We start from the raw sequence: 57,671 nt of genomic DNA on the forward strand, positions 1-57,671 counted from the left end.
CGGCGGATGCGGCGCACTTTGTCCCCGATCGTACCGAGCTCGTCATGGAACACGATACTCTCCAGTTTGGACAACGCGTCCTTGATCGCCAGCTTCTGATCTTCCTCATAGAAGAACTTCGCATCGGACAAGCGGGCGCGAAGCACCTTCTCGTTACCGCGGGCAATGACATCCAGCGATGCATTGTTGCCGTTGCGCACAGTCACAAAATAAGGAAGCAGGTTCCCTTTCTCGTTCAAAACCGGGAAATACCGTTGATGTTCGCGCATCGAGGTGATCAGCACGTCCTGTGGAATATTCAGGAACGATTCTTCAAACGTGCCGAACAACACGGTTGGCGTTTCCACCAAGAACAGCACTTCCTCCAGCAAATCTTCCTTCACCGCGATATTCCAGCCCTTTTCTTTAGCCAAGGCATCAATTTGGTTTTGAATCATTTGCTGACGCTCGTTCACGTCCGCGATCACCTGCTGAGCGCGCAGCGTTTCCACATAAGCCGCTGGCTCCTCAATTCCCATTTCGCTTCCAAGGAACCGGTGTCCTCGTGTCACGTTCCCGGACTTCACGCCGGCGATTTCCAGATCGATGACCTCTTTGCCGAACAACGCCACCATCCAGCGGATCGGGCGGACGAATTTAAAGTCATAATTCCCCCAGCGCATATTCTTCGGGAAATTCATCGCCTGTAAAATCCCTAGCAATCCCTCACCGACGAGGCTTGAGGTTTCTACGCCGATACGGCTCTTGCTGACATAAACATACTCTGTGCCGCCAACCTCGCGGAATGTGAACTGCTCCGGACTAACCCCTTGGCTGCGGGCAAAACCAAGCGCTGCTTTACTCCATTCGCCGTTTTCGTCCAAAGCGATCTTTCGAGAAGGCCCTTTGACCTCTTCATGTAGATCCTCCTGCTTCTCGGCTACGTCTTTGACGAGAATTGCGAGCCGGCGCGGAGTTGCATATGCTTCCACCGCTCCGTGTTGGATGACAGATTCCTCCAGCCACTTGACCGTCCGTTCTTTCAATTGCTCCATCGCAGCGCGGATGAACCGGGCGGGCATTTCCTCTAGACCAATTTCGAACAACAAATCCTTAGCCACGCGCAGCACCCCCTTTCTGAAGCATCGGGAAGCCGAGCTTCTCACGTTCCTCCAAATAGGTCGCAGCCACCTGACGAGCCAAATTCCGTACCCGCGTGATGTACCCTGTCCGTTCAGTAACGCTGATCGCCCCGCGGGCATCCAGCAAGTTAAACGTATGTGAGCATTTCAGAACATAGTCGTAAGCTGGGAACACCAAATGCTGCTCCATCGCTTTACCTGCTTCCTGTTCGTACATGTTGAACAACGTAAATAGCATTTTGACATCGGAAATTTCAAACGTATATTTCGAGTGTTCAAACTCGGCTTGATGAAAAACATCCCCATACGACGTGCCATCCACCCATTCCAGGTCAAACACATTTTCCTTGTCTTGGATATAGGAGGCCAGGCGCTCCATCCCATAAGTAATTTCCACGGCGACCGGATTCGTTTCGATCCCGCCGACTTGTTGGAAGTAGGTAAACTGCGTCACTTCCATGCCGTCCAGCCAAACTTCCCAACCGAGACCCCAAGCGCCTAACCCCGGATGCTCCCAGTTGTCTTCCACGAAACGGATATCATGCTCGAGCGGATTAATGCCAAGCCGCTTCAAGCTGTCCAGGTAAATTTCCTGGATGTTGTCCGGCGACGGCTTCATGATCACTTGGAACTGATGATGCTGGTAAAGCCGGTTCGGATTCTCCCCATAACGGCCGTCGGCTGGACGCCGGGATGGCTCAACGTAGGCCACATTCCACGGTTCTGGACCGATCGAACGCAGGAACGTCATCGGATTCAGCGTACCCGCCCCTTTTTCCACGTCATACGGCTGTACGACGATACAATTCTGTTCTGCCCAGAACTGCTGCAGCGTCAAGATCATTTGTTGAAAGTTAATACTCATGGCGAACCTCATCTCCTAACCTTCAGGTTTGTTCAGCAAGCATTTGAGCTAAAGGGCAAAATAAAAAGCTCCCGCCTCTACGCCTGCTGTCAGACGTAGGGACGAGAGCTGTAAGAGGTCGATTCCTCATACTTAGCGTTCCCGCGGTTCCACCCTACTTGATTCACCGTGGTTGCCTATCGGTAACCCTTGCCGGCAAATCCGCTTTTCACGATCGATATATGCTCCCGGGACGCCGTTTCACCAGGCCGCCTATCCGGGCTCTCACCATCCCCGGTCGCTTGATCCGCTGTTGATCTTCATCATTCAGCCGATGCATAGACTTCGCCTCGTTACTTTTCCCGTTCAACGCACAGAAATTCTTTTATATATTAACTAATTTTATCTTGTTCGTCAAATTTCATACTTATCCAGCTGATCGAGAAAATGTAGGGATTTCAGCTTCAGCCCTAGTTGCACGTCCATGAAGGCGCGCATCACCTTTTTCAGCTCCTGCTTCGTCTCCTCCTTGACCTCCACGTTCCCAAGGCGACGCAGATCCATGCGTTCGAACAATGTCAGCAGCTTGAGGACTCCGGGCGTCACCTGCATCGCAGCCGGATCCTGATGACGACAGGATCGGCACAGCCTCCCTCCTAACCGCGGGCTGACATATGGCGAGTCGTCGACCCGGCCGCAGGAGACACAACTCTCAAACGAAGGTCCGTAACCCGCTGCCTGCAAGATTTTCATTTCAAACAGGTGAATGACAATCTGCGGATCCTTGCCGGAGGTTAAGCCTTCAAGACAAGCTTTCAGTTGGGTATACCAGAAGCTGCCGATCTCCTCATCCTGCAGCGTCTTGTCCAGCAACTCGCATGCATACGAGGCGTAAGCCGCCAAGAAAAGGTCTTCACGCAAAGAAAAGTGAGATTCGATAATCTCACCTTGGTTTAAGGTGCCCAAGCCGCCGTTTTGGCGGAAGAACACGTATTCTCCCTGTGTAAAAGGTTGGGTCAGTGCCGCGTGGCGGCTCTTGACCTTCTTTGCGCCGCGCACCAGCACCCCGATCTTTCCGCTCGTTTCTGTGCATAAGGTAATAATTTTATTGCCTTCCCCATAATCCATGCTGCGGATGACGATTCCTTCCACTCTGTAGAGCATTTCATTTCCCCCAAACTCGCCTCTCCCGCTATATAGGGGTTACTCGGCTTCTTCCTCTATGATCCGCTCTTCAGCCGCCGCAGCCTCCTCCTCGTACGGGCTGGTGGCTTCTTTATAAAGCAAGTAAGCATCGACATCTCCAGTCATCGCAAAATACTTCCACGAAAAATCTCGCATACGTATTCACCCTTTCTTCGGAAATGACGCCTGCATCTTCAAAGATAGGATGTGCGCATGAGCGGGATCTATGCGTTGCAATAACTCCCAGTATAAACACCCGGGCCTCAAATTGAAATAATATCCGCCTTAAGCGTCCTTGTGGAACCCGAGGTCCTTCAGGATCCGTTCCTGGTTACGCCAATCTTTCTTAACTTTGACCCATAACTCGAGAAAAATTTTCGAGCCTAGCAGATTCTCAATGTCATGCCGAGCCTGCTTGCCCACTTCCTTCAGCAATGCCCCCTGCTTGCCGATGATAATCCCCTTCTGGGAATCACGCTCGACGAAAATCACTGCGGAAATATTCACCACGCCATTCTCCTGGACGCGCATGTCTTCGATCGTGACCGCAATGGAATGCGGTACTTCCTCGCGGGTCATATGCAGAATCTTCTCACGGATCAGCTCGGCGCAGACAAACTGTTCCGGGTGGTCGGTAACCTGATCCTCCGGATAATATTGCGGGCCTTCCGGAAGATATTTACCGATCTGTTCCATCAGCGTATTCACGTTGTTCCCGAGCATCGCCGAAATCGGTACGATTTCGCTAAACGAGTGTAGTTTGCTGTACTCATCGATCAGAGGCAGCAATTGCTCCGGCTCCACACGGTCGATTTTGTTCAACACCAAGATGACCGGGGTGCGTAAATCCTTCAGTCGTTCAATGATAAAGCGATCCCCGCCGCCCAACCCTTCCGCGGCGTCGACGAGGAACAACACGGCCTCCACCTCGCCTAGCGTGTTAAGCGCTGTCGTGTTCATATAGTCGCCAAGCTTGGATTGGCGTTTATGGATCCCTGGCGTATCCAGAAAAACGATCTGCATCGATTCCGACGTATATACGCCGTGAATTTTATTCCGCGTCGTTTGCGGTTTGTCGGACATGATGGCGATTTTCTGCCCGATGATTTGATTCATCAGCGTGGATTTGCCCACGTTCGGCCGACCCACAATCGCCACAAAACCGGATTTGAATTTTGCTTTTGCCATAGTAGAATTCCTTTCGTTATGTCCTGGCCAGTTTCTCTGACCGTAACGGTCTGTGTTGGTTCTATGAACCCGCGTTAGCAACCCCGGACCTTATTTGCCCATTTCTCAGCTATTTCCCGCTCTAGCGGAACCCAGAGCCCTTATTCGGAGCTCACGAAGTCCATTTCTCGCATTTTGTCCCAAATAGCGTCTCCTGATTCCGTTATAATCCCACCGTGTCCCATTCAAGTAAATAGCGTCTCTTGTTTCCGTTAGCGGTCCGGAGGAACCAGGCATTCGCTTTGCCCCGAGGATTGAAGCGTACGTTTTGGGTAGTGAACAACTGAAATGTTTCCGTAGGAAACAAGCTTCGGAAGTTAGGCTCGGCTGAATTCAAGATTCGACGTCGAGCAACTTTCACACCTCACTTCGTGATCCGAAGCCGCCTTTTTGATCTACCTTTGCTCCTCCAGATGCGAGGGAGCAAATGCGTAGGGGAGCAACTCCCGCACCGTAGTCTGACGGATGTCACCCTTCAGATTACCCAAGATGACGGGCATGTCCGGGCCGCACAACTCCAGCAGCACTTGGCGGCAAACGCCGCAAGGCGCAACGGGTTCCTCCGTGTCGCCTACGACGGCGATCGCCTGGAACGTTCCCGGTTTGTGTCCGTCGGCAATCGCCCGGAACATTGCAGTGCGTTCCGCGCAGTTTCCCGGAGTGTACGCCGCGTTCTCCACGTTGCAGCCACGGTGAACATGGCCTTGGCTATCGAGGAGAGCGGCCCCGACGCCAAACCCCGAATATGGGATATAAGCCGTTTTACGGGCTTCAATCGCTTCTTGCATTAATTGACCGTAATCCATATCAATATCATCTCCTCAATAAAGGCAAAATAAGTACAGCTCATGCGGCGCGTAACAGACCTTACGGCAGCCCTAACCAATGCATCACCGGTTTGTAAAAAATCAAGATCCCGATCGCCGCAGCAAAAATCGCTGCGACCAGCACGGCCCCGGCCGCGGCATCTTTGGCGATTTTGCCAAGGTGATGCCACTCCGGGGCTGCGAGATCAACGACGGCTTCAATCGCCGTATTGACAAGCTCAAGCGAAAGGACCAAGGCGATAACAAGCAGCAACAAGGCCATATCCCGTACAGGGAGGGACAATGCAATCGCAGCAGCGATGACGATCACAGCCGCTACGCAGTGGAAGCGCAAATGGCGCTGTGTCTTTAAAGATGCGACTATTCCCTCGAGCGCATAGCCAAAAGACGAGAACTCGCGGCGAGAAGGCTTCATCAGCGCACAAGCCCAACCTCGGCGAGTGCCGCTTCCTGTTTACCCATCATTTCCGCTTCGCTGGCAGCGTCCTGATGATCGTAACCCAGCAGATGCAAGAAGCCATGCACAAACAGGAATCCGATTTCCCGTTCCAGCGAATGGCCGTAATCCTCGCTTTGCGCTTTAGCTCGATCAACGGAGATGATGATGTCTCCGAGCACGTCGGTCAAATCGTCCAGTTCCTCGTCTTCTTCGAGTTCATAGACGATTTCCGGCTCTTCCTCCAGCGATTCGTTCATCGCGAACGACAGCACGTCCGTCGGCCGATCAATCCCGCGATAATCGCGGTTCAGCTCATGGATCGCTTCATCGTCCACGAACGTGAGGGCAACCTCTCCTTCGGTAATCCCCTCCGCTTGTCCGGCGATTTGCAGCGCCCGATCCAAGAGATCGATCAACTCCTGGGTGATCTCCATTTTATCCTGCTCATTGCTCCAAGCCAGCTGTAGGCCCATTTACGTTTTGCCCCCTGTCCTTCTCCTCGTTCTCTTTATTCTTCTTCACTTCTTCCGGATACTCGATCCGCGAATGGAAGATTCCCATGACCGTTTCTTTCAACGTTTGCGCGATCAAATCCAGTTCCCGCATCGTCAAATCACACTCGTTAAACTGATGATCGTCCAGCCGGCTTTTGATGATCTTCTCAATCATCGACTCAACCTGCTCCACCGTAGGTTTACGGAGCGAACGCACGGCCGCCTCCACACTGTCGGCAATACCGACCACCGCAGCTTCCTTCGATTGAGCTTTAGGTCCCGGATAACGGAAATCCTCTTCCGTGAAGTCCGGCTCAACCCCTTGTTCTTCCGCCAAACGAAGTGCTTTATGGTAAAAATAATGCAAAAACGTCGTTCCATGATGCTGCTCGGCGATATCCCGGATCGGCTTCGGCAGCTTATAATCCTTTTGCATTTCCACCCCGTCTCGGGCATGGGCGATAATAATCGATTTACTTAGCTTCGGATCTATAAAGTCATGGGGATTTTCCATATTGTTCTGATTTTCAATAAAATAGCTTGGCCGCTTCGTTTTCCCGATATCATGATAATAGGAGCCCACACGGCAAAGCAGCCCATTTGCGCCAATCGCTTCAGCCGCCGCTTCTGATAGATTCCCGACCATGACGCTGTGATGGTACGTTCCCGGCGTTTCCGTCAGCAGCTTGCGCAGCAGCGGGTGGTTGGGGTTAGACAGCTCTACCAATTTGAGCGCCGAGAGGATCCCAAAGGTCACCTCGAAGAATGGCATCAAGCCGATGACCAGAATTGTCGTCACCAATCCCCCAGCCACGGAGAAGCCAAGCGCGTACAACGTGCTGTTCTGCGTCCAGTCCTGATTATCAATCAGCTGTAACGTGAAGATCGACAGCGCGCCAAACAAACAGATCATAATCCCCGCTTTGAGCAGCGTGGAACGCTGGCTAGCCCGGTGAATCGCGAAAATTGCCGCAAACGAAGTCACCAATGCGAAGAAACCAAACTGAAAATCAAAAATTTCGCTTTGCCGCTGATTCAAAATGATACTGGCCAAGATGCTGAACAAGATCGAGCAAATGTAAGCCAGCGGCAAGTCCAACAGCAGCGTAATTAACATCGCACCGGTGGCGATCGGAGCTAAATACCCGATATAAGCCTGCTGTTCCGTCTGCAGAATATTAATGACATGCATAGATATGATCGTGATGAAAATAATCAACAACAGCATGACGAACTGCGCATTGTTATATTTGAACCGGCTGGCGCCTTCGGATTGACGGATAAACAACATCAGCCCGGTTGCCATCAATAAAGACAGCAAAACGAGCCCAAATTGCGGCGAATAGTTGACCTCATCCTTCAACAGGCCGTTCTTCTCCAGCAGGGTGTACATTTCCTGGGTAATTCGTTCGCCCTTTTGGACGAGAACATCCCCTTGCTTGATATAGACGGTTGGCGTATTCTCGCGCGCTTCCACCTTCGCCGTCTTGGTTGCCTCTTCATCATAAAATTTGTTGGCCGTAATCGACAAACGAGCCAGCTCTTGTACAACCTCGCGGGCGGTTCGTTTGCTCAAGGAGCTGGTGCTGACCATCTCGGCAACTTTAGCTCGCGCGGCTTGGGCTTCAACGATCGGATCTGCCGTAAGCCGGGCGACGATGTCAGCGGCCACCGGCTTCATCTCATTGATATCCTCCGCTGTTAAGCGAGGGATCTTAATGAACGTCTCCTCGGAAATATGATACTGCTGCTCGTCCACTCGTTGAGTGACTTCCTCAAATAAGGTCGGCGAGTAGACGCTGGAGTTCCGGTTATTCATGATGAAGTTCTGCACGTAATCCTTGACGCGCTGCGGCAGTTCTTCCCGATAGATCTTGATCTTGTCGTCTTCCGAAACCTGATCGTCTTGGTTTAAGCGGAAAATCCGATCCAGCATTTGCGCGACTAAGGTTTCATTCCGTAAAGGGAGAATGGTGTAGACCTGCCCAACCTTCTCGGCCGCCTCTTCCTGCGCCTTCAGCGTGGCCTTCGTATCGGGAATGTCCATCGGCGCCATAATTTCCTTATCGCTAGGGAGACCTACAGCAATGTCATAGGTTTCGGGAAGCAGTTTGGGCGCCAAGCTGACGTAAAACATAACGACAAGCAACGCAAACAGAACATAACGCACACCGGTGCTATGTTTCCATCCCGTAATTCTGGATTGAAACGCGCTTCTCTTTTGCTGATCGTTATTTGTCATAATAGACAGCCCTCCTGAACATGGTAAACCCTGTAGTCGCTAGGAAGCTTACCCTTGGTTTTCGGCAGCGCGGTCGTACGCCACAATAATCTTCTGTACGAGCGAATGACGAACGACATCGGACTCGGCAAATTGGACGAACCCGATTTCTTCAATCCCGCTCAAAATGGCCTTCGCTTCCACCAGCCCGGACTTTTTCCCTTTCGGGAGATCGATTTGCGTCACATCCCCGGTGATGACCATCTTGGATCCGAATCCAAGCCGAGTCAGAAACATCTTCATTTGTTCGGGAGTCGTGTTCTGCGCTTCGTCCAGAATAATAAACGAATCGTCCAGTGTCCGGCCCCGCATGTAGGCGAGCGGTGCGATCTCAATCAATCCGCGCTCCAACGCTTTGGCCGTTTGTTCCGGACCCATGACATCATACAAGGCATCATACAACGGACGCAGATAAGGATCGACCTTCTCCTGCAGATCGCCCGGCAAGAACCCAAGACTCTCTCCCGCTTCAACCGCCGGACGCGTCAAAACAATCCGTTTGACCGATCCTTCCTTCAGCGCCGAAATGGCTAAAACAACGGCCAAATACGTCTTGCCTGTCCCAGCTGGACCAACGCCAAAGACGACATCTCGTTTCTTGATTGTCGTCACGTAATGCTTCTGGCCAATGGTCTTCACTCGTATCGGCTTGCCGCGATAGGTTATGGCGATTTCGCCTTTATATAAATCAAGCAGCTGATCCGCACGGAAGTCCTTGGCTAGATCGATGGCGTAAAGCACATCCCGTTCGGTTAATATGTATCCGTTCCGGATCAGTTCAAGCAACACTTCAAACAACTGCTCTACCTTCTCCGCTTCTCGTTGTTCCCCGCGGATGGTAATTTCCGATTCCCGCAGAACGATACTTGCCGGCAATTGCTGTTCAATTAACTTCAGAAACGCGTCCTGAGGGCCGAATAACGAAAGCCCTTCAGCCGCACTGTGCAGCGGTAATTTGATGTTCACCAGTTGTTCCGACAAATAGCCTCATTCTCCTTGATCATGTACTATCGGCACTTCTTCCGCAATGTTCTGCTCTACTTCGAAATGCACTTTTATATAAACTTTACCATTGTCGGCCTTCTCATGCAAAATTTTTTGATCCATAATGACGCTATCTGTGCCGTATTTCGCCAGGATATCACGTTTCGCCCGCTCGATCCCCTCCTGCTTGGCTTGTTCTTCTGTCCGTTTTAGCTCCAACTCCGTCGTCTCCATGACCTTCTCCGTCATCCAGCCGATCGGAAGCTTCCAGGCGCGCCATGTCAACGGATCCTGAACAGTCATCGTCTCCGACTGGGCGTAGGTGACTATGCCGTAACCGGTCAATTGTATCGCCGTATTGCCAAAATACAAATATCCCCGCTGCTTCCGTTCTCCCGTGTATACCTTCTGTCTGTAAACCTGTGGGACCTGGATATTGTATTCATGCCAGACAATGCCGCGAATATTCGCTTGAGGTACGACCGGCTTACCGCCCTGGAATCCGGATACCAGCACTTGTCCTTTCTTCACTCGATCGTTCTTACCGACCTCCGGCTGACCCTTCTCCGCGTAAATATGCGTAATTACGGCGTCATGCTTGCTCACGAGATGGCTCGGGCTCACCAACTGTTGATCCTTTGGTTTCGTTGCCTCGACCACCTGGATCGTAATCCGTGTTCCCGTGCGAGTTACCCCAACCCAGGACGTACCCGGCAGCTTGCGGGTCAATTCCGCGGAGAGCTTGTCCTGATCCGGCAAACGAAAAATCCACTGAAACGGATAAATGCCCTCCTGCTTCGCCGCCTGAAGGACGTCATGAGCGGCAATTTCCTCATTCCCTTTCACCTCGACGTCCCAAACCAGGGAGGATAAACAAAAAATCGCCGCAACAAATAAGGCGAATCCGGCGATAAATCCCTTCCTCTTCCATACTCTAGCTAATACAAACGGCAGTCCGGAGCGCCCCCGAACCGACATTCGGCAGCCTGTCCGTTTTAACAGCGGCCGCAGGCGAAAGAAATCGGTTAACGCTACATTCATATCCATTTGCCCTCCGGGTAAGGGCTTGACATCCCAGATGTCGATGCCCTGACGGGACAGCTCATTTACGAGCTGCTCGATCGATCCTCCGCGAACCCTGATGGTAACGATGCCTCTCAACTGGCTTAAGGCCGGTGATTTCACGTTTCATTCCTCCGTTCCTCGATATTTGATGCCGAAAATTCGGCCTTCCACGACCACTTCTTCCGGCATAATGGCTTTAATAACCAGTCCGCTTCCCTCGACCTCCAAAGTACCTTGGCTTAGGGCCAAATGCAGCACCTCAGGAGAAAAGTGGACCACACCCCGGTGATTTTCTATATAGAGCTGCTGACCTCCAATTAAGGTGAGCCTCGGCAAATCGAATACAAGATCGCTGGGCAGGTCGAGCGCATCAACCGTCCATTTGCGTATTTTGCGGACAAACCGGCTCATATGAGGCAATCCTCCTTCCCCTACTGTACAAATTATGCGGCCCTGTCGTGATTTATGAGAAAGGAAAAGCGCAACAAAAAGCCAAGGTTGCTCCGACTGGCAACCTTGGCTCGGGCTAGAAATGAACCACAATGAAAAAACACCTTCTACGAATCACGTAGAAGGTGTTTGTCTCTCGAAGTTATGGCAAAAGCTGTTGAACCGTCTGGTTTACGAGTTTGCCGTCTGCCCGGCCTTTAACCTTGGGCATCAGCGCGCTCATCACTTTCCCGATATCGGCTTTCGAAGAAGCACCGGTTTCCTGGATGGTCTGCTGTACAATGACTTTAATTTCTTCTTCGCTTAGCTGTTCGGGAAGGTACACCGTAAGGATCTCTGCTTCCGCTTTCACTTGCTCGGCAAGATCGTCACGACCCGCTTTCTCAAATTCTTGGAGGGCATCTTTGCGCTGTTTGATTTCACGACTTAGGATATCAAGCACTTCATTATCGTTCAAAGTTCTTTTCAAATCTATTTCAAGATTCTTCATCGTAGCACGAACCATTCGAATGGTGGAGAGCTTGAACTTGTCTTGACTCTTCATCGCTTGCTTCATATCTTCGTTCAATCGCTCGCTAAGATTCATCGCTGATTAAATCCTCCTAAAACTTTCTCTTACGAGCAGCCTCGGACTTTTTCTTGCGCTTTACGCTTGGCTTTTCATAATGCTTACGTTTCTTCACCTCAGCCAATACTCCATCTTTCGCGATGGAACGTTTAAAGCGACGAAGTGCAGCATCAATTGTCTCGTTTTTGCGAACTTTAGTTTCAGACACCAGTTTTCCCTCCCTCCGACCAGACCGTCCAAGAGCATAACACGGTTCATCAAACTTCATTATAGGGGAAAGAGAAATAGGGTGTCAACCTGAGCGCCCGCATTTTTCTCTTCCAATTTCTAAAAGAAGTTCTAGAGCGCGTGCGAGTCCGAAGATTGTACCAGCGCACCCAGCTTAGAGCCGCCAATGAGATGGTAATGTAAATGCGCCACCGCTTGTCCGCTGTCGGGTCCGCAGTTGTTGATCAGACGATACCCGCTGTCTGCAACACCGAGCTGTTTCGCCGTTTCCTGAGCAATTCGGTGCATCTCGCTAATCAAGGCAAGATCCTCCGAAGCCAAGTCATTCATCGAGGCGATATGCTTCTTAGGAATGATCAGCACGTGGACCGGAGCCGCCGGCTGAATATCGTGAAAAACGAGAACGCGTTCATCCTCGTAAACCTTGTTCGAGGGAATTGAACCTTCAACGATCTTGCAAAATAAACAGTTGTCCATCGAAAAGCCTCCTAAACATATTCTTTGCTAAAATTCATCATACCGAAAATAGGCAAAAAAAAGAAGCACCCTGCCGCCTCAATAATGAGTTGGCTGGTCGCACGGACGTATTGGACGGAAAATCGCGTAACGCTCTCTGTCACCAATACGTTCGGCGGGGTGCTTGCAAATATGATGTCGGCTAACTGTAGTATAACAGCGGGGTGATACTGTATCTGTGATGTACATCACGACTTGAATTGTTATTTTCTAGACGTTGAATTCAAGATTCGACGTCGAATCCGCTTCATCGGTTACGCTTCATGATCAAAAGACGACTTTTGAACTACCTTATATGAAATTGCGTGTGTCGTTGTTGCGTCCGATCTTGTAGGCCGCTAGCAGGAAGAAGACCAGAGCGAATGCGGCCAGTACGGACAGGTTAAACCAGATGCGGGCAAGACCCTCGCCTTGCTGCAGCGTTTCGATCGATTTCAGCACCCAGTGCTGCGGCATGAATTCCGAAATCTGCCGTACCGCCGCAGGCATGATCTCGCTCGGGAAGAAACATCCCGCGAGCAAACAAGTCGGCGTAACGATAATGTTCTGCAATGCCCCGGAGACGCCGCTGTTTTTGGAGAATGCAACGATGACAAGCGACAAGCTGATCGATACAAATGAGAACAGCATCAGAAGCAGCGCCATCCGTCCGAACGGAATTCCGGTGTCGATCCGGAACACCTCTTCCAAGAAAAACAGAGTCAAAATAATCTGCACCGCCATCACGACTAAATTGACGATAATGTTGGCGATCACGAAATTCCTGGCGTTAATGGGTGAGGATATGACCCGAAAGAAGGTGCGGTCCTCCCTGCTTTTCAGAATCAATTCCGACAAATTCACCGCCGACATCATCATAAACAGGATCAGGAAGCCGATCGTTTGATACGTCATCGCCTGCTTCTTCTCCGCAGAGCTATCGGCCGACTGAACGGTCAGCTTCATGCTGGGGTTCTGGTAACCTGCATAAAGCTGAGCATACTTCGTCTCGTCCCCTTGGGCCGCTCGGCTAAACGCCGCCAGATTCCCCGTATAATTGTACAGCATCGCTTTCATATACACGGTGACCTGCGCCCCTTTGACCGACTGAATCCCGATGTGATTCGGTTCACCTTCGAGAACACTTTGCGAGTATCCGTTGCCCAACACAAGACCGCTATCCAGCTTCCCGGACGCCAATTGCTCGCGAAGCTCCGTCTCCGTCACTTCCGTAAGCCGAATCTGATCCAGTCCTTCCAGAAACTGAACCGTATCGGCAGCGATGATCTCATTCCCGTCCTGATTCACAACGCCGACCCGCAACCCGCTGTCTCCGACGTTGCCGTACATCAGCATCGTTAACAAGATTCCAGCCAGTGGCAAACCAACATACAACATCAAATTATTGCGTTTACGAAACGTCGTCCGCAAGATATGGGAGGCGAGCCACCAAATGTCCTTGATCATATTACAACCCCTCCTTACGTCGCATCATCCACGCTGCCGCAGCCAACAAGGCGACGGCGATACTCAAGTTTAAAGCCACGACCGGCCACATCACCGATACCTGATCGTTATAGATAATCCGTGTGATCGCTACGTTAGCCCACCGGATCGGCGATAGGTTCGCCGCATAACCGATGACACCCAAGTCTTCATCCGCCCCCATTGGAAAATAAGCTCCGCCGAAAAATGACGCCACCTGAGTCAGGATCATGAGTAAGCCCTGCGTAGCCGCATCTTTCAAGACATAGCTTACGGCCAGACCTAGACTGACGCCCATAACGACCTCCGAGCCCAAGACGGCAAGGACGGCAGCCAGATGCTCTCCCCAATAAGCCTGAAAGGCGTATTTGCTGAACAAAATGAGGATGAGTACGCACAACATATTAATGACCAAGTTGCCCAGCACCTTACCAGCGAAAATCTCTCCTTTGCCTACCGGGGACGCCGCAAGCCGTGTGCCGGTTCCCTGCCGAATCTCCCCGGAGATCAGCCGGCTGGCGGAAATCGAACTCCACAAGGCGATCATGGAGGTCATGGCCAACGCGTAATAATCAAGCGAACCCGGCTGGCGATCGGCCATGATCGATGTTTCCTTGATATAATCCCGCGTTTTCACCGAACCTGCGGCCATAGTTGCGGCTGCCTTGCCCGGTGCATTCTTCTCAATGGCTAGAATCGCATTGTATTGCTCCGCAAAGGCCGCCATCATGCCTTGCACGACATTGCTCTGAATCGCATTCCGGCCGCTTAAATACAGCGACATGCCATGACTTCCTAATTCAACGAATTCGTCGTAATGGCCCTTCTCAACCTCAGACCGACCGTCCATCTCGGTTGGGAGCGGCTCAAACGATAACCCCATGCCGGAAGTTTCTTTGGCAAAGACTCCAAAAGCCTCGGTTAAAGCCGGATTTTCACCGCTATCCCTAACCAGCACGCGGATATCCCCCACCTGGGCCGTACCTCCGAAGGCATTCGACAGGGCCGTGCCCAGAATCAACATAAGCACGATTGGAAACGCCAGCATGAACACAAGCGTCCAACGGTTGCGCGTCTCCCTCTTGAGCTCCTTGAGCGCGATGGATAATGTATTCATTCTTCTGATCTCCTTCCTAAACGATCCGATGTACCGACTGTCGTCCTAGTCCCGCAAATTGCGTCCGGTTAGCGTCAGGAACACCGTCTCCAGATTCGGTTCCTGCTCCTCGACGGAACGGATCACCGCCCCGCCGTCGATCAACCGTTTCAAGATACCGCTCAGGTTATCGACCGACAGATCACTGTAAATGCGAATCTCTTCTTCCTTTGCCGTAAGGCTGCGTACCCCGGGGATCGTTCGAATGAGTTCTAGAAAAACCTCGCCCTGCTGTTTCAGTTCAATGCGCACTTCCTTCACATCGGTAATCGTGGCGATCAGCTGCTCTTTCGTGCCGTCAGCGATGATCTTCCCATGATCAATGATGGCAATTCGGGAGCAGATTTCCTCAACTTCCTCCATGTAATGGCTGGTATAAATGATCGTGCAGCCCATTTCATTCAGCTTGCGTACGGACGTCAGAATGTAGTTTCGCGATTGCGGGTCGATACCAACCGTTGGTTCATCCATGATGATCAGCTTCGGCCGGTGAGCGATGGCGCAAGCGATGTTAAGCCGACGTTTCATCCCGCCGGAGAAGTTCTTTGGAAAGCTCTTTGCTTTATCCTCCAAACCGACAAATCGGAGCGCTTCCTCTGCCCGGTCTTTGAGTTCCGCTCCCCGCAAGCCGTACAGCCCGGCGAAGAACTTCACGTTCTCATAAGCAGTCATATCCTGATAGATCGCCAAATCCTGCGGTACGATCCCCAGGTTCATTTTGGCAAAACGACTGTGCTTGAGGATATCTTGATCCAGGATTCGGATCTCCCCGCTTGTCGGGCGGAGCAGCGAGGCTACCAGATGAATGGTTGTGCTCTTGCCGGCGCCATTGGAGCCGAGAAACCCGAAAATTTCTCCTTCCTTGACGGATAGGGACATATTGTCAACCGCGATGAAGTCACCGAATTTTTTTGTCAGTCCGTGAATCTCCAGTACATTCATTGCAACCTCTCCATTCCTGCTTCTTGTTCTTGACCCTATTGTAGAAAAAAAGGATGCCCTTATGTCAGTGCATAAGTTCATCCTTTACGCATGAAAATGTTCATGTTGTCGCCAGAGCCATCCAAAGCCGGGTGAGGTTCCTCATTTCCCGGACGGGACATACGGAATCAAGGTGGTCACCTTAAACCCCTGCGTCCCATCCGCGATCACCGTGCCGTTGACCGCAGCCGTGCGTTCCTCCATACCGAGCAAGCCCATACCTTTGACGATTTTGGCCTGCCCTCGACCATTATCCGTCACGACGGATTGAATCCATTTGCCAAGCACCCGAACTTCAACCTGAACAGAGGTGGCCTCACCGTATTTGGCCGTATTGGTCAGCGCCTCCGTCACATTGTCGTGAATGATCTTCCAGAAAAGCGGCGTAATCTTCTCCAGATCCCCTTGGTGAACGACCGAGGTCTGAAGTCCAGAACGGCTGCCGAAGGCCTCTACGGTGTTTCTCAAGCGGTGAAACCCTAACTGCTCCACCGGAGGTTTCATGTTCTTGAGTGTTTGGCGGATTTGCTCAATCGATTCCTGAGAGATCCCAATTGCATTTTTCAGGAGTTTTTCCGCTCCTGCCGAATCGGTAGGCAGCACCCGTTTGGCGGCCTCCATCTGAATTAACGCCCCAGTCATCGAATGACCGATGCCATCGTGAAGTTCCTGGGATAGGCGGTTTCGTTCCTCCAGCTTATACGTGTATTCCGAAGCCCGGATGAATTCCCGATTGCCGTGCAGCTGCTTCCGCAGCTTCTCTTGATCCAATCGCAATTGATCAAGCTGCTCCTCCTGCCGATTCAATCGCTGCAATAGATGCCGAAGGTACATCCCGTCAAACAAGCTGATCGCCGCGATAAACATATAGATTTCTGAAAGCGGCCCCTCCAAGAATAACAAAGGGATCGCCAGCAGCACCGTGACGGCAATACGCGGGGCGACCCTTCTCGCCGTTTCATAGGCGTTTGGCGGCAACAGGAGTACGAACTCAGGGTTGACGTAAACCGCGCAACCGGCGCAGTATACGATCATCATCCCGTAGATCGCATTCCGATAAGCCGTTTTATGAAGCAGGAGCGCCGTGAGGTCCAAAGCTAAATAAAGCAGGATAAATAAGATCAGCCATGGGGACGGGGATGGTTCCATCGCATAGATCAAGGCGACCGCAAGGCCAAGCACAAGCCATCTCTTGCCGATGCTCCAACTTTCCATAGGTTAGCGAGTCCTTCCGGTCAAATAATAAATCGCGATTTGCGTGCGGTGTTCCAGCCCGGTTTTGTTCAGGATCGAGGTAATGTAATTGGCCACGGTTCCTTCGGAAATGAAAATTTCCTTGGCGATTTCCTTGTTCGATAACCCCTTGGCGATTCGCGACATGACCTCCAGCTCCCGTTCGGTGAACGGCTTCAGATCGATTGGCGGCGGGCCGGATGCTTCCGAAGCCGAAGTAACATCGTCCGGCATGTGTTCCGGCTTCGCCTGCGTGACGGGCTCCCTAAGGACGGCACCTGAGGTCAACGACTGCTTCAGCTTATCCAGCACAACGTCTTGCAGGACGTTATGGCCGTAATGAACGCTTTTGATCGCATCGCGGATCCGCTCCGGATCATTGTTTTTCAGCAAGTATCCTTTGGCCCCGAAACGGATGGCATCCATAATGTATTCATCGTCGTCGAAGGTAGTTAGGATCAGCGGTTTTGCCAGACCTTCCTCCATCAACAATCGGGTTGCTTCCACACCGTTCAGGTTCGGCATCCGCACGTCTAGCAGCGCGACATCCACCGGATTTCGCCGGCAGTAATCGACTGCCTCCTGACCGTCCTGTACCGTCTCCGCCACCTCGAATTCCTCGAAACTGTTTAATATGATCCGCATCCCCTCGCGGATAAAAGAGTTATCATCCGCGATCAGCACCCGTATTTTCATGCCGCTCCTCCGTTTCGTTCGTTCCGTTACAGCCGTTCCAGCTCAATTCGGGAGCCAGCCCCCCCGGTCTCCGCAGGAATAACGACTAGCTTACGGGCCAACCGCGACCGCAGCTCGGCGACATGGCTAATAATACCCACTGAGAGATGGTCGTGATGCAAATGCTCCAGCGAGGTGATTACCGTATCCAGCAGTTCCGGGTCCAGCGTCCCAAAGCCTTCATCCAGGAAAAAGAATTGCAGTGGATATTGACCGCGCAACTGAATTTGCGCTGACAAAGCTAGCGCTAATGCCAGCGAGGCCAAGAACGTCTCCCCGCCCGACAGCGTTGCTACCGGACGTTTTACGCCGCCGCTCGCATCGTCGCGGATCACGAACCCGCCGCCGGAGTCCGTCTCCAGTGCATATCGCTGCTTCGTCAGGAAGCGCAAACGTTGGGAAGCGGCATGGCTGACGTTCATCAGTTGCTCCTCCGCCACGTATTCAACAAAGGCATTACCGCGCAGCGCGGACTGCAGTTTCGAGAGCAGCCCCGCTTCCTGCTCCAGCTGGCCCCGGACCGTCTCCAGCTCCTGCCAGCGGACGTGGCGGACCTGCAGGTCCTCCCAGTCCCGCTCGACGCGGGCCTTCCGTTGCAAGGCAACCTCATCTTGCTCCTTGGCAGCCGTCAGCACCGCTTCGCTTTGCTGCCATTCCTCATCGCTAACCGTTTGTCCCGCCAGCTTGGCGTCCAGCTCACTAAGGCCGATCACCAGCTCCTGTTCGCGGCTGCGGTGGTTTTGTACCGTACCCGCGAGGGATTCCGCTTCTCCCGGGGCGAGCAGGTTGTCCAGGACGGAGGTTTCCGCGTCGAAAGGCGATGCCGTCAGCGCTTCACGCCAGCGGGCCTGAAGCTCCGACTCTAGCTCTCGGGCCACCGTTGCCGCTTGACCGGCAAGCGCCTCCGTTTTGGCCAACTCGTGACTGCGGGCTGTAGTTTCGGTTAGCTGCACCCGGCTGCTCTCCGCCTGTTTGCGAAGGGTTGTCAGCTGCACCTTGGCTTCCGAAAGCAGCTCCTCAACAGGGCGTTCTCCAGCCAGTGTATGCAGCCTTTCCTGTTTCTCGCGCAGAAGCTCCTGTTTGCTTTGTTCTTGGACTTCCCACTGCACCAAGGTTTTGTCCAACTCGATCGTTTCTCCGGCGAAGGCCTGAAGCTTCGCCGTCTTCTCCTCGATAAACGGTACGCTAACCGCCAGTCGGCCCCGCAGGTCTTCCGCTAAGCGATCCTTCGCGGCAAAAGACTCCATCTGCCGGGCGGCTTCCTCTGGCGTGAAGCCCGGGTATTGCTCCGCCCACGCGAGCCGTTTGGCCGCGAGAGCTTCGCGGTGTTGTGCTCTGCGCGCCGCGGCCTGCTCCATCAGCCCAGAGGCCGTTGCCGCGGCAGCTTCGGCGGCGGTACGCTCCGGCTGCAAGGCCGCCTGCGCGCTTTGCGCGGCGCGGCCGTCCTGCTGCAGCGCCTCCAGCCGGCGGCGGCAAGCGGCGTGCCGCTCGCCCAGCGCCGCGGCCTGCCGCTGGCGGGCCGCCAAGCCGGCAGGGGCCGGCGCGGCTTCGTCCGGCGCGGGCGCCTCGGCGGTAGCGGCGGCTTCGCGAGCTGCGGCGAGCGTTGCGGCCGCAGAGGCCGGTTCGCCGCCGTCACGGCCAAGCACTTGCAGCAACGCGCCGCAAGCGTCCCGGTCGCGGGAGACGGCGAACTGCAGCTCGCGGGCCTCCGCGATCAAGGTGGCAAGCGCCTCAAGCTCCGCTTCGCCGCCGGCCGCCTTATCGGCATCGGCCTGCGTCGGTGCCGGGTGGTGCGCCGAGCCGCACACGGGGCAAGGCTCGCCGCTGTGCAACTGCTCAGCCAGCCGGGCCGCCCACAGGTGGCGTTCGCGGGTTTTAAGCGCTTGGCGCAACGTCGTTTCGTCCCCTGTAAGCTCGCTGGCATATCGCCATACTTCATCCTCCAAAGCCGCCAGCTGTCCGACGGTTTCCGCGAGCTGCCCCGCAAGGATATGCCCGGACTGCTGCACGGCGGTGACCTCCGCGGCGATTTGCTCCAGCTTGGACGTTGCCTGCTGCAGGTTCGAACGCCCGGCCGCCTCTTCGGACTCCGCAACGGCGAGCTGCTCTTGCAGCGTGGTCAACTGTTGGGCCAGCTGCACGGCGGCTTGCGCCAGATGGCGCTCCCCGGCTTTGACCTCCGCCTCCTTCAGCTGCTGCTCCAGCTCCCGCTGGCGCGTTTGCGCCTTGGCCAGCAGCTGCTCCTCCTTCGCCGTCTGCTCGGCGAGGTTCTGCTTGCGCTGCGCGCCTTCCGCGCGCTGCGCCGCGAGCCGCTGCAGCTCGGCGCCGAGGCGTGCGGCCTCTTCCTGCAGGCCGCGAGCCTGCTCCAGCTGCTCGAGCCGCACGAGCAGCGCCGGCTCTTCGCGGCCGAGCGCTGCGGCGGCGGCTGCAGCGGCCGCGCTGGCCTCAGCGGCAGCCGCCGCAGCGGCCCGGGCCGCCTGCTCGGCCTCGGCCGCCTGCTGCGCGCGCTCTGTAGCGGCGCGCTGCGCCTCTTTCCAGGCCGTGAGCACCGGCCTGAGCGCCTCGGCGGCGCCTCCGCGCGCCAGCTTCGCTTCCAGCGCGGCGACCTCGCCGCCTTGCGCGCGCAGCGCCTCAAGCTGCGCCGCGCGCTCGGCGCGCTCCACCGCCAGCTCGCGCACCTTGGCGAGCTGGTCGTAGCGCTGCTGCGCTTGCTGCAGCTCGCGGCGCCGCTCGGCGGCCTGCTCCGCGGCTTCGCGTGCCGCAGCCGCCGCTTGTTCCAGCGCCTCGACGGAGGCGTTGCCGAGGCCTTGCTGCTCGGCGGCCACCTCGGCGCGGCGCTGCTCGTTGGCCCGTACCTTACGCGTCAGCTTCTGTCCCAGCAAGTCGCCGTATTTCTCCAGATGGAACAACCGCTGCAGCATCGCCCGGCGGTCCGCTCCTTTCAAGGACAGAAATTCAGCGAATTTACCTTGGGGCAACACGACTGCGCGGGTGAAATCGTCCATCTTAAGGCCAAGCTTCTGCTCCACACAACGCGTGACGTCGGCGAGCTTGTCGGCGATGACCTTTTCCCCTTCGGGTAGAACTTCGATAAACCGGCTGATCGTATTGCTTACCGACAATTCACCTTGCCGCTTAAAACGCCGTTCCACTCGGTAGCGCTCCGTGCCGGCGGCGGAGTTCAGCTCGAACGTAAATGCCACGAACAACGTGTCCTCCGAATGATTCATGATGCCTTGGGTTCCGCCGGATGCCCGGCCGACCTTGCCGTACAGCGCCAGCGTGATCGCGTCCAAAATCGTCGACTTCCCGCTGCCCGTTGGCCCAAAAATGCCAAACAACCCTGTCTCACACAACTCCGTAAAATCGATCGTCTGCGGCTCGCGGTAGCTTTGCAGCCCGGCTAATTTCAGTGTAATCGGTTTCATCAGCTTCCCCCCTCCGCAACTTCATCATCGTCGGGAGCCTCGTCCGCTTCCTCGGAGACAAGCGACATAAACAGCTCCACCAGCTCCTCCTCCGGCTCAGCCCCGCCGGTCTGACGGTGATAGAACTTCCGGAACAGCTCATGCACAGGCACGCTCGCACGGGACGTCAGCTCGTCCTCCTCCAGCTCCCGTCCGGGGTACACCGGACGAATATGCACGATACCCTCATGAGCTTTGCGCAGCGCCTGAATATCTCCCAACGACATCGCTTCGGTTAAGCTGAGTTCGAGGTCGATAAATGCATTGGCGTCCCTGCCCTCCTCCAGCCAGCGATACGCTTCCGTCAGTCCGCCCCGGCAGCTCCAACGGACCAACGGCCGTCCGCTGCTCAGAAACAGCTCTTCCAGGATCGGCTCTTTGCCGGGCGCAACGTCCAGCAGCATCACCGACTTGGCTTGTCCCGCCTCGGAAAAAGAATACGCCAACGGCGATCCGCTGTACCGAGTCAATCCGCCGCCTTTGACCGCCTGCGGCCGGTGCAGATGGCCCAGCGCCGTATATTGCGCGCCTACGTCGAGCGCAGACGGGTCAACGGTATAAGCGCCGCCAACCTGGATCGGCCGTTCGGAGTCGGACTCCACTCCGCCGAGCACATAAATATGGCTCATTGCGAGATTAACCGTGTCCGGACGGAATCCGCCCGCCAACTGCCGCATGAGCAGCCCCACCTTAGCGCTGTAGGCGAGCCGCAGCTCGGACTCGTCCGCATCCCCCGCAAGCAGCTCGGACAAGCGGGCTTCCGACGGATAAGGCAACGCGGCGATGATCGCCTTCTCTCCGGTACGAGCAACAGGGACGGTGATCGCTTCGGGGACGGGCAGTCCTACCAGCGAAATGCCCCGGCGTGCGACCAGCGGCGACACCGCGGCCACTCGCTCCGGCTGGTCGTGATTGCCGGCGATCACCGCCAAATGGCAGCCGGTCTCCGTCAGCCGTGCCGCCGCTTCGTAGAACATTCCCTCCGCCGCGGCCGGCGGGTTCACGCTGTCATAGACGTCGCCCGCCATCAGGACGAGATCGACCTGCTGCTCCTTCACCATCCACACCAGCTCGTCCAAGAACGCCTCCTGCTCTGCAAGACGGCTGCGTCCCTCCAGCGTACGTCCCAAATGCCAATCGCCCGTATGTAATATACGCATCCGTTTCTCCCCCTTGATCCCGGCAACGTACGCCGGCGTTTCAACATCCTAGTTTCATAAATTTCATAGACTCATAGATTGAGAACCTCTATTAACCCGAAGCTCTCCCTTTATTCGCTTCCCCAAAGAATTAAATAGAGTGATATTGTATCGCTATTCCGGCAAATCCAAGCTTTATCGCAAAAATAGGATGATCAAATCACGCTATTCCCCTGTAAACAACCCGATCGGTCTATTTAGGTGGGGAATAAGACGATTTTATATCGCTATATTCGCTTCATCGCCAGAAATGCCCAAAATAAGAATATCATATCACTCTATTTGCGAGGGAGAGTTCTCTTACAGCTTCACCGCTTGACCGCCATCGAAGAAATACAGCCACTTCTCATCAACCGCCGCGCCGGTGATTTCTTCGACCGCTTTGGCGTACAGCTCCAGCTGGAACCGATACGATTCAGCCAGCGCTGCCGTGCCGCCGCGATGCTCCAGCACCCGGTCGCTTTTATAGTCAAGCAGGTACACTTTGCCATCCACGGCGAAGAGACAGTCCACGATCCCCTGGATTAGCACAATCTCCCCATCCAGCTCCCGGATTGCCGCGCCTGCCGGAGTTCCTGTCGGAGCATCAACCCCAGCCTCCAGGCCTCCAAGCTGCGGCGAAGCTTCCGCCGCGGGCAGCCCATAGCTGAACGGCATTTCTCGCTTCACCCAGTCCGCCTGCCGCAGCAGCTCGCCCAGCGGGCTTACCAGCAATCTCGCGATGTTCTCCGCGTCGATTGCAGCTGCCTGCTCGGCGGTCATGATCCGCCGCTCGACGAGTCCGGTCAACGTCGCTTGAACCACAGCGATTCCCGGCTCCGCGTCAAACGGCAGATGCTGCATCAGCGTATGGTACGCCACCCCGCGTTCGGTTGGCGTCAGCTTGCGCTGCTCCATAAACCGCGGCCGCCGCAGATGCAGCTTGAACTCGGGCTGCTCCGCCGCCTCCGCCTGCTCCCGTTCGCGCGCCATCTCCGCTTCGGCGAAAACGTCGCGCGCCGGTTCCTCTGGCATCGCAAGCAATGCCTTCATCTCCGTCACCGAGGTTTTGGCGGCAATCCGGCTGGCTGAGGCATAAGGATATGTCCAGCTTAGCCGAGTCTCCACCGCTTCTTTCAGCGCAGCGACCTCTGAATCGTCCGCCGCCTCCGGCTGGACCGCTACTGGTCCCCCTTTAAGCAGCGCCTTGATTTGCGCCGGATCCGCCGCATGCTCCGCGGTGGCCGCCGCTTCCGCTCCGCCGGTCTGCCCTGCCGCACGAGCGTAAATAAACGCGACGTTCCACTCGGATGGGCTGTCCGCCATCAGGGCGGAGCCCGTTTCCGGCAGCCCGGCGAACTGCCGAAGCTCCCGTGTACTCGGGTGGCGGATCAAGGCCGGACCAATCCAGTCGAGGTAACAGCGACCTCGCGCCAGCAAATAATCCGGCAGCTGTTCCCCGCCAGCTTCCAGCGCGCCGCCCCAGGCTTCAACGGATTTGGTGAGGTTCTTCACCGAAGAGACGAGCACGAGCTTGTCTTTCGGGCGGGTTAGCGCCACGTATAACACGCGCATTTCCTCTGCTAAGAGCTCCATTTGAGCCCGCCGCCGGATCGCCAGATTCGGCAGCGTTGGATAACTGACGCGAGTATCCGCGTCAACGTATTTCGGACCAAACCCCATCTCCTTATGCATCAGAAATGGCGCGTTCAAGTCTTGTCGGTTAAACTGCTTGGATAACCCGGCGACGAACACAACCGGAAACTCCAAGCCTTTACTCTTGTGGATCGTCATAATGCGAACGCCGTCGCCCTGCTCTCCGGCGTCTCCAGGTGCGCCGAAATCACCGCCGTTCTCGCGCAGCCGGTTCACGTAACGCAGGAAACGGAACAAACCCGGCGCAGAAGAGGACACCTCGAATTGTCTCGCGCGGTCCAGCAGCGCCTGCAGGTTGCTTTGGCGTTGAGTTCCGCCCGGCAAGCCGCCAACCCATTCCAGATAACCGGTTTCCCGGTAAATCTCCCGAATCAGGTCGCCCAGTTGCCCGACTCGGGCCATGCCGCGCCAAGCCTCCAGCTGCCGCAGGAAGGCCTGCAGCTTAAGCGACAGCGCATCTCGATCAAGCCCAGCCACCGAGTTTAATGACTCTGTCCCGGATTCACTCATCGGGTCGTCTCCGCCTTCCGGCGATCTCTCCGCATTCCCGGCGGCAGCTCTCGCTAATACCGCCTCATAATATCGGCCGCCAGAAGAAGCGAGGCGGATGTCCGCCAGCTCCTCCTCGGAGAAATCGTAGAGCGGGGAGCGCAGCACCGCCGCCAGCGGAATATCCTGCAGCGGGTTATCAATGACCTGCAAGAGCGACAGCATCGTTTCAACCTCAGAAGCCTGAAAATACCCCTGGCTCAGTTCACCGTACGCCGGGATCCCTTCCACCCGAAGTTCCTCAATCATGGCCGGCGCCCAGGTAAGCGTTGAACGCAGCAAAATCACCATGTCCCGGAAAGTCACCGGACGCATCGCCTGATGCTGTTTATCATAAATGCGCAGCGGTTCGCTGCCTTCCCCCAGCATCCCGCGGATACGGGCGGCAATCGCACGGGCCTCCAGTCGCACCGCTTCAATCAACGCGGCCTCATCTTCCTCTTCTCCGCCTTCGCCTTCCGTCGTTTCGCCGTCTCCGCGGTCGGATGACTCCGAACTTCCTCCCGAACCCGCGTCGCGATCAATCAGCAATAACTCGGGGCGATAATCCTCTGTAGCCTCCGGTGGAAAACCCTCCCCATACACCAGTTCAGCGCGGGGATCGTAAGAAATTTCCGCCACACTTTCGTTCATGATTTGCCGGAACAGTAAATTCACCGCGTCGACGACCTCGCGCCGACTGCGAAAGTTCCTGGCTAAATCGATACGCAGCCCGGCCCCGGCAAAATCATCCCCATAGGTCCGATATTTCTCCAGGAACAATCCGGGCTCGGCCAAACGGAAGCGGTAAATACTCTGCTTCACGTCACCGACCATAAACCGGTTGCCCGGTTTCTCCCGGGAGATCAGCCGTACGATCGTCTCCTGCACGGTATTGGTATCCTGGTATTCGTCCAACAGCACCTCATCGAACTGCTGACGGTATTCCAGAGCGGCGTCGGACGGCCGAAGCTCGCCCGGCTCCGAATCCGGATGCCGTAAAATCTGCAGACAGTAATGCTCCAGATCGGAGAAATCGAGCCAGCCTTTGGAGACTTTATGCAGCCGGTAACGTTCCCCAAATTCACTGACTAAACCGGATAGTGCGCCAAGCAACGGAGCCATGTCATGCATCTCCCGCAAAAATGACTCCGCCGGCCGCCCGTACAGCTGAGAGCGCAATTCGGCGAAGGTCTTCTTCGCATCTTCCCGCAGCGCTTTAACTCGCTCCTGGATACCCGGATCGGTCTGATCTTTCTTCACCGGCTTCAGCTTGCCGAAGCTCGCCCCCTGGAACACGTCGTACAGCGAAGCCCAGCTGCCGCTTGCCACCGCTTCTTGCAGAAACTGAACAACGTTAAGGTCTTCCTCCAATGACACGGCGTAGGGCTCGGGTCCTCCCGGGGACAACGCCAGCGCCTTCGCTTGCGACAGCAGGCTCATCGCGCCTCCGAGCGCCAATGCCGTATCGGCTAACAGGCTTTGGACCCATGCGCTCTCCTCTAAAGCGTCTAAATCCGGAGCCAAAAAAGCCGAGGACGCTTCCTGCAGCCAATGATCCGGCCAAGGATGGCTGCGGGAGAAATCGTAAAGCCGCTGTACCAGCGTAAACACGGCCGCATCGCTGCGCTCTCCGCCAAACTGATCGACCAGCTTGACGAACGGGCTGTCCGCCGGTTCGCTGCCGTATTTGTCCTCGAGCAGCTCCTCCAGCACCTCTTGCCGCAGGAGCGACGTTTCACTTTCCGAAGCGATCCGGAAGCCCGGATCCAGCGGAATCAACGTATAGTAACGCTGGATAACCTCCATACAGAAGGAGTGGAGCGTCGTGATCGAAGCCCGCCCCAACATGGCCAACTGACGATTCAAATACTCATTGTTCGAATCCTTGACCAGCTCCTTTTCGAGCGCTTCCGTGATCCGTCCCCGCATCTCCGCGGCCGCCGCTTTGGTGAACGTAGCCACCAACAGCCGGTCCACGCTCAGCGGCTGCTCGCGATCCGTCAACTTGCGGATGATTCGTTCGACGAGTACCGCCGTCTTGCCGGAGCCGGCCGCTGCCGCCACCAGCATATCGCTGCCGGACAGGGCAATCGCCCGCCATTGGTCGTCACTCCAATAACTGCCGGCCGGTTTGGGTTTCATCGTGGTCGTCATGAAGGGTTCGTCTCCTTTCCGCTCTCCTGTCCAAGGAGCTGCCAAATCTCGTTTTTGCCCGGCTTGCCGAGCACGTGGTACGCATTACCGTCCAGCGACTCCTCGAACCGGCACACCGGTTTGTAAGGACAAAACGTACAAGCCGTCTCCATCCCAAGTCGGTAAGGGGCAATCTGCACGTCCCCCTCGGTAATGCGGGTGCCGATTTCGGTGATCGTCTGCCGTACGGAACCGAGCAGCGTATCCCACTGATCCGGCGTCGCCACAGAAGCGCTGCTGTAAAAACCACCGTCCGCCTTAAGCGCGACGGGGATAATCTCCGAATACCCTTTTTCCAGCTGGGCGTCCATTTTCGCGATCACATCCCGGTCTGCCAGCAGCAGGCCTTTCATTTTGAACCGCTTCAACAGTTCTTGCTGCGCCTGCTCCGCACTCATGCCGTTGCTGCTCTGCAGCAGCGGATTGTGCACGTGGAAGTACAGCGTGCCTGCCGGAAGTGCAGGCTCGCCTAACCAGGCTTCCGCCGAGGACAGCAAGACATCCAGGTAGGTGAGCATTTGCAGCGACAAGCCGTAATACACCTCATGCAGCTTCAGATCGGTCTGGCTCGATTTGTAATCGATGACCCGCAGCAGTAAGCCTTGTTCCCCTTCCGCCATATCGACCCGGTCAATCCGGCCAACGATTTCCATGACGCAGCCGTTAGGCAACTCGAACGTCAGTGGAGGCAGCGACCGCCCCGGTCCGAAATCCAGCTCCAGACCCACAGGCTCGAAGCTGCCGCGCCGCGCTTGCTCGCCAAGGATCAGCGAAGCACGGCCGACGATGGCTTTGAGCTTGCGAGAGATATACCCGTAACGCTTGGAGCTTAACAGGATTTCGCCTTGTAGCTTCGGCGCGAGTTCATCAACCGCCGTATTTGCCGCTTGAATCGCTTCCTCCGGTGAGAGACTGCCCCAACTGCGGTTTTGCGCTTTGAAGGTGATCGCCATCTGACTGAGCGCAGCATGGAACAGCTGCCCTATGTCCGGAGCTTGCAACCGGTAAAGCTGACGTTCCTTCAGCTTCAGTCCATGGGAAGCGAAATGTGCGAACGGACAAGCCGAGAACTGCTCCATCCGCGACACGCTCGTCCGCAGCCGCTTGCCGTATAACCGCCTGCTGGTTGCCGGTGTCAAGCCGCGCACCCGGTTTCGATAATCCAGTGAAGTGAGCAAACGCGATGCCTTGCCCTCCCATTCCGGTTGGGTCTTGTACCATTCGAGCACGCGCCACCATAACGGCGAAATGGACTCTCCCGCTTTCCATCGCCGCAGCTGACCGATCAAAGCGCTGAGCGCGGGCCCTGGCCGCGAGACAAACTCCAGTTGCCAAGCAGCTTGGTCGTCCAGTCCGCCGACAGGTCCCGGTGCTAAGGCAAGCGACCGCTCCTGAAGTCCCGGGAAGATCCGTTTCACATGTCGGATGACCTCGGACGGTAGAAGCGCGCCGCCTTCCCCGTCCGCAGCTGGATAGCTAAGCCAAAGCGAGCTGCTCGCCCCTGACAGCGCCTCGTACACGAGGAATCGTTCATCCAACAACTTGCGGGCAAGCCCCGGGGCGAGCTGTAAGCCGATTTCCACCAGTCGCTGCCGCTCTTGCTCGCTGAGTACGCCTTCCTCCTGCAGGTTCGCCGGCATAATTCCCTCGTTGATGCCGAGCAGGAACAGATGCTTGACCTGCCCCGAACGCGTACGTTCGGTACTCCCGATCAGCACCTGGTCGAGCGAAGGCGGCACCAGCGATACCTTCAGCTCCTTGAGCCCGGTATCCAAAACCCCGGCAAACAGCTCCAACTCCAGTGACTCGTCCCCCATCATTTCTACGATCTGGTCCAACACGTCCAGGACCGCACCCCATAATTGGCGATGCTCCATTGCCTGGCGAGGTTTGCCTTCGCGCACCGTCTTGTGCGCCAGCACATCGAGGCGCTGAGCCGCCTCTACGCTCTCCAGCAATTGATAAACTGCTGCACACATATCCGCGGCGTTTTTCGCTTTACGGATTTCTTTCTCGAACGCCGATAAAGGACCTGCAACCGCAACGCGGCACCGCTCTAGCAGTTCCAGCTGCTCCAGTGCTTTAGCCGAAGCCGCCGTTTGATCATCCTGCTCGAGCGACAGGCTTGGCGCGGACTTCCACGGCCGTCCGTCGAACCAACGGTAGCCTTGGATGCCGCTCGCCAGCGCATAATTCTCCAGCCTATCCATATGTTCGCGCGTTAAGCTGCCGTCCAGCGGTAGAAGAAATTCGCTCTTTACACAGCGGAATACGTCTTCGTATTTCCAGAATCCGAGCACGACGTCCAGCGCCGCCCGGATAAATTCAACCATCGGGTGAAACAGCAGGCTTGTCTTCTGGTCCAGAAAATATGGGATCCCGTAGGCTTCCATCGTCGGAGCGAGCAGCTCTTCGTAATCCCCCAGATTACGCACCAGCAGCGCCATATCCCGCCAGCGTGTTCCTTCTTCCCTGGCTAAGCGCACCATCTCGCGCGCGGTGCCTTCGACCTCGGCACGCCGGCTGGCCGCCCGATGTAAAGACAAAGCCCGTCCCAGATCTTGCGGCGGAGTTGCTTGAGGCCACGGGGTACGCCGCTCGTAAGCCAACTCCAGATACGAAAGCGTCTCGCTCTCCCGAAAGCGTGGGAACGGACGCTCCTCCAGCAGCTCGGCTGGCTGGACCTCGATCCCCGCTTCCGCAGCCAATTGGCTCAGTTTGACGAAGGCAGACGCGGGAGTGTGGAACAGATTTAATTCATGCGGCAACGTTCCGTCACTGTAGGTGCGATCGAGCGTCAACGAGATTGTGACAGACGCGGCTGCCTTGAGCAGTGCGATGATCGCCGTGTATTCCTGCGGGGTAAACGTGTGGAATCCGTCAATCCATATCTCTGCTCCCTGCAAATAAGCCGATTCCGCGGCCCCCTGCGCCAACTTGACCACATGGTCTTCGTTGTCGATATACAAGCGGGACAGCTCCTCGTCGAATTCGGCGAACAGCAGGCTAAGATCGTGCATTTTATCCTTCAGTAATGGGGACTCTCCTTCGGTTTGTTCCAGAAGGCGATAGTGCTCCTGTAAAGCCGGGAAATCCACGTTATATTTCTTCATTTCCGTATACAGTCCGGCGATCCGATCGATTAGTCCGAGCTGATCCCCGCCGTGCCCAAACAGCTTTAGCTCGCCTTTCCGTCGGCGCATGAGCTTGTACAGCAGCATTTTTTTGCCTTCGTCATCGATTGGCACAAGCGCAGCACCGCCGGTTTCCTGCATAACGCGCAGCGCCAGGCGGCGAAAGCCCAGCACCTGAGTGCGGACAGTTCCGCGAAGTCCGGGGGCGGTGGCGATTCGCTGTTCGATTTGGAAGGTGCCTTGCTCCGGGGTCAAGATGATGAGCGGCGGACCGGTCGGATGCTCGCGCAGCGCAGCGGTTACTCGGTCGAGAATGAGGCTGGTTTTACCGCTGCCGGAGCGGCCAAGTATGAACTGTAAAGACATGAAAGTACCTCCTACCACGGACAATTCGTTAGTTTCCAGTATAACATAAATACGATCAAACATTCGTATATAAAAATAGCCCCGCTTCGCGATAACCGCGAAACGAGGCCCATCTATCTCTATCCAAGTCAGAAATCTGCCTGTTGCCTATTTTTCTTGTAGCTGTCCATCCATTCCGGGTGAGCCGGAATGTTTCGGACGAAATCGAGCAGCAGGCTTAGACCCGATTTGGCGTCCCCTTGCGCAAAAGCTTCGGTCATTTTCCCGTAGGTTTCGGGATGAACGAACTCCAGCAGTTTATCCGCCGCCACGTAGTCCTGCGGAGCTCCCGCGGGACGATCCGGGATCGTCACCATTTTTCCTCTTACCCTTAGCTATCGGCAGAAATCAGGAAAAATGTTACATCCGTGTCTCTTGGTTTCCAAGGTTAGAGAGCGTCTTTACTACGCACCTCGAAAATGGCAAATTTCAGGTAATGACCTTCGTCGACCCCAAGGATCTGCGGATGGTCTTTCCCGGCTGCCCGCCATTCGACCAAGCGCAGCACCTTTCCCGCATCCTCTGCGGCTTCCAAAATTGTCTCCAGGAACAGATCCGGACGCATATGGTAGGAGCAGCTGGCCGTTACCAAATACCCGCCTTCGTTCACCAGCTTCATGCCGTGAAGGTTAATGTCCTTGTAGCCGCGGCAAGCGCCTTTGACCGCTGCTTTCGTCTTGGCGAACGCTGGCGGATCGAGAATAACGACATCCCAGGTCCGACCGCCGCCGGCCGTTAACGGCACGGAGGTGTCAACCTTGGCGTCTTGCGCCGCCCGACGCGTCCGCTCTTCTACCCCCTTCACCTGGCTCCGCAGGTAGTCAAAGGCATCGGCTACGACAAATTCAACGCGTTCGGTGAATCCATTTAGTTCGACGTTCCGTTTCGCGCTTTCAATCGCATGCTCGGAGATGTCAAGGCAGGTGACCTTTTTGGCCCCATATTGGCAGGCATGCAACGTAAAGCTTCCGGTGTGTGAGAAGCATTCCAGCACGGTCGCCCCGTCCCAGTATGGGAAGGTGACCTCTTTGCCGTTCCGGTTGACCGGCGCGACCCGCACGCCGCCGTCTTCCGTCGGCAGCTCTTGCAGCGCGATTCCGCTTCGTCCGCCCCACCCGGTCATCAGCGGTTTGATGGAGGCCCTGTTTTCCCGTTGGTCGAAGAAATACCCCGTTTTTTGTCCCTGTTCGATATCCACTTCGATCTGGAGCCCGTTCTCTGTCACGATGACATGACGCGGCGGCTCTCCGAATATCGGCCCTTTCACCTGCTCCAGGCCTTCCATTTCGCGTACGGATACATCGCTGCGTTCGTAAATGCCAACGGGATGCAACACTTCCGTCAGCGCCGCGACGATCTGTTCCCGGCAGCGATCCATCCCCAGCGTTAGCAACTGGACAACCAGCACCTCTCCGAACTTGTCCACGATCAGCCCAGGCAAAAAGTCCGCTTCCCCGTAAACCAGCCGGTAGGCATCCTCTTTCACGAACCGTTCCCGATGCTTCAAGCATTCCGTAAACCGGCGGACAAAAAAGGCGGTGTCCATCGCCGCCAGCGGCGTATAGGATACGACGCGAACGGTAATTTGCGAGGCCGGGTTGTAATACCCTGTAGCCAGGTAGCGGTGCCTGTGGTCAACAATCTCAACCAGAGCGCCCGGTTCCACGTTCCCTTCTACACTCTCAATTTCGTTTTTGAAGATCCAAGGATGTCCCTTTTCCAACCGTTTCTTACGGCTGCGCTGCAGTATGACCCTTGCCACTCGATACTTCACTCCTTCATAGAATATACGCCTAGGCCTCATGGCGACTCTTCCGACTTGGATGTACACCTGCTTGGATAGCATGGAAGTTGTCCATCTGTCATATATGTAACTTGTACGAATGTAGCTGATTTGCACTTCATTTTGCGAAAAAGGGGATCGCCGATATGTTTCAAGACATCTTGTTCCCGGTGACGTTTGGGCTCGCCCTGTTCCTGTTTGGCATGAAGGTGATGGAGGCAGCCCTGCATGCTTGGGCCGGCCCGAAACTGATCGGTTTTCTTCATCGGACTACGCGAACGCCTTGGACCGGCTTGCTGTCGAGTACGCTGATCACGGCCGTTCTGCAGAGCAGCACAGCCGTTACGGTCATGACGATCGGGCTCGTTAACGCCAGGTTGTTGTCCTACGCTCGAACGTTAGGGATCATCCTGGGAGGCAATATCGGAACCTGCCTGACTACGGAGCTGCTTGCCCTTAATATAGCCAAGCTAGGCGTTCCCATGCTCCTCGTTTCGTTAGGGCTGTGGGCGGCCGCCGTACTTGGCGGCGAAATGCTGCCGAGCTATATCCAGCGCCGCTTGCCTTGGCTACAACCCTTGCAGTTTGGTGCCCTTGCTATGGCCGGCTTCAGCCTCGTAATGATCGCAATCCGCTTCATGCAGTCGATCGGTCCGGCGCTGGAGGAGCGCGGCGTGATCGCCTGGCTGCTGGAGCATGCCACCGGCAGCCTATTGTGGGGCGCCTTCGCCGGCGCCCTCCTGACGGCGATCATTCACAGCAGCGCCGCGGTTGTCGCCATGACCATGGGACTTGCCGCCAGCGGTGCCCTGCCCGTGGAGTTTGGGATCGCCATGGTCATCGGCTCCAACGTTGGCACCTGCGTCACCGCGGTGATCGCCGCGATCGGCGGCACCCGGCCGGGACGGTTCGTCGCCTGGTCGCACGTGGCGCTGAACGTACTGGGGGCGGCGTTGTTCCTGCCGCTGGTTCCGCTGCTGCAAGCGGTGGCAACCTCGCTGACCGGCGATCTCTCGGCGCAAATTGCCCATACGCAAACGATTTTTAACGTCGTAAGCTCCCTGTTGGCGCTGCCCTTCTGCTATTTGCCGATCTGGTCTCGGCTGGATCGGTCCGGGGCCGACGATCTTGCCATTAAATAGTTGCAGGAAGTGCTTCTATTTCTATGAAGAGTTGCTAATTTCCCTAATTAGCGGCAAAAATGCAGTTATTTTCGCCGATATCCTCCCATTACTCAAATACCGTAGAAAATAACTGCACTCTTGCACTTATCCCAGCCTATTGGACGATTTCAGCAGAAATAACTGCATTTGAGCACCTATTCCCCTCCGCTCAATTTTCCGGCTCGACGCCAAGCATCTTAAGCGCATGTTCCAAGATGAAATCGTTGTTGTCGTACCCTGCCTTGAGCTGCTGACGCCAAGCCTCCTGCGGCTCATACCAAGACACGCTGCGGATCTCCTCAATCTGAGGCCGAAGCGCCCCGCTTTGCCATTGAACCAGGTAGTAATGGACTTCTTTATCGACGTTCCCCAGTTTGGGATGATGGTAAGTATAAGCGATGATATCGATGAGTTTTTCGATCCGGCCCACAATGCCGGTTTCCTCCAAAATTTCGCGAAGCGCCGTTTGCTCTACGGTTTCTCCCGGTTCTCTCTTCCCCTTCGGAAATGATATTTTGCCGTAACGGTCGGTAATCAGCTGCACTTGCAGCCGCCCGTCTTGGATGCGATAGACGACGCCTCCAGCAGAGATTTCTTTGAATGACATTCTGGCTGTACCTCCTTAAAATGACTCAACCCGGGACTCAACCCTCCCAAACCCTCCCTTACCGTAAGGGAGGGCCCCCATGGGCCTGCTGCCCTTGGGGATCCCGCAAACTGGACGAACGTGGGATCGACTGAGGCGCTCCTGCCGCTGTTCCCTTCGGGAATGCGCTTAACGTTGGCTCGTGGAACGCTTTTCTCCCTTCGGGTACGTCTTACTTCTTGCGCTCCTAGGTTACCCCTTTGAAAACCTAGAGAACGTGGGATTGACTGAGGCGCTCCTGACCGCTGTTCCCTTTGGGAATGCGCTTGACGTTGGCTCATGGAACGCTTTTCCCCCTTCAGGTACGTCTTACTTCTTGTTCTCCTGGGTTACCTAATTAACACCCTACCAAAAACGTGGGATCGGCTGAGGCGCTCCTGACCGCTGTTCCCTTCGGGAATGCGCTTGGCGTTGGTTCGTGGAGCGCTTATCCCTTCGGGAATGCGCTTGTTACCTTCCATGTCACTTGTTAATTATAGGCGCAGCGTACTCATACTTCCAATTCGCCCTTATGTAACAACAAGGATTTCAACCCGTAGGGGTGAAATCCTTGTTTCGTGCCCGGTGGCGGGCGGAAGTATTAGGCTAGGGCTTGCGAGGCTTCATCCAGGACGCGGACCCATTGGCCTTCGCTAGTGTTGACATCAGCTTGGGTCAGCTTGACACGGCAAATCTTACCGGTCAGGTCCGGAGTACCCGGGAAGCGGATTTGCAAGTAATTGTCGCTGAAGCCGGTCACGAAACCATCTCCAGCGGTGCCTTTCTCATCCCTCTCCGGGATGACGTCCAGCACTTGACCGACGAACTTCTCGGCATATGCAAGTTGCATTTGCTCGGACAACTCGATCAGTTCATGCACGCGGGCATGCTTCACGTCCTCGTCAACTTGATCCTCCATCCGCGCGGCCGGCGTACCGCTCCGCTTGGAATAAGGGAACACGTGCATTTCGGAGAAGCCGATGCGTTTGATCGCCTCGAAGCCCTCGCGGAACAGCTCGTCGGTTTCCCCTGGGAAGCCAACGATGATATCGGTCGTAATGGCCACGTCCGGCATGAACTCGCGGATCATTTTGATTTTATGCTCAAACTCTTCGATTGTGTACTTTCTTCTCATCCGCTTCAACACTTCATTACTGCCAGCTTGCAGCGGGATGTGGAAGTGTCGGCACATTTTCGAGGAATTCTTCAGTACCTCAAGCATGCGCTCGTCGATTTGACTTGCTTCAATCGAGCTGATTCGAATGCGACCAAGCCCTTCTACTTTGTCCAGATCCCAGAGCAGGTCGGATAAACGGTAATCTTCAAGGTCATCTCCGTACCCGCCTGTATGGATGCCGGTCAGGACGATCTCGTTGTACCCTGCGGCGACTAACTGACGCGCTTGTTGGATAACGCTTTGCGGGTCACGGCTGCGCGACAAACCACGCGACCATGGGATAATACAGAAGGTGCAGAAGTTGTTGCAGCCCTCCTGAATTTTCAGGAAAGCGCGAGTGTGGTCGGCGAAATTCGGCACGTCCAGCTCTTCGAATTCCCGTGTCTTCATGATGTTGCGCACCGCATTAATCGGCTTACGCTGCTCTTGAAGCTGCTTCACGTAAGGGATAATCTTGTCCCGGTCCTGCGTCCCGATGACCAAGTCTACGCCGGGGATGTCCAAAATCTCCGCAGGCGACGTCTGCGCGTAGCAACCGGTCACCGCTACAATGGCGTCCGGATTACGGCGTACGGCGCGCCGAATGATTTGACGGCTCTTCTTGTCACCGGTATTCGTAACGGTACAGGTATTGATCAAATAGACGTCAGCAGCCGATTGCTCGAAATCAACTTGCTCGTAGCCTTCGTTTTTAAATAGCTGCCAAATGGCTTCGGTATCATAAAAATTAACTTTACAGCCCAAGGTGTAAAAGGCGACGGTTGGCATCGCTCAATCCCCCCCCATTTCTCCGGATTCATACATGATGCAAGTTAGGGCGGCCATCGCGGCCGTTTCGGTACGTAGAATACGCCGGCCTAAACCAACGGATACTGCACCGGCGGCTTCGGCTTCCCGTACTTCAGCTTCGGTAAAGCCGCCTTCGGGTCCGACCACAACGGCAACGTTGACCTTTGTATCAGGCGTAAGCTCCGCGACGAATGGCTTCAACACGTCCCGTAGCTGTCGGCCGTCTTCTTTCTCATAACATAAGCATACCAGATCGTAACCCGGCAACGCGGCCAGCAGTTCTTCCCATTTGACCGAAAGCTCGACAACCGGAATTATGCTGCGATGCGCCTGTTCGGCGGCTTCTTTGGCGATTTTCTGCCAGCGGGCGAGACGTTTCTCTTCCTTCTTGCTATCGTATTGCACCACCGTACGTTCAGATAGAAAAGGAAGGAAAGATGCGGCTCCAATCTCCGTGCACTTCTGGATCACCGTTTCCATCTTGTCGCCTTTCGGCAAGCTCTGAGCCACGGTCACCTGCAGCCACGGTTCTCCCGATGCCGCCAGTACCTCTATAATAGTCGCAGTTACTTGCTGCGGCTCGATGAATGAAATTTCCGCGAGGACTTCACGAGAACTCCCGTCACTCACGATCAACTTATCGCCAGGCTTGGATCGCATCACCCTGCCGATATGGCGGGCATCCTCGCCGACAATGGTCACTTCCCGATCGTCAAATTGCACGGGCTCTACAAAATAACGCTGCATCTTATCATCCTCATCGTTCAATCATGGTTCAAAATCACCAAACTACATCATACAACTTTTGATATCCCGTTTCCAGTCCTTCTTCCCGCCCTATGCGCCAAACATGGCAAGGAACAGATGGGCGAACTGGAAGTAGATCGCCTCAGCCGCATGATATAGCGGTGAAATCGTATACCGCTGCATTCCTGGAACGATCAGGATCACCAGAAAGATCAGCACCGACCACTGCTCATATTGCTGCAGTTTGCCCAGCATACGACGCGGTACAACATCCTCCAAGATCCGATAGCCGTCCAGAGGGGGTAAAGGAATCAGGTTGAATAAAAATAAGAAAAAGTTCATTACGGTAAACAGATTAAAGAAAATTAATACGGCCTGGAACAGCTTCTCGTTCGTTATTGAATCCAGTACGCCAAATTGGGCAAGCATCACGTATACCAGAGTCCCGAGGACGCCGAGCAGTAAATTGCTGAGCGGTCCCGCAACCGATACGATTACACCCATTAAGCGCGGCTTGCTGAAGTTGTCGCGGTTCACCGGCACAGGCCGGGCCCAACCGAAGCCGGCAATCAGGAGCAGAATAATGCCCAGCAGATCGAAGTGGACCGCCGGATTCAACGTAACGCGTCCCAGCAGCTTGGCGGTAGGGTCACCGAATTTATTGGCAAAATAAGCGTGCGAAAATTCATGCAGCGTAAAAGCGATCACCAAGGTGATCAAATAAAACGGGAGCTGGTCCAGCGGGACCCGCAATATTTGGTCTAACCATTCCATAAATTGTTACCTCTTTCTCGCCACAAAAGCAACCCAATCCTCATCCCGGGCCGTCCGTTCCAGTTCGAAACCCGCGGCAATCAGCGCTTCTTGTACGGCTTGTTCTTTATTCTTATAAATACCCGATGCGATATAATAACCGCCGGACTCTAGTGCTTGGTATACATCCTCGATAAACAGCAAGATAATCTCTGCCAAAATGTTGGCCACGACCACCCGCACCGGCAGCTTGACCTGAACATCGGCGCTGCCTTCGCCTTTAAGGACAGACAACAGATCGCTTTCCACCACCTGGATTTGGTTCTCCAGACCGTTCAGCCGCGTGTTCTCCGTTGCACTGGACACGGCCACGGGGTCCAGATCAAGCGCCAGCACCTTGGACGCGCCAAGCCGGCAGGCTCCGATTGCCAGGATGCCCGATCCTGTACCAACATCAATCACTTCGTCCCCATCTTGAATGATGCTCTCAAGCGTGCGCAAGCATAATGACGTCGTTGGATGGGTACCCGTGCCAAACGCCATTCCGGGATCCAGTTCAATGATCTGCTCGCCAGGCCCTGGCGTATAATCTTCCCATGTTGGTTTGATCGTCAGCTTCTCGGATACCCGCAGCGGCTTAAAGTATTGCTTCCAGTTGTTAGCCCAGTCGTCCTCACTTACATCCCTTACACTGATGCCCGCATCTCCGGGATCGATATCATAGCTCTTAAGCTCTTCGATACGTGTCCGGACTTCGACGATCACTTCTTCGATATTTAATCCTTCCGGAAAATACCCGCTGATTTTAGCTTCCCCTTCGGGAATATCGTTAGGTGGAATTTCGAACCATTGCCCCAGCGAAGTATCGCGAGGTTTATCGTTATCGACATGCTCTTCAATGGTCACCCCGCCTGCACCCGCTTCGTGCAGGAAGTTGGAAACCATCTCCACCGCTTCTTCCGTCGTATGTATAGTTATTTCCTTCCAAATCATCGTATGATTTCCTCCTTGACTAACATGCATAAGTTTTATTGTACTATAGAATAAAGAACGTGACAAAACAAAACGGAGGAGCCTCGATAAAGGTTCCCCCGCCTGCCGTTACCGTTACAATTTGTATTGTCCCTGCTGGCGAGCGTCTGCTCGTTCGCTGCGCTCCAGTGCTTCCCAGTCCTCCTGATCGGCTAAATCCTCGGCAAACTCTACATCGTTGTTATGTCCGATCGGTAGATTCTTTCCATTGGCGGAAACTCGCTTTGTTCGCCGATCCTCCTGATTTTGACTCATCTCATTGTTCATCTCCTTTAGGTTAAAAATGCTCATTCGCTAAATCAAGCCGCCCGATTCCTCAATAATTCGAAGCGCCTGATGGTGTATCGATTCATCGACAACGGCGGTCAGCAGGATATCATGGCCGGTTGGGCCGCCTTGTCCCCCATGGCTAAGTCCGCTGGCTGCCGGATCCGCAGCCGCCAGAATGCCCGCCGAACGGTTGGTGATCGCCGCATCCTGGGTAATCGCCGCTAAGCTGGATATGCTCCCCGTTACTGGGTTCATCGGATCGTAACCTTCGCCGGCATAACGGCTGAAGCGGTCGATCGACATATCCTCCACCCGCAGTGCACTTAATTTACGGGCCACCCCTTCGGCTTCCTCCGGGCTTTTGAAATAGGCCAAAATATTCTTCTCAGCCATTCTTCCTCCCTGCCTTTCGTTTTACGCTTCAATGAAACTGCACCCTTCACAGCCCATTATTCCGTAGGATGTAATCTTGGCCTTGGCTTTATACAAATTTTGTTCCTGGCTAGTTTATTTAAAATTTGAAACGACAGACAGACTTGTCCGTATTACTTGCGAGGGAACAGAACATACTTACTTGCATAGGAGGGTTCATGCACCATGTTAAAAAGAATAATGCTGCTCATGATGGTCTTTACCGTCTTCTTCACCTTCACCGCCCCGGACTTTGCCGACGCAAGACGCGGCGGAGGGTTCAAATCCGGGCCGCGCACCTATAAACCAACTCCGAAGAAGCCGGCGCAAAGCGATTACCAGAATACGACGGGCAATCGAACGGGAGCTACGACAGGGACCCCAACGACGAACCGGGGATTCTTCAGCGGCGGCAGCTTTATGCGCGGGATGATGATCGGCGGTTTTGCCGGCCTGTTGTTCGGCGGATTGTTTGGCAATATGGGCTTCTTTGGCAACCTGTTAGGGTTAGCCGTAAACCTATTGGCCATCTATGTCATTATTATCGCCGTCATGGCCTTGTATCGGCGGTTTAAGAAGCGGCCGCGCCACGATGATTACCGGGGCGGAGGCCGATATTAAACCATGATCCTCGGGATGGACGAGATCATTAACGCGATTTGCCTGCATACCGCTGAACGGACATCCGTCCGACCCACCGACGTGACGGTGGAACTCAGTTGGGATGAAGATACCGGTTATACCGGCGAGGTTTGGGTTAACGGTCGCAGCCGGTATATCATCGAATCGAACATCATGGAAGCGATCATGGTGTACGTTCATCGGGAATATGGGATGCGGGTGTTCCGGGAAGATATCCGCCTGGTATTGGAGGAAGAAATCATGGCAGAGATCCAAAACCCATAGCAAAAAAAGCGCGAACCGAGTTGGAATCCTCGGTTCGCGCTTTTTCATTGGGGATCAGTCCCCGCGAAATGCTCGTTTCATTCGGTCAAAGAAAGATTGTTCGTGCTCGTGTGTCAGTTCGCCGTCCAGCGATGCGAATTGGCGCAGCAATTCCTTCTGCTCGTCACTCAGCTTGCTTGGCGTTACGATGACCACTTTCACGTGCTGATCTCCCTGGCCAATCCCGCGCAGACGCGGAACCCCTTTGCCTTTCAAGCGGAAATAGGTTCCGGTTTGCGTTCCGGCCGGAATTTTCAGCTTCACCTTCTCCGTCAGCGTCGGAATTTCAATCTCATCGCCAAGCGCAGCTTGAGCGAACGTTAACGGAACTTCGCAATAGATATCGTCGCCTTCGCGTTCAAAGAAATCATGTGTTTTCACGCGGATAACGATGTACAGGTCACCGGCAGGACCGCCGCGAAGTCCGCCTTCGCCTTCCCCAGACATCCGCAATTGCGCCCCGTCATCAACCCCGGCAGGAATGCGCACATGAATTTTACGCTGTTTTTTCACTTTACCGCTGCCGGCGCAGGTCGAACATTTTTCCTTGATGATTTGACCTTTGCCGCCGCAGTTGCTGCAGGCCCGCCGATTAACCATACGGCCAAACGGTGTGTTCTGTACGACTTCCTGCTGCCCAGTACCATGGCACACGGAGCAAGTAACCGGCTTCGTTCCGGGTTTGGCCCCAGTGCCAAAGCAAGTGTCGCAGTTTTCAGTGCGTGGAATCGTAATGTCCGTTTCCTTGCCAAACACCGCTTCTTTGAATTCGATCGTCATCGTATATTGCAAATCATTGCCGCGCTGCGGAGCATTAGGATCACGCCGACCGCCTCCACCGCCGCCGAAGAACATATCGAAGATATCCCCAAAGCCGCCAAAATCCCCGCCGGAAAAGCCGCCGCCCATCCCTTGATTCGGATCAACATGGCCATATTGGTCATAACGCGCACGTTTCTCTGAATCACTCAGGACGTCATACGCTTCTTTAACTTCTTTAAATTTCGCTTCCGCATCCTCCGCTTTATTGACGTCCGGGTGATACTGCCGGGCCAACTTGCGGTAAGCTTTTTTGATTTCCTCGTCGGATGCGGTTTTACCGAGGCCCAGCACCTCGTAGTAATCGCGTTTTTCTGCCATTCTTCCACCCCCGTCTTGTCGTCTTTTGATCACGAAGTAAATCGAGAAGCTAATTCGACATCGAATCTTGAATTTTCACACTAATCGGCAAAAGGAAAGTCAAAGCGCGGAAGCAGCCCGCACTTTGACCTTCCCGGTTGCAAAGTCTATTCACCAGACTCAAACTGCTCTGTGAGTCATCTTAGCTTTGTTTCTTGTCTTCGTCAACAACTTCATAGTCGGCGTCCACGACGTTATCGCGGGTTTGACCGCCGGCAGATTCGGCTGCACCTTCCGCTCCGGCTGCCTGCGAAGCTTGCTCATACAGCTTCACGGACAATTGCTGAACGATCTCGGTCAATTTCTCCGAAGCCGCATTGATTTGCTCCAGATCGTCACTTTCCAGCGCTTTCTTCAGCTCTTCTTTGGCCGCATTGGCTTTGTCGGTTTCGGCTGCGTCTACTTTGTCGCCCAACTCTTTCAACGTCTTGTCAACGCTGTAGATCAATTGGTCGCCGTTGTTCTTCGCTTCAACCAGCTCTTTGCGTTTCTTGTCTTCTTCTGCATGCAGCTCGGCGTCTTTCATCATCTTCTCGACTTCCTCGTCGCTCAAGCCGCTGGAAGAAGTGATTGTGATTTTCTGACTCTTGCCGGTGCCTTTATCTGTTGCCGATACGTTTACGATCCCGTTCGCATCGATGTCGAAAGTCACTTCGATTTGCGGTACGCCGCGTGGTGCGAGTGGAATGTCACCCAGCATGAAACGTCCCAGCGTTTTGTTGCCGGCCGCCATCTCCCGTTCCCCTTGCAGGACGTGGATTTCTACGCTTGGCTGGTTGTCGGCATAGGTGGAAAATACTTGCGATTTACTTGTCGGAATCGTCGTATTCCGTTCAATCATCTTCGTAAATACGCCGCCGGCCGTTTCGATCCCCAGCGAAAGCGGAGTCACGTCGAGCAATACGACGTCTTTGACATCGCCCGTCAGCACGCCTGCTTGCACCGCTGCGCCAAGTGCTACAACTTCGTCCGGGTTCACGCCTTTGTGCGGTTCTTTGCCGGTCAATTTCTTGATCGCTTCCTGAACAGCTGGAATCCGCGTGGAGCCGCCGACAAGGACGATCCGATCGATATCCGCAGGCGTCATCCCCGCATCGCTTAATGCGCGGCGAGTTGGGCCAAGCGTACGCTCTACGAGATCCGCGCTTAATTCTTCAAATTTCGCGCGAGTAAGATTGACTTCAAGGTGCTGCGGCACGCCGTCAACTACGGTGATGAACGGCAGAGAAATCGTCGTGGTTAATACCCCGGACAATTCTTTCTTCGCTTTCTCCGCGGCATCCTTCAAACGTTGCACGGCCGCTTTATCTCTGCTCAGATCAATCCCTTGATCCTTCTTGAATTCAGCCACTAAGTAATCGATGATCTTCTGGTCGAAGTCATCGCCGCCGAGATGGTTATCCCCGCTGGTCGCCTTTACTTCGAAGAAGCCGTCGCCCAACTCAAGGATGGATACGTCGAACGTCCCGCCGCCGAGGTCATAGACGAGAATCGTTTGATCTTCCGCTTTTTCCAGGCCATAAGCCAAAGCAGCCGCAGTTGGTTCGTTGACGATCCGCAGCACTTCAAGACCTGCAATTTTGCCGGCGTCTTTGGTCGCTTGACGTTGGCTGTCATTAAAATAAGCCGGAACTGTGATTACCGCTTGGGTCACCGTTTGGCCCAAATAGGCTTCTGCGTCGGATTTCAGCTTCTGCAGAATGATTGCGGAAATTTCCTGCGGCGTGAAATCTTTACCGTCGATCGATTCTTTATGGTTTGTACCCATATGCCGTTTAATCGAAATGATCGTACGATCCGGATTGGTGATGGCTTGACGTTTAGCCGTTTCCCCGACGATCCGTTCACCGTCTTTCTTAAAACCTACGACAGAGGGAGTCGTACGCGCGCCTTCCGGGTTGGGAATGACGACCGCTTCGCCGCCTTCCATTACTGCTACGCAGGAGTTGGTTGTTCCTAAGTCAATACCGATTACTTTGCTCATTACGTTATGTCCTCCTTAATAGGTTAAATCATCTAAGATCACAAAGCTGGCCAGAGAGATTAGCCGCTAACTTTGACCATCGCCGGGCGCAGTACCTTATCTTTCAATAGATAACCTTTCTGCACCACTTCTACGACGATGCCCTCTTCATGCTCATCGGATTCCACTTGCATAATCGCTTGGTGGAATTCAGGGTTAAACGGCTGTCCTTCCGCTTCCATTGGTGTCAGACCTTCCGTCTTAAGCACACCTTCCAGCTGACGGAAGATCATCTCCACTCCCTTAATGTAGGAATTGGCGTCTGTGCTCTCCCCAGCCGTGCTGAGTGCACGTTCAAAGTTGTCGATCACTGGCAGCAGCTCGGTAATCAACTTGGCGGAAGCGTATTTCCCTAACTCTTCCTTCTCCTTGACCGTACGACGACGGAAGTTATCGAAATCGGCCTGCGTTCTTAGCAGCCGCTGCTGGTAATCCTCACTCTCTGCGCGCAGCTTCTCCAGCTCGGCGGAAGCGCCAGCTTCTGCGGTAACCTCTTCTGTCACACCCTTCGGTTCCTGGGTAACTTCCTCCTGCCTCGGTTCCGGTTCCGGGGTTTGTTGCAAGTCCTCTTGCACGTTATCGTTCATGTTCATTTCTTCCTCTACATTATGATTGATGTTGTCTTGAATCGGCTGTGATTCCTTCAAGATGCTCGCCTCCTTAACATGCAGCTAGATCCATCGTTCATGCATGTTACGGCATCCGGGTTAGAAATTTACTCAAGTCCCTCGATAAAATCTCTAAAATCCGGATGACCCTGGCGTATTCCATCCGTGTCGGTCCCAGGATGCCGATCGTTCCAACCGCTTCACCTTCCAATTGATAGGTTGCCGTGATGAGACTACAGTTGGCGAACGCCACATGGTCGTTCTCGGTACCGATGCGCACCTGGATCCCGGAACCTGCCGCCGAGGAGATCATTTTCGTCAAGGTTGGCGTCTCCTCCAACAAATCCAAGATTCCCTTCACCTTGTCGACGTCGCGGAACTCCGGCTGCGTTAGCATGTTCGTCGCCCCGCTTAGGAAGAGACGTTGCGCATCCGTTCCGGCGTCGAGTGCTTGATCTAAGACCTTCATCAGTTCTTCAAAATGCTCGATGTGCCGCTGCATCTCTTGACCGATCTCGTTATACAAGGCGGACTTGAGCTTGTAAATCGGCACGCCGGTGAGCTTGCGGTTCAACAGGTTGACCACCCGTTCCATCTCTGAAACAGACAAGCCAGCCGGGACGGATATCGTCTTGTTCTCCACTTGTCCCGTATTCGTCACGACGATGGCAACCGCCGTCGTCTCATTCAACGGCAATAGCTGAAAATGCCGCAAAGACGTATGAAAAACTTCCGGCCCAAGCAGGATGGAAGTATAGTTAGTCATTTGGGAAAGTATCGTACCGGCATGTTGAATCATTTGTTCGGTTGCGTTCAGCTTCTCCGCGAAAAACGCTTTTAACGTTGTCAATTCATCGTTCGTTAGCAAATTTAGCGGTGTCAGGTGATCCACATAGTAGCGGTATCCCTTATGAGAAGGAATTCGCCCCGCCGACGTATGCGGCTGCTCCAAAAAACCGAGCTCCTCCAAATCGGCCATTTCATTGCGAATCGTCGCCGGGCTGTACCCGACATCGCCCCGCTTCGAAATGCTTCGGGATCCCACAGGCTCCGCCGAGCGAATATAATCGTCAACAATAGCTGTTAAAATCATTCTTTGGCGTTCCGTTAACATGGCAATCCCTCCTGAGTACCCTCGATTTTTCGGTTCGTTAGCACTCAATGTCGTAGAGTGCTAATTACTAATACAAAAATACCAAACCGACCTGACGATTGTCAAGTCAGTCCAGTATCTTAAGAACCGCGATTTCATCGCAGCAATGCTGCTTCGCACAATTCACGCAGTCGGTCCACACTTTCTCCGGAAAGATCTCTTTATCAACGACCGCAAACCCGTTTTTCACGAAAAAGGAAACCTCATACGTGAGCGCCATCACCTTGGGGATTGCTTGTCTCCGCGCCTCTTCTACCAATTGCTCGACGAGCATGGATCCCAGCCCTTTGCCTTTGTGGCCTTCGGCAATCCCAAGCGAACGGATCTCAACTAGTTCCTCACCCAGCTTACACAGCGATCCGCAGCCGACAACCTCGCCATCCACTTCCGCGACGACGAAATCCTTGACCTGACGCTCCAGCACCGCCCGCGAACGCGGCAGCATGATTCCCCGCCGGGCATACCCCTCAATCATGTTATATAATGGCTCGACGTCCGCTAAGTTAGCCTTCCTGCACACAGCAACCGCTGGCATGCTGATTTCCCCCTCGATCACAAATAATATGAATAAATATACATTATACGGTATAAAACTTCAAGAAAAATGTTTCACCGTCATGTCACGTTCAAAGTATATTCAGGGGAATGCAAAAAAGCAGCTTAGCCACTTCGTAAATGAAGTGCTAGCTGCTTGAAATCCTCAGTCCTTATACGGTTAATATGCCGATAAACTCGGCAAATACCTCGTTTCCGAACAATACGCCTTGCTTGCTCAACCGGTAGCCTTCTCCATCTTCATGGGTCTCCAGCAAACCGGCGCTAAGCATTTTATTGAGCGGCTGGGCAAACACGTCGTCCAGCTCTTCGTCAAATTGCTTGCGGAAGTCCGCCTTGCGGATGCCGTCCAACATGCGAAGGCCTACCATCACGAAATCCTCCATCGCCTCTTCCCGGGACACGCCAAACTGTTCGAGACGCGGGAGGCCTGCCTTTGCCGCTTCCACGTAAGGGTTAACGCCTTTGATATTGACGTGACGCTGACGGCCAACATAACCGTGGGCGCCGGCACCGAGACCATAATAATCTTCATTCTTCCAATAAGTAATGTTATGCCGGCTGGCCAAACCCGGTTTCGCAAAGTTACTAATCTCGTATTGCTTATATCCAGCCTGCTGCATCCGTTCCATCAGCAGCAGATACATGTTCAGTTCCTCTTCCTCACTGGGGAGCGGAAGCTGATTTTTGTGATACAGCGTATGGAACAACGTGTTCTCTTCGACCTTCAAGCTGTAGATCGAATAATGGGGCAGCCCGAGTTCCAGCGCCCGAGAAACGCTATAATTCAGCATCTCAACAGTCTGATTCGGCAGTCCAAACATCAAGTCGATGGACAGATTGTTAAGTCCGACGGCGCGCGCATTGTCCAGGCTCCGGTAAACGTCGTCCGTGTTATGAATCCGGCCGATACCGCTTAACAGTTCATTCTGGAACGCCTGCACGCCGAAGCTGACCCGGTTCACACCGCCGTCTTTCATGACCGTCATTTTGTCCAAGTCTGTCGTTCCCGGGTTGGCTTCCATCGTAAATTCAATATCGCTGGACCAATGGGGGAAATGGCGTCTGACCGATGCCAGGAAGAACTCCATTTCTTGCGGATTGAGCACAGTTGGCGTGCCGCCGCCGACGAAGATACTGCGGATTTCACCCGGTGGGGTCTGCTGAACCGTAAGCTCCATTTCCCGGTCCAAGGCACGCAAATAATCCATCACCGGTTGATCTTTTAAAACGTAGGAATTGAAATCGCAATAAAAGCACTTGTTTGTGCAAAACGGGATATGGATATATACGGCTTGCGGCGCACGGGATCGTTCCGCTTTCACCTGATCGCTGCTTGCCGCTGGGTTATGGATCGGCACTCCCTGCCCTGATAGGTTTGTCGTTTGGTTCACGGTCATGCCCTCCTCCGATATTTTCATGATTAATAGTAGAAAGGAAAGCCTGACGGCTTTCCTTCATCAAACGATTTACATTTCTTAATTGTCGTCGATTTTCAGTACTGCCATAAACGCTTCCTGCGGCACCTCGACATTGCCGACCTGCTTCATCCGCTTCTTGCCTTCCTTCTGCTTCTCCAGCAGCTTGCGTTTCCGCGAGATATCGCCGCCGTAACACTTGGCAAGAACGTTCTTGCGCATCGCCTTCACGGTTTCGCGGGCGATAACCTTCTGCCCGATCGAGGCCTGAATCGGCACTTCAAACATTTGGCGCGGGATCAGCTCACGCAGCTTCTCGCATATGATCCGGCCGCGGTGGTAGGCACGTTCCCGGTGGACGATAAAAGACAAGGCGTCGACCTGCTCTCCGTTCAAGAGGATGTCCATCTTCACCAGGTTCGATTGACGATAACCCGACAGTTCATAATCGAAAGAAGCGTACCCCTTCGTACTCGATTTCAATTGATCGAAGAAGTCATATACAATCTCCGACAATGGTACCTGGTACGTAATCGTCACACGGGTCGTATCGAGGTATTCCATATTCACGAACTCGCCGCGTTTGCTTTGGCACAGTTCCATGACGGTTCCCACATAATCATTGGGTACGATGATCGCCGCTTTGACGTAAGGCTCCTCGACATAGTCGATTTTGCCGACCTCCGGATAGTTGGACGGGTTGTCGATGGAGATCGTCTCCCCGTTCGTCAGCGTTACTTTGTAAATAACGCTTGGCGCCGTCGTAATCAGTGGAATGTTAAACTCCCGTTCAATTCGTTCTTGAATGACGTCCATGTGCAACAATCCCAAGAAGCCGCAGCGGAAACCGAAGCCCAGCGCGCTTGAGGTTTCCGGTTCGAAGCTCAGCGAAGCGTCGTTCAGCTGCAGCTTCTCCAGCGCTTCGCGCAGGTCGTTGTAATCCGACGTTTCGATCGGATACAAACCGCAGTAGACCATCGGGTTAATCTTACGGTAACCCGGAAGCGGTTCGGCTGTCGGATGCTTCGCATCCGTGACGGTATCCCCGACGCGAGTGTCGCCGACCGTCTTGATGCCGGCAACGATAAAGCCGACATCGCCGACATTCAGCTCGTCCACGATCGTCATCCGCGGTTTAAAGGCCCCCACTTCGATAACCTCAAACGTTTTTTCCGTCGCCATCATTTTGATTTTTGAGCCGGCTTTGATCTGTCCGTCAATGACTCGCACGTATACGATTACACCCTTGTAAGGGTCATAATGCGAGTCGAAAATCAACGCCTTCAGCGGCTGATCCGGGTCACCCGTTGGCGCAGGCACCTTCTGTACGACCTGCTCCAGAATCTCCTTAATCCCGATCCCCGCTTTGGCGGAGGCATGTACCGCTTCGCTGGCATCCAGTCCGATGACATCTTCAATCTCCTGCTTCACCCGATCGGGATCGGCGCTTGGCAAGTCGATCTTGTTAATGACCGGCAAAATCTCCAGATTGTTATCCAGCGCCAGATAAACGTTAGCCAACGTTTGCGCCTCGATCCCCTGAGCGGCGTCCACTACCAGCAAGGCTCCTTCGCATGCGGCCAAGCTGCGGGAGACCTCGTAGGTGAAATCGACGTGTCCCGGCGTATCGATGAGGTTCAGTAAATACTCCTCGCCGTCGTCGGCACGGTAGGTCAGGCGGACCGCCTGAAGCTTGATCGTGATGCCGCGTTCACGTTCCAAATCCATCTGATCAAGAACCTGCTCCTGCATTTCCCGTGTTGTCAGCGCCCCGGTATACTCCAGAATTCGGTCGGCTAATGTCGATTTGCCATGGTCTATATGTGCAATAATACAGAAATTGCGAATATTCGCTTGTCTAGCTCTGATATCTGTCATCCTTACCCCCACCACAAATCATCGAAGTCATACAATCAATTTATTATATCAGTTGCAAGGGCAGGCAGCAATCACAGCGAGATAAATTCGTCTACCCCGCCGCGACGACGGTCGATCCCTATGTGTTAAACACACCGGAGGATCCGCTGCGCTCCTAAGCCTGCGTACAGCAGCGAATCCATTGGTTGAACGAAACGAGCATTTTCTAAACAGATGCCTGTATAAATTAAAGAGTGAACGGCAAGGGGATGATCCCTTGCTCGTTCGCTCTTTTGGGTTGTTCTCGTATGAAAGGCAGCGGCGGTGAGCGCCTTCTATCGCCCGGTCTGTTGTGGCTCGGCGGTAGAGTCCCGATACACGGTCTCGACGGAGATCATGATTTTCTCCTGGGGCGCATCCGGATGCGCGAGCCGATCCACCAGCTTTCTCACCGCACGCTGGCCAAGGTCTTCCTTCGGCACATGGATGGTCGTAATCGCAGGCGTGTTGCGGGCTGCGTCTTCGATATTATCAAACCCGCTGACAACAAGGTCCCCAGGTACGTTTACGCCGATCTCGCTTAAGACGGTGCAGGCATGGATGGCGATGGAATCATTCGCGCACACGAGCGCCGTCGGGAGTGCCCCTGTCTTTCTCCGCCGTTCCAGCCACCCGTGCATCTCGTCCCCGTAAGCCCCGGTATCGATGCCTTCCAGCTGCAGCATCGGATCATCCGAGGATTGCGGCGTCAAGCCGTACTCCTCCAAAGCACTGCGATAACCGATCCAGCGATCACGGAAGCTGCGGGAGAACGCCGAATTCCCCAAGAAGTGCAGTTCCCGGTGCCCCAGTCCGATCAAATGGGTGGTCAGGCGGGCCATTCCGTCAAGGTTGTTCGCAAAAACCGTATCGCTGGGAATCAGCGGGTCCTCATGATCGACAAGTACCATCGGCAGCCCGATCCGGTGCACCTCCAGCAGGAACGAGGTAGCGATCTGCCCGACTCCGATCATCCCCAGAATGCCATCCGGATTGAGGATATTGATGAAATTGTCGCCCCGGGGTTCCGATACGATGATCATCCCTAGCTGCTGCACCTCAAGTTCCCGGGAGATGCCCTCCAGCAACCGTCCCCAATATAGCGACTCCTTATTCTGAAACCGGATATTAGGCATCAGCACCAAGACCGACTGCTTGCCGGCCGGCGCCGGCAGCGTGGTTCCTGAGGGAATGACGTTCTTGACATAGCCGTTCTTCTGATTAAAATAACCGAGCCGGGAAGCGGCTTGAATAACCCGCTCTCGGGTCTGTTCGTTGACGCCTCCCTTGCCGGACAATGCCTTGGATACAACGAATTTCGAAACGCCCAGGTGATCGGCGATTTGCTGCATCGTGATTTTCTTCAAGAATTCTAACCTCCGAAATAACGTATAACGAACGGATTCATAACAATCTAACAATAGTATAACAAATCCACCATTCGCTATAAATCGTTATTTCATTCCCCGGGGCCAAACAGAGAGGCTACCCAATGAATGCTTTTCTGCGAAGCCTGCTGCAGTAAATGGGCCGCTTTGTCGGCAAAGCGGTCGACGGCCGGTGGAGACGGCGGCGGCAGGAGCAAGTCGGCTGGCGTTTGCATGACCTGGCCGCCGGCAGCTGGGAGATTAGATCCATTAGCCGTCGCGCTCGGGGTGGTCGCTCCATTTTGGACCGTACCGTAGCTCGGGACCAAGGTGTACCCGCCAGTTGTCCCCTGTGGAGTTGCATTACCTTGGCCGGTTGTGGTCCATACGGGGGTGGTGGGGCCGGACGACCAGCCGTTGTTGTATTGCTGCTGCGGATACGCCCCCCCCATGGATTGTCCGTTAGCGCCTACTGTCGTCCCTCCGGTTTGAAAGCCGGGCCCGTACACCGACGTTGTTCCGCTTTCAGCGAGCTGCATCCCAAGCGTCACCCCTGCCGCCAGCAAAAGTCCGTATACCAAGGTTTTGCGCAACGTTTTCGCCATGTCCATCCCCCGTTTACTTCGTTAATAAAAACTCAAGATTTCTTGCTCGTATCTCCGGTTTTTGGTGAGCCCTTGCTCACTCCATTGTTTGTTTGGTTTGCGTTGGATGCGCCGCCGTTCGAGCCGCTTTTCGTGAGCTTGCCCGCTTTCTCCGCGTCCTGACCTTCCCAATACAGATCCGCCAAAATCCCAGCCAACACTTTCGCGGTGCTCTCCAGTTCTTCCTCGCTGTTGTCGATCCCGCCGATCTCGATCAGGACGCTGTTCGGCGACAACGACTGGTTGTACTCCCCATTGCCCTGGGAAGACGTCTTCCCCCATATCCCTCTGGAAATCCCGGGATACGCCTTCTCCAGCCGGTCATGGATCGAGCTGGCGAATCTCTCGTTCTCACGCCAGTTCTCATTGCCGTGCCCGATGATGAAATAAACCTGAGCATAATTGACACCGTCGATGGTTGTGGTCGTCTTATCGTGGCGTTGCGAGTCGCGGTGGATATCGATAAAATACTGCAGCTTGCCGTTTTCGGCCATCGCCTGCTTCACGGTCTCTCGTGAATATTTATATGAATAGTTGTAGTTGTAATTGCTCACCTTACCCGCATAATTTTCGAACGAGTGCAAGGCGGCGACCCCTTTTCGCTCGAGCTCCTGCGCTAGTGCCTCACCGACTAAACCTACGTTCTTCTTGTCTTCCGCCGAGCTCGGATTATCTACATTGGTGCCCAGCACCGGATTAAAAGATTCTTGCGGATGCGAATGATAGATCATCACGATGTTTTTGTTCCCCGGTTTGATCGAAGGATCTCCCTGATCCCCGGACGAACCGTCCGTCTTCCCGGGCTCCTGTTCTGGGGGCTTCGCTTCGCCCGAATCGGTACCGCCCGTCCCTGGGTCAACGCCATCCCCGCCTTCTACGGCATCCGGTTCCGGGTGATCCGGTGCGCTGCCATCCGCCCCTGTGCCTGGCCGGTAATCCTCAGGCGCTTGAGCAATACCATTGCCGGAGCCTGTGCGCAGCAGGATCGGACTGTCCGCGCCGAGGCCCGGTACTTCGCGGGCGACCAGACTCTTCGGATCGGATGGATTAACATCCGTTAACAGCTGAAAGACGAAATTCGTCATCTGCCGACCCGATATCGCCGGCATCTGCTTTTCGCTGGCCGCGTGCGGCAGCTCCATGCCAACCATATCCATGAAAAACCCGCTCGACAGCGAAGCCGCCAGCCCCTTCATCGAAGAAACCGGGGACGTATTGAGATTCTTCTCGGCAATGCCCAGCACCCCCAACATGACGAAAAAGATCACCGACATGACCGATAACAGCAAAAATGTGCGTCCAAGCGCCAACACATGCAGCAGATTCCGTCTCATTTTTCCTAGATTCCAAGCCTTGAATTTCATATGCGTTTCCTCCTCCAGCCGCTTTCGAACTATATTCCAAATCTATGAACCTAGTTCAAGAGCTAGAACCTCGAATTCTCACAAAAAAAAGAAATCCGCTAGATTCACGGATTTCTTGTGATTCGGGAGTAGGAGGAAGGTGCGGGCGTTAATGGGTGTAGGATGCCACGTTATCCGGGGTAACCGCCTCGTGCAACGAGATGTTCAGCCCGCTCGCGATGACATTAGCCACATCTTCAATGAATTCATCGATTTCTTTCGGGGTAACGATGAGATCATGTCCAAGCGGCTCGAGCACTTCTTTGACAAGACCCAGTCGCTCGCTTTCACTTAAGTCGTTCAGCATGCCCATAATCTGTTTCGTGGGTGCGTTCCCGTCGTCGCTCTCATCATTGAAGTGACTCTTCATCAAATCGAACACATTATTAACGATCGTGGACGCATAACACACCGTCGGTACGCCGATCGCGATGCAAGGTACGCCCAAAATTTCCTTGGTCAGTCCTCGACGCTTGTTGCCAATACCGGAACCGGGGTGGATGCCGATATCAGCGACCTGGATCGTCGTATTGACCCGTTCCAACGAACGTGATGCCAACGCGTCGATGGCGATGATCAGATCCGGTCGCGTCCGCTCAACGATCCCCTGCACCACCTCACTGGATTCAATGCCGGTGATTCCCAGCACGCCGGGCGCAATGGCGCTAACCTCTCGGTAACCCGGCGCCACTTGATCCGGCGTAAGCTCGAAGTAATGGCGAGTGACCATGACATTCTCCACCACCAGCGGCCCTAGCGCATCCGGAGTAACGTTCCAGTTGCCCAGTCCGACGATCAATGTCTTCGCCCCGGGACCCACCCCAATTTTATTTAAAAATGCGGTAAACTCCTTAGCAAATGCGGCGGCGACTTTCTCCTGCAGCTCGGTGTCCTGATTCCGGAGGCCGGGAACCTCCAACGTGACGTAATGTCCTTGGACTCGTCCGATTTGCCGCGAGGCCGCCTCGTTGGTCACATCCAGTCGGGTGATCTTGATTCCGTCCTGCTCCTCGACCTGCTCATTTAGCCCTGGAACCGGCCCGCCATGGGCTGTTTCCGCGATTTCCTTCGATTCAACGGCTAAGTCGGTGCGTACGGAATACTCCCGCAAATCTAAATTCATGCCATATGACCTCCATTTCCTCTGATTGCCTTTATTGTGCGGGAGAGGGAAAGCGTTTATACATGCCTTCGGTCAGGCGGTAAAACTTGCGCGAAATCGAGAGATTCAGTATGATGAATTTATTGCTTTTTACTATCTTGCGTGATAAAATATTTTAAGTTGTGAATCATCTGGGTTGATATATGCTTTACAGGAGGTGAATGCAATGCCTAACATTAAATCCGCAATCAAACGCGTGAAGACGAACGACAAACGCCGCGTACTGAACGCTTCGCAAAAATCCGCCCTGCGTACGGCTGTGAAAACTGCCGACACCGCTCTGGCGAACAACGAAGTAGAAGCAGCTAAAGCTGCTTTCGTGGCTGCAACCAAAAAATTGGACAAAGCTGTAACTAAAGGTTTGATCCACAAAAATGCAGCTGCCCGTAAGAAGTCCCGCTTGGCAAAAAAATTGAACGAACTTACGGCCCAAGCGTAAGCCTCGTTAATAATAATGAAGTTAGTCTTCAACTAAGCTCAAAAAGACCTGAACGATAAATCGTTCAGGTCTTTTTGGCTTTCTTTTGGATGGGGGCGGGCGATTGTCGCCTCTAGGCTCCCAGTTTTAGCAGGAACAACTCTAACCCCAGCACCTTGTCGATTTGTCCACTCTTCATCCGGTAATCCAACTCGGCCAACTCGGACAGGATGGTCCGCAGCCGTCCGGCTTCAAATTTACGGGCCTGATCGCCGGCCAGCTTCACGACGTACGGGTGCAAGCTCAGTTGCGAGGCGATCTGTTGCTGGGAGTAGCTCTGGCGTCCAAGTTCTTTCACCTGCAGCATGATCCGGAACTGTCGGGCGATCAACGCCGCGATCTTGATCGGCTCCTCGCGCTGCTTCAGCAGTTCGTAGAAGATGCCAAGCGCCTGTTCCAGCCGGATCGCAGCGATATGCTCCACCATTACGAATACATTTTGCTCCGTACTGCGGGCTACCAACTGCTCAACCGCCGCGGTATCGATCATACCTCCGACACCGGCGTACAAGCAGAGCTTGTCTGTTTCTGCAGCCAAGGCGGCCATCTGTACGCCGCTCGCCGCAATCAACGCCTCCGCCGCGTCGCGTCCGATCCGGCAGCCGCGTTTCTCCACCTCTTGCACGACCCACTGAACAAGCTCCCCGCCGCCCAGCGGCATAAAGGACAACGCCGTACCGGCTGCCTTGATCGCTTTGACGACCTTCTTCCGCTCGTCCAGCTTCTCGCCGTTCACCACAAACACGATCACACTATGCTCCGCAGGATTGCCGATATACGTCAGCAGCGTTTCTACCTTATGCTCGATTTTGCCGCCTTCCTTGCCGCCTGCTACAAGCAGGGCGGAGTCACGGACAACAATCAGCTTACGCTCCACGAGGAAAGGCATCGTCTCTGCCTCCTCGACCACCACTTCGATCGGGGTCTCCGCCAAATCAAAAGAGGCCAAAGCAAAGTCCTTTTGATCCCGATCCACAAGCTGCTCCTGGAGCAGGCCCACGAACTCTTGAATCTGGTATTTCTCCGTACCATAACAAACGTATAGCGGGGAGATCCGCCCCTGCTTAATGTCTTTCATCGCTTGCTTTGCGTCCATTCGGGTTCTCCCTTCCGTCTTCATTACCTCTATCCATCATACTTCGATTTCGGTCATTCGTCCAAACCCTGTTTGTCACGCCGATCGAAATAACGGTAGTTAGCTGCAGATCCGGCTGGATTGTATCGTAACGGAACGTACAGCCCTTATTTGCTCATTTCCCAACGATTTCCCGTTGTAACGGACTCCAGAGACCTTATTAGGCCATAATCATGTGGATTGTGCTGATTTCATCCGAGATAAGGTCTCCTGGTTCCGTTAGAAATCTGAGCTTCGGCAAAACAGACAAATAACGGCGCTGAGTTCCGTTAAATTGCTGAAAGTTAATGGAGCGCAGCGAATTGAGTCAGCTCGGAGCACCAAGAAGGTTGGATGAAGCTAGGGACGGAGTAGCAGAGCGTAGCCGTAGGCTACGTGAGCAACTGAAATGTTTCCGAAGGAAACATACTTCGGAAGCATCCGCCTGGCCCGGCTGAATTCAAGATTCGACGCCGAGAGGCCACCCATGAATTAACTTCGTGATCCCGAGATGATTTTTTAAACAACCGCTTAAAATGCAACAGAGGGACCTCTGCCTCTTGGCGAAAGATCCCTCTGTCCCGGAACATCTATATAAACGCGGGCCGAAAAGCTCTAGAAACTCTCCCGCCAGCGGTCATACGACGATCAGGGGTCCAAACCGCTATCTCTACTATACCTATAACCTATTCCATATCTCCTGAAAAGGTGCCTGCCGCATGTTCAGAAAACCGCCCAATTTTGTCCGTCCTCATTCGCGTCTAGGGCTGCGTTTCTTCCGCAGCGGCTGCGGCCGCCTTCTCGGCATCGATCGTACGAACCGCTGAAGTTCCGTCGATTTCTGTCTCGTACGTAAATACACGTCCGTCCTCCGACCAAGCGCCGTCAACCCAATTTCCGTCGATCGCCTCATCAGCTACCTGTTTCCGATCCTGGATGTCGAGACGGTAGACATACAGATGTCCGTCCTTCAATTCGGCTTCAAACTTCCCATCCGGCGAGGTCCAGCTATTAAAACTAGCGATGCCAAACTTTCCCATCGGATCTTCTAGGGTCAATTGCCGGTTAATAATCTCATCTTCAAGACCTTCCGGCGCTTTGGCATCGGCCGCAGAGTCCGAATTCCCAGCTTCGGGTGTAGTCGGATCCTGAGCAGGAACACGATCGCCCTGATTCGTTGGCACCGAATTGTCACTCGTCGGATCGCTCTTACCGGTATCCTGCTCGCTTGGAGCCTTGATGCCGGATTGCGAGTTCCCTGGTTCCGCTCCAGGAGTAACAGGAGCCATCAAATCTCCAGTATCGTTCTGGTCATCCGCACCACCGGAGTTCCCACCCGCGGTCGGGTTACCGTCCTCCTTAGGAACCGGTGCGTCCTGTTCCCCCATCTCAAGACTGCCTGCATTACTGCCGTCCTTGAACAGCTGTGCACTTCCCGCCGCATCGTCGGCCGAATTCGCAGCCGAGGAATTCTCGCTGGCTGATTCCGTGAGCGAGGTGTTCATAGCGATCTCGGCATCCGATACGGTACGTGGTTCATATTGATAAATGAACACACCCAGAATCAAAGCCGCTGCTACCCCCAGCGATCCGTACCGGTAGATCCGGCTCCGTCGCACACCTGCATCCGCATCCTGACGACGTGAACTGCGACGACTTAGCAGCGTACCGCCTTGGCCGGTCCCCGCCTCAACATGCACCGCCGTCATCGGCAAGACCGTCTCCTCGGCGGCGCTGCCTCCTTCAAGGCGAGCACGGTCGATTTCATCCAGCTGCGGCAGGATCGCATCCACAAGGCTATAGTTCGGAACCACCTTCGGCAGCTCCTCCAATTGCGCAGACAGCTTGTTCAACAGAGCAAACGTTTCAGCGCATTCCTCGCAATTACGAATATGCTCAAAGAGGAGAAAACTTTCCTCTTCGTTTAAATCATGGTCAAGATAACGATGCATCCATTCCACCGCCTCCGGGCACTTCATCCTGATACACCACCCTTCTGATAATCTTGGAGTAAATGCTGCAGCTGCTGTCTGGCCCTGAATAAGTAGGATTTCACCGTATTCAGCGGCAAATTCAAGCTGTCAGCGATTTCGTTATACGAAAAGTCCTGTAAATACCTCAGCACAACCACCGATCGATGGTGTTCCGGTAATTGCTCGATCGCGCTGCGAATGTCGTCGGCCAAATACCCCGACATGACCTCACGCTCCACGCTATCATTCCCCTGAAACACCATTTCGTGCTCCTCGATCGATACCGTTGGCTTATTTCTACGAAATTTGTCGATACAAATGTTGGTCACGATCCGTTGGACCCAAGTTTTGAACTGCGCTTTTTCCTCATAAGAATTGATTTTGGTATAAATGCGAATGAGAGCTTCTTGAGCAGCGTCGTGTGCATCCTGCTCATTGTTCAAAATATAGTAGGCCGTCCGGTACACGTGTTGTTCAATTTCTCGCAATAGGGTGATTAGAGCGTCGCGATCGCCCGTTTGAGCGGCTCTGATGAGTCCCTGCTCTACCACTAAGGCTCCCCCTTCCTTGCATCCTTACAGACGCTAACGTCCGACAAGATGTTGCAATGTTGTTACTATTTTTTATAAATAATTTGGAGT

51 protein-coding genes (1 of these 51 cut by a window edge) are annotated in these 57,671 nt (G+C 54.4%); 4 read left to right on the top strand and 47 right to left on the bottom strand.

The annotated features are described in order from the left end of the window. The 26 genes from glyS to M0651_RS12035 form a co-directional block, all read right to left on the bottom strand. Positions 1–1,100 carry the 5' portion of a glycine--tRNA ligase subunit beta gene (gene glyS / locus M0651_RS11910; protein ID WP_248551960.1) on the bottom strand. It extends 982 nt beyond the left edge of the window, so 1,100 of the gene's 2,082 nt are visible here — the first part of the coding sequence; it begins with the start codon at positions 1,098–1,100; its stop codon lies off the left edge, out of view. Continuing rightward, complete coding sequence (gene glyQ / locus M0651_RS11915; protein WP_193416576.1) at positions 1,093–1,980, bottom strand: glycine--tRNA ligase subunit alpha; 888 nt, start codon at positions 1,978–1,980, stop codon at positions 1,093–1,095. The genes glyS and glyQ overlap by 8 nt, the downstream gene beginning before the upstream one ends. Before the next feature lie 399 nt (positions 1,981–2,379). Next, positions 2,380–3,129, bottom strand: coding sequence for a DNA repair protein RecO (recO, locus tag M0651_RS11920; RefSeq protein WP_248551961.1), 750 nt, complete (start codon positions 3,127–3,129; stop codon positions 2,380–2,382). A gap of 39 nt (positions 3,130–3,168) precedes the next feature. Next, positions 3,169–3,306 carry a YqzL family protein gene (locus M0651_RS11925; RefSeq protein WP_248551962.1) on the bottom strand — a complete coding sequence of 46 codons (138 nt, stop codon included), beginning with the start codon at positions 3,304–3,306 and terminating at the stop codon, positions 3,169–3,171. A 129-nt stretch (positions 3,307–3,435) separates the two neighbouring features. Further along, positions 3,436–4,338, bottom strand: a complete 903-nt coding sequence (gene era / locus M0651_RS11930) for a GTPase Era (protein WP_248551963.1) — start codon at positions 4,336–4,338, stop codon at positions 3,436–3,438. 434 nt (positions 4,339–4,772) lie between these two features. Beyond that, positions 4,773–5,183 (bottom strand): cytidine deaminase, encoded by a 411-nt coding sequence (locus M0651_RS11935; protein WP_248551964.1) that lies wholly within the window; start codon positions 5,181–5,183, stop codon positions 4,773–4,775. Positions 5,184–5,244: 61 nt separating this feature from the next. After that, entirely contained in the window at positions 5,245–5,619 is a 375-nt protein-coding gene (locus M0651_RS11940; RefSeq protein ID WP_248551965.1) for a diacylglycerol kinase, read from the bottom strand. After that, the gene (gene ybeY / locus M0651_RS11945; protein WP_248551966.1) at positions 5,619–6,116 is read right to left on the bottom strand and encodes an rRNA maturation RNase YbeY; all 498 of its coding nucleotides are present in this window, start codon (positions 6,114–6,116) and stop codon (positions 5,619–5,621) included. The genes M0651_RS11940 and ybeY overlap by 1 nt, the downstream gene beginning before the upstream one ends. Then, positions 6,088–8,379 (bottom strand): HD family phosphohydrolase, encoded by a 2,292-nt coding sequence (locus M0651_RS11950; protein WP_248551967.1) that lies wholly within the window; start codon positions 8,377–8,379, stop codon positions 6,088–6,090. The genes ybeY and M0651_RS11950 overlap by 29 nt, the downstream gene beginning before the upstream one ends. Before the next feature lie 48 nt (positions 8,380–8,427). Then, the gene (locus tag M0651_RS11955) at positions 8,428–9,399 is read right to left on the bottom strand and encodes a PhoH family protein (protein ID WP_248551968.1); all 972 of its coding nucleotides are present in this window, start codon (positions 9,397–9,399) and stop codon (positions 8,428–8,430) included. Positions 9,400–9,405: 6 nt separating this feature from the next. Next, on the bottom strand, positions 9,406–10,587 hold the full coding sequence (gene yqfD / locus M0651_RS11960; RefSeq protein WP_248551969.1) for a sporulation protein YqfD: 1,182 nt from the start codon (positions 10,585–10,587) through the stop codon (positions 9,406–9,408). A gap of 3 nt (positions 10,588–10,590) precedes the next feature. Further along, a complete protein-coding gene (gene yqfC, locus M0651_RS11965; protein WP_248551970.1) occupies positions 10,591–10,878 on the bottom strand; it encodes a sporulation protein YqfC in 288 nt (95 codons plus the stop codon). A 181-nt stretch (positions 10,879–11,059) separates the two neighbouring features. Further along, positions 11,060–11,503, bottom strand: coding sequence for a GatB/YqeY domain-containing protein (locus M0651_RS11970; protein WP_248551971.1), 444 nt, complete (start codon positions 11,501–11,503; stop codon positions 11,060–11,062). Positions 11,504–11,519: 16 nt separating this feature from the next. Further along, entirely contained in the window at positions 11,520–11,693 is a 174-nt protein-coding gene (gene rpsU, locus M0651_RS11975; RefSeq protein WP_005547957.1) for a 30S ribosomal protein S21, read from the bottom strand. 131 nt (positions 11,694–11,824) lie between these two features. Then, entirely contained in the window at positions 11,825–12,190 is a 366-nt protein-coding gene (locus M0651_RS11980) for a histidine triad nucleotide-binding protein (RefSeq protein ID WP_248551972.1), read from the bottom strand. Between the two features lie 330 nt (positions 12,191–12,520). Further along, positions 12,521–13,675, bottom strand: coding sequence for an ABC transporter permease (locus M0651_RS11985; RefSeq protein WP_248551973.1), 1,155 nt, complete (start codon positions 13,673–13,675; stop codon positions 12,521–12,523). Position 13,676: 1 nt separating this feature from the next. Beyond that, positions 13,677–14,810 carry an ABC transporter permease gene (locus M0651_RS11990; RefSeq protein WP_248551974.1) on the bottom strand — a complete coding sequence of 378 codons (1,134 nt, stop codon included), beginning with the start codon at positions 14,808–14,810 and terminating at the stop codon, positions 13,677–13,679. Between the two features lie 45 nt (positions 14,811–14,855). Continuing rightward, positions 14,856–15,791 carry an ABC transporter ATP-binding protein gene (locus M0651_RS11995; protein WP_248551975.1) on the bottom strand — a complete coding sequence of 312 codons (936 nt, stop codon included), beginning with the start codon at positions 15,789–15,791 and terminating at the stop codon, positions 14,856–14,858. 141 nt (positions 15,792–15,932) lie between these two features. Continuing rightward, positions 15,933–17,045, bottom strand: coding sequence for a sensor histidine kinase (locus tag M0651_RS12000; RefSeq protein WP_248551976.1), 1,113 nt, complete (start codon positions 17,043–17,045; stop codon positions 15,933–15,935). A gap of 3 nt (positions 17,046–17,048) precedes the next feature. Then, entirely contained in the window at positions 17,049–17,759 is a 711-nt protein-coding gene (locus M0651_RS12005; RefSeq protein WP_248551977.1) for a response regulator transcription factor, read from the bottom strand. Between the two features lie 26 nt (positions 17,760–17,785). Beyond that, entirely contained in the window at positions 17,786–21,226 is a 3,441-nt protein-coding gene (locus M0651_RS12010) for an AAA family ATPase (protein WP_248551978.1), read from the bottom strand. After that, the gene (locus M0651_RS12015) at positions 21,226–22,425 is read right to left on the bottom strand and encodes an exonuclease SbcCD subunit D (RefSeq protein ID WP_248551979.1); all 1,200 of its coding nucleotides are present in this window, start codon (positions 22,423–22,425) and stop codon (positions 21,226–21,228) included. Before M0651_RS12015 ends, M0651_RS12010 begins: the two co-directional genes overlap by 1 nt. 339 nt (positions 22,426–22,764) lie before the next feature. Next, the gene (gene addA / locus M0651_RS12020; protein WP_248551980.1) at positions 22,765–26,784 is read right to left on the bottom strand and encodes a helicase-exonuclease AddAB subunit AddA; all 4,020 of its coding nucleotides are present in this window, start codon (positions 26,782–26,784) and stop codon (positions 22,765–22,767) included. Next, positions 26,781–30,323 carry a helicase-exonuclease AddAB subunit AddB gene (addB, locus tag M0651_RS12025; protein ID WP_248551981.1) on the bottom strand — a complete coding sequence of 1,181 codons (3,543 nt, stop codon included), beginning with the start codon at positions 30,321–30,323 and terminating at the stop codon, positions 26,781–26,783. The genes addA and addB overlap by 4 nt, the downstream gene beginning before the upstream one ends. Positions 30,324–30,451: 128 nt before the next feature. Beyond that, positions 30,452–30,679, bottom strand: a complete 228-nt coding sequence (locus tag M0651_RS12030; RefSeq protein WP_248551982.1) for a hypothetical protein — start codon at positions 30,677–30,679, stop codon at positions 30,452–30,454. Between the two features lie 71 nt (positions 30,680–30,750). Beyond that, a complete protein-coding gene (locus M0651_RS12035) occupies positions 30,751–32,124 on the bottom strand; it encodes a class I SAM-dependent rRNA methyltransferase (protein WP_248551983.1) in 1,374 nt (457 codons plus the stop codon). 167 nt (positions 32,125–32,291) lie between these two features. Here M0651_RS12035 and M0651_RS12040 point away from each other — a divergent pair, with 167 nt between their 5' ends. Beyond that, the gene (locus M0651_RS12040) at positions 32,292–33,287 is read left to right on the top strand and encodes a Na/Pi cotransporter family protein (RefSeq protein ID WP_248551984.1); all 996 of its coding nucleotides are present in this window, start codon (positions 32,292–32,294) and stop codon (positions 33,285–33,287) included. A 190-nt stretch (positions 33,288–33,477) separates the two neighbouring features. Here the strand turns inward: M0651_RS12040 and M0651_RS12045 are convergent, their stop codons facing one another. From M0651_RS12045 to M0651_RS12075, 7 genes are all read right to left on the bottom strand, one after another. Beyond that, positions 33,478–33,915 (bottom strand): NUDIX hydrolase, encoded by a 438-nt coding sequence (locus M0651_RS12045; RefSeq protein WP_248551985.1) that lies wholly within the window; start codon positions 33,913–33,915, stop codon positions 33,478–33,480. 619 nt (positions 33,916–34,534) lie between these two features. Beyond that, positions 34,535–35,878 (bottom strand): tRNA (N(6)-L-threonylcarbamoyladenosine(37)-C(2))-methylthiotransferase MtaB, encoded by a 1,344-nt coding sequence (gene mtaB / locus M0651_RS12050; protein WP_248551986.1) that lies wholly within the window; start codon positions 35,876–35,878, stop codon positions 34,535–34,537. Positions 35,879–35,881: 3 nt separating this feature from the next. Then, complete coding sequence (locus tag M0651_RS12055; RefSeq protein ID WP_248551987.1) at positions 35,882–36,646, bottom strand: 16S rRNA (uracil(1498)-N(3))-methyltransferase; 765 nt, start codon at positions 36,644–36,646, stop codon at positions 35,882–35,884. A gap of 90 nt (positions 36,647–36,736) precedes the next feature. Then, complete coding sequence (locus M0651_RS12060; RefSeq protein WP_248551988.1) at positions 36,737–37,420, bottom strand: site-2 protease family protein; 684 nt, start codon at positions 37,418–37,420, stop codon at positions 36,737–36,739. Positions 37,421–37,426: 6 nt separating this feature from the next. Continuing rightward, positions 37,427–38,392 (bottom strand): 50S ribosomal protein L11 methyltransferase, encoded by a 966-nt coding sequence (prmA, locus tag M0651_RS12065; protein WP_248551989.1) that lies wholly within the window; start codon positions 38,390–38,392, stop codon positions 37,427–37,429. Between the two features lie 114 nt (positions 38,393–38,506). Then, positions 38,507–38,686, bottom strand: a complete 180-nt coding sequence (locus tag M0651_RS12070; protein ID WP_248551990.1) for a YfhD family protein — start codon at positions 38,684–38,686, stop codon at positions 38,507–38,509. 39 nt (positions 38,687–38,725) lie between these two features. Then, a complete protein-coding gene (locus M0651_RS12075) occupies positions 38,726–39,094 on the bottom strand; it encodes a hypothetical protein (protein WP_248551991.1) in 369 nt (122 codons plus the stop codon). Positions 39,095–39,298: 204 nt separating this feature from the next. On the opposite strand from M0651_RS12075, the gene M0651_RS12080 reads away from it, so the two are divergent. Then, positions 39,299–39,733 carry a hypothetical protein gene (locus M0651_RS12080; protein ID WP_248551992.1) on the top strand — a complete coding sequence of 145 codons (435 nt, stop codon included), beginning with the start codon at positions 39,299–39,301 and terminating at the stop codon, positions 39,731–39,733. Positions 39,734–39,736: 3 nt separating this feature from the next. Beyond that, positions 39,737–40,018 (top strand): DUF2653 family protein, encoded by a 282-nt coding sequence (locus M0651_RS12085; RefSeq protein WP_248551993.1) that lies wholly within the window; start codon positions 39,737–39,739, stop codon positions 40,016–40,018. Between the two features lie 54 nt (positions 40,019–40,072). Here the strand turns inward: M0651_RS12085 and dnaJ are convergent, their stop codons facing one another. From dnaJ to gpr, 11 genes are all read right to left on the bottom strand, one after another. Further along, positions 40,073–41,197 carry a molecular chaperone DnaJ gene (gene dnaJ, locus M0651_RS12090; protein WP_248551994.1) on the bottom strand — a complete coding sequence of 375 codons (1,125 nt, stop codon included), beginning with the start codon at positions 41,195–41,197 and terminating at the stop codon, positions 40,073–40,075. Positions 41,198–41,378: 181 nt separating this feature from the next. Next, positions 41,379–43,220: a molecular chaperone DnaK gene (gene dnaK, locus M0651_RS12095; RefSeq protein ID WP_248551995.1), complete on the bottom strand. Its 1,842-nt coding sequence runs from the start codon at positions 43,218–43,220 to the stop codon at positions 41,379–41,381. 59 nt (positions 43,221–43,279) lie between these two features. Continuing rightward, positions 43,280–43,852, bottom strand: coding sequence for a nucleotide exchange factor GrpE (grpE, locus tag M0651_RS12100; protein WP_372490943.1), 573 nt, complete (start codon positions 43,850–43,852; stop codon positions 43,280–43,282). A gap of 100 nt (positions 43,853–43,952) precedes the next feature. After that, positions 43,953–44,981, bottom strand: coding sequence for a heat-inducible transcriptional repressor HrcA (hrcA, locus tag M0651_RS12105; RefSeq protein ID WP_248551997.1), 1,029 nt, complete (start codon positions 44,979–44,981; stop codon positions 43,953–43,955). Between the two features lie 106 nt (positions 44,982–45,087). Next, a complete protein-coding gene (locus M0651_RS12110) occupies positions 45,088–45,555 on the bottom strand; it encodes an N-acetyltransferase (protein WP_248551998.1) in 468 nt (155 codons plus the stop codon). Positions 45,556–45,727: 172 nt separating this feature from the next. Continuing rightward, positions 45,728–46,900, bottom strand: a complete 1,173-nt coding sequence (gene hemW, locus M0651_RS12115) for a radical SAM family heme chaperone HemW (RefSeq protein WP_248552027.1) — start codon at positions 46,898–46,900, stop codon at positions 45,728–45,730. A 153-nt stretch (positions 46,901–47,053) separates the two neighbouring features. Next, the gene (lepA, locus tag M0651_RS12120; RefSeq protein WP_248551999.1) at positions 47,054–48,871 is read right to left on the bottom strand and encodes a translation elongation factor 4; all 1,818 of its coding nucleotides are present in this window, start codon (positions 48,869–48,871) and stop codon (positions 47,054–47,056) included. 314 nt (positions 48,872–49,185) lie between these two features. Continuing rightward, positions 49,186–50,256, bottom strand: coding sequence for a LacI family DNA-binding transcriptional regulator (locus M0651_RS12125; RefSeq protein WP_248552000.1), 1,071 nt, complete (start codon positions 50,254–50,256; stop codon positions 49,186–49,188). Between the two features lie 92 nt (positions 50,257–50,348). Next, positions 50,349–50,861, bottom strand: a complete 513-nt coding sequence (locus tag M0651_RS12130; protein WP_248552001.1) for a hypothetical protein — start codon at positions 50,859–50,861, stop codon at positions 50,349–50,351. A gap of 32 nt (positions 50,862–50,893) precedes the next feature. After that, positions 50,894–52,264, bottom strand: coding sequence for a stage II sporulation protein P (locus tag M0651_RS12135; protein ID WP_248552002.1), 1,371 nt, complete (start codon positions 52,262–52,264; stop codon positions 50,894–50,896). 148 nt (positions 52,265–52,412) lie between these two features. Then, entirely contained in the window at positions 52,413–53,426 is a 1,014-nt protein-coding gene (gene gpr, locus M0651_RS12140; protein ID WP_248552003.1) for a GPR endopeptidase, read from the bottom strand. A 205-nt stretch (positions 53,427–53,631) separates the two neighbouring features. Between gpr and rpsT the strand changes: the two genes are divergently transcribed. Next, positions 53,632–53,904: a 30S ribosomal protein S20 gene (rpsT, locus tag M0651_RS12145; protein ID WP_248552004.1), complete on the top strand. Its 273-nt coding sequence runs from the start codon at positions 53,632–53,634 to the stop codon at positions 53,902–53,904. A gap of 112 nt (positions 53,905–54,016) precedes the next feature. Here rpsT and holA read toward each other — a convergent pair whose 3' ends face one another. From holA to M0651_RS12160, 3 genes are all read right to left on the bottom strand, one after another. After that, on the bottom strand, positions 54,017–55,039 hold the full coding sequence (gene holA / locus M0651_RS12150) for a DNA polymerase III subunit delta (protein ID WP_248552005.1): 1,023 nt from the start codon (positions 55,037–55,039) through the stop codon (positions 54,017–54,019). Between the two features lie 779 nt (positions 55,040–55,818). Further along, positions 55,819–57,036, bottom strand: a complete 1,218-nt coding sequence (locus tag M0651_RS12155; RefSeq protein ID WP_248552006.1) for an anti-sigma factor family protein — start codon at positions 57,034–57,036, stop codon at positions 55,819–55,821. Next, on the bottom strand, positions 57,033–57,581 hold the full coding sequence (locus tag M0651_RS12160) for an RNA polymerase sigma factor (protein ID WP_248552007.1): 549 nt from the start codon (positions 57,579–57,581) through the stop codon (positions 57,033–57,035). The genes M0651_RS12155 and M0651_RS12160 overlap by 4 nt, the downstream gene beginning before the upstream one ends. Between the last annotated feature and the right edge of the window lie 90 nt (positions 57,582–57,671).

The sequence above is a fragment of the Paenibacillus mellifer genome (assembly GCF_023195895.1).
In the GTDB taxonomy this organism is placed as follows: domain Bacteria; phylum Bacillota; class Bacilli; order Paenibacillales; family Paenibacillaceae; genus Fontibacillus; species Fontibacillus mellifer.

What these genes read in the sequence shown, in the direction of transcription:
- recO (WP_248551961.1), bottom strand. Translation starts at nt 3,129, where the DNA reads ATGCTCTACAGAGTGGAAGGAATCGTCATCCGCAGCATGGATTATGGG.
- M0651_RS11925 (WP_248551962.1), bottom strand. Translation starts at nt 3,306, where the DNA reads ATGCGAGATTTTTCGTGGAAGTATTTTGCGATGACTGGAGATGTCGAT.
- era (WP_248551963.1), bottom strand. Translation starts at nt 4,338, where the DNA reads ATGGCAAAAGCAAAATTCAAATCCGGTTTTGTGGCGATTGTGGGTCGG.
- M0651_RS11935 (WP_248551964.1), bottom strand. Translation starts at nt 5,183, where the DNA reads ATGGATTACGGTCAATTAATGCAAGAAGCGATTGAAGCCCGTAAAACG.
- M0651_RS11940 (WP_248551965.1), bottom strand. Translation starts at nt 5,619, where the DNA reads ATGAAGCCTTCTCGCCGCGAGTTCTCGTCTTTTGGCTATGCGCTCGAG.
- ybeY (WP_248551966.1), bottom strand. Translation starts at nt 6,116, where the DNA reads ATGGGCCTACAGCTGGCTTGGAGCAATGAGCAGGATAAAATGGAGATC.
- M0651_RS11950 (WP_248551967.1), bottom strand. Translation starts at nt 8,379, where the DNA reads ATGACAAATAACGATCAGCAAAAGAGAAGCGCGTTTCAATCCAGAATT.
- yqfC (WP_248551970.1), bottom strand. Translation starts at nt 10,878, where the DNA reads ATGAGCCGGTTTGTCCGCAAAATACGCAAATGGACGGTTGATGCGCTC.
- M0651_RS11970 (WP_248551971.1), bottom strand. Translation starts at nt 11,503, where the DNA reads ATGAATCTTAGCGAGCGATTGAACGAAGATATGAAGCAAGCGATGAAG.
- M0651_RS11980 (WP_248551972.1), bottom strand. Translation starts at nt 12,190, where the DNA reads ATGGACAACTGTTTATTTTGCAAGATCGTTGAAGGTTCAATTCCCTCG.
- M0651_RS11985 (WP_248551973.1), bottom strand. Translation starts at nt 13,675, where the DNA reads ATGATCAAGGACATTTGGTGGCTCGCCTCCCATATCTTGCGGACGACG.
- M0651_RS11990 (WP_248551974.1), bottom strand. Translation starts at nt 14,810, where the DNA reads ATGAATACATTATCCATCGCGCTCAAGGAGCTCAAGAGGGAGACGCGC.
- M0651_RS11995 (WP_248551975.1), bottom strand. Translation starts at nt 15,791, where the DNA reads ATGAATGTACTGGAGATTCACGGACTGACAAAAAAATTCGGTGACTTC.
- M0651_RS12000 (WP_248551976.1), bottom strand. Translation starts at nt 17,045, where the DNA reads ATGGAAAGTTGGAGCATCGGCAAGAGATGGCTTGTGCTTGGCCTTGCG.
- M0651_RS12005 (WP_248551977.1), bottom strand. Translation starts at nt 17,759, where the DNA reads ATGAAAATACGGGTGCTGATCGCGGATGATAACTCTTTTATCCGCGAG.
- M0651_RS12010 (WP_248551978.1), bottom strand. Translation starts at nt 21,226, where the DNA reads ATGAAACCGATTACACTGAAATTAGCCGGGCTGCAAAGCTACCGCGAG.
- M0651_RS12015 (WP_248551979.1), bottom strand. Translation starts at nt 22,425, where the DNA reads ATGCGTATATTACATACGGGCGATTGGCATTTGGGACGTACGCTGGAG.
- addA (WP_248551980.1), bottom strand. Translation starts at nt 26,784, where the DNA reads ATGACGACCACGATGAAACCCAAACCGGCCGGCAGTTATTGGAGTGAC.
- addB (WP_248551981.1), bottom strand. Translation starts at nt 30,323, where the DNA reads ATGTCTTTACAGTTCATACTTGGCCGCTCCGGCAGCGGTAAAACCAGC.
- M0651_RS12030 (WP_248551982.1), bottom strand. Translation starts at nt 30,679, where the DNA reads ATGGTGACGATCCCGGATCGTCCCGCGGGAGCTCCGCAGGACTACGTG.
- M0651_RS12040 (WP_248551984.1), top strand. Translation starts at nt 32,292, where the DNA reads ATGTTTCAAGACATCTTGTTCCCGGTGACGTTTGGGCTCGCCCTGTTC.
- M0651_RS12045 (WP_248551985.1), bottom strand. Translation starts at nt 33,915, where the DNA reads ATGTCATTCAAAGAAATCTCTGCTGGAGGCGTCGTCTATCGCATCCAA.
- mtaB (WP_248551986.1), bottom strand. Translation starts at nt 35,878, where the DNA reads ATGCCAACCGTCGCCTTTTACACCTTGGGCTGTAAAGTTAATTTTTAT.
- M0651_RS12055 (WP_248551987.1), bottom strand. Translation starts at nt 36,646, where the DNA reads ATGCAGCGTTATTTTGTAGAGCCCGTGCAATTTGACGATCGGGAAGTG.
- M0651_RS12060 (WP_248551988.1), bottom strand. Translation starts at nt 37,420, where the DNA reads ATGGAATGGTTAGACCAAATATTGCGGGTCCCGCTGGACCAGCTCCCG.
- prmA (WP_248551989.1), bottom strand. Translation starts at nt 38,392, where the DNA reads ATGATTTGGAAGGAAATAACTATACATACGACGGAAGAAGCGGTGGAG.
- M0651_RS12070 (WP_248551990.1), bottom strand. Translation starts at nt 38,686, where the DNA reads ATGAGTCAAAATCAGGAGGATCGGCGAACAAAGCGAGTTTCCGCCAAT.
- M0651_RS12075 (WP_248551991.1), bottom strand. Translation starts at nt 39,094, where the DNA reads ATGGCTGAGAAGAATATTTTGGCCTATTTCAAAAGCCCGGAGGAAGCC.
- M0651_RS12080 (WP_248551992.1), top strand. Translation starts at nt 39,299, where the DNA reads ATGTTAAAAAGAATAATGCTGCTCATGATGGTCTTTACCGTCTTCTTC.
- M0651_RS12085 (WP_248551993.1), top strand. Translation starts at nt 39,737, where the DNA reads ATGATCCTCGGGATGGACGAGATCATTAACGCGATTTGCCTGCATACC.
- dnaJ (WP_248551994.1), bottom strand. Translation starts at nt 41,197, where the DNA reads ATGGCAGAAAAACGCGATTACTACGAGGTGCTGGGCCTCGGTAAAACC.
- dnaK (WP_248551995.1), bottom strand. Translation starts at nt 43,220, where the DNA reads ATGAGCAAAGTAATCGGTATTGACTTAGGAACAACCAACTCCTGCGTA.
- grpE (WP_372490943.1), bottom strand. Translation starts at nt 43,852, where the DNA reads ATGAACATGAACGATAACGTGCAAGAGGACTTGCAACAAACCCCGGAA.
- hrcA (WP_248551997.1), bottom strand. Translation starts at nt 44,981, where the DNA reads ATGTTAACGGAACGCCAAAGAATGATTTTAACAGCTATTGTTGACGAT.
- M0651_RS12110 (WP_248551998.1), bottom strand. Translation starts at nt 45,555, where the DNA reads ATGCCAGCGGTTGCTGTGTGCAGGAAGGCTAACTTAGCGGACGTCGAG.
- lepA (WP_248551999.1), bottom strand. Translation starts at nt 48,871, where the DNA reads ATGACAGATATCAGAGCTAGACAAGCGAATATTCGCAATTTCTGTATT.
- M0651_RS12130 (WP_248552001.1), bottom strand. Translation starts at nt 50,861, where the DNA reads ATGGCGAAAACGTTGCGCAAAACCTTGGTATACGGACTTTTGCTGGCG.
- M0651_RS12135 (WP_248552002.1), bottom strand. Translation starts at nt 52,264, where the DNA reads ATGAAATTCAAGGCTTGGAATCTAGGAAAAATGAGACGGAATCTGCTG.
- gpr (WP_248552003.1), bottom strand. Translation starts at nt 53,426, where the DNA reads ATGAATTTAGATTTGCGGGAGTATTCCGTACGCACCGACTTAGCCGTT.
- rpsT (WP_248552004.1), top strand. Translation starts at nt 53,632, where the DNA reads ATGCCTAACATTAAATCCGCAATCAAACGCGTGAAGACGAACGACAAA.
- holA (WP_248552005.1), bottom strand. Translation starts at nt 55,039, where the DNA reads ATGGACGCAAAGCAAGCGATGAAAGACATTAAGCAGGGGCGGATCTCC.
- M0651_RS12155 (WP_248552006.1), bottom strand. Translation starts at nt 57,036, where the DNA reads ATGAAGTGCCCGGAGGCGGTGGAATGGATGCATCGTTATCTTGACCAT.